This is a genomic window from Caulobacter sp. BK020, assembly GCF_004342605.1.
Lineage (GTDB): Bacteria > Pseudomonadota > Alphaproteobacteria > Caulobacterales > Caulobacteraceae > Caulobacter.
The window spans coordinates 57257-106728 of the sequence record NZ_SLZL01000017.1 but is presented as its reverse complement, the minus strand read 5'-3'; the positions used below and the strand labels follow the sequence as shown (position 1 = coordinate 106728).

Below are 49472 nucleotides of genomic sequence, written 5' to 3'. Positions count from 1 at the left end.
ACGCTGAGGCACGGTCTTCAAGGACCAAGGATGAAGCCGAGCGCCGTCCGCCGACAACTCTCCTACAGTCTCGTCAACAGACAAGGATGAGGGACCCCGTGCTGATCTCCTCATCCTGAGGTGCGAGGCAAAGCCGAGCCTCGAAGGACGCACCGCATCGCCGCGGCGGGAACGAGCGCGGCGTCGCGGGGGTTTCTGTGGGGTTCCATTCACTCCCCAAAGGAGCATCCCCATGAAAGTCAGCGACGCCATGACCAGCCAGGTCTCCACCGCCGCCCCCACCGACAGCATCCGCAAGGTCGCCCAGGTGATGGCCCACGTCGACAGCGGCGTGGTGCCGGTCGTCGACGGCGGCAAGGTGGTGGGCCTGGTCACCGACCGCGACATCGTCCTGCGCGTGGTCGCCGAGGGCCGCAGCTTCGACAGCCCGGTCTCCGAGGCGATGAGCGAGGGCGAGGTCCAGAGCGTCCGCGAGGACGACGTCCTGGCCGACGCCACCGCCAAGATGGCCAGCCACCAGATCCGCCGCCTGGTCGTCCTCAACGAGGCCGGAAACCTGACCGGCATCCTGTCTCTGGGCGACGTGGCCAAGGACTATGGGGCCAAGCAGGTGGGCAAGACGCTGGAGGAGATTTCGCAGGAGGGCGGCGAGGCGGCGGCGGCTTCTTAAACCTTCTCCCAGAGGGAGAAGGAGGGGCCCGCGCCGTTAGGCGTGGGAGGATGAGGGGTTACGCTGTCAACGGAGCGCCGGCACGCCGTCGGACGCCTTCACCCCTCACCCTCCCATGCTTCGCATGGGCCCCTCCCTCTCCCCTCCGGGAGAGGGCGAAAAGAAAAAGGGCGGCCCCGCGAGGGGCCGCCCTTTCCGTATTTGGAGTTCGAAACCCGCCTACACCAGCGAGCTGTCGATGCCCTTGCAGGCTTCCATAAGGCCCTTCACCGACTCGACGGACTTGGCGAACATCGCCTTTTCCGCGTCGTTGGTTTCGAACTCGATGACCTTCTCCGCGCCGCCGGCGCCGATCAGCACGGGCACGCCGACATAGAGGCCGTCCAGGCCGTACTGGCCGGTCAGGAAGGTCGCGCACGGCAGGACGCGCTTCTTGTCCTTCAGGTAGCTGGTGGCCATGGCGATGGCGCTTTCGGCCGGGGCGTAGAAGGCCGAGCCGGTCTTCAGCAGGGCGACGATCTCGCCGCCGCCCTTGCGGGTGCGGTCGACGATGGCGTCCAGCTTTTCCTGGGTCAGCCAGCCTTGCTTGACCAGTTCCGGCAGCGGCAGGCCGCCGACGGTCGAGTGACGGACCATCGGCACCATGTCGTCGCCGTGGCCGCCCAGGGTCCAGGCGTGGATGTCTTCCACCGACACGCCGGTGGCCTCGGCCAGGAAGTAGGCGAAGCGCGCCGAGTCCAGGACGCCGGCCATGCCGATGACCTTTTCCTTGGGCAGGCCCGAGAACTGCTGCAGCGCCCAGACCATGGCGTCCAGCGGGTTGGTGATGCAGATGACGAAGGCGTTGGGAGCATGGGCCTTGATGCCCTCGCCGACGGCCTTCATGACCTTCAGGTTGATGCCCAGCAGGTCGTCGCGGCTCATGCCCGGCTTGCGCGGCACGCCGGCCGTGACGATGCAGACGTCGGCGCCGGCGATGTCGGCATAGTCGTTGACGCCCTTCAGGGCGACGTCCTTGCCGAACACGGCCGAGGCTTCGGCGATGTCCAGGGCCTTGCCCTGCGGGGTGCCTTCGGCGATGTCGAACAGCAGGATGTCGCCCAGCTCCTCGCGCGCGGCGATGTGGGCCAGGGTGCCGCCGATCATGCCGGCGCCGATGAGGGCGATCTTCGCGCGAGCCATGGGGTCTCCGTCAAGGCTGTGGACGATGAATGTCGGGGCGCGGTCTACGCCCGCTGCGGTTCAGTCTCAAGCCCTCTTTCCCGTTTCGCCGCGGTGCGGCAAGACTGCCTGAACGGCGATAAGGAGGTGCGGGGATGAGCAAGACCGATCCGGGGCGCTTCTTCGAGGACTTCCGGCCGGGCCAGGTGATCGTCCACGCCACGCCGCGCACCATAACCGCCGGCGACGTGGCGCTGTACACGGCGCTATACGGGCCGCGTTTCGCGCTGTTCTCGTCCGACGTCTTCGCGCGCGACTGCGGCCTGGAGACGGCCCCCGTCGACCCGCTGGTCGCCTTCCACGTCGTGTTCGGTAAGACCGTGCCCGACATCAGCCTGAACGCCGTGGCCAACCTCGGCTACGCCGAGGGCCGGTTCCTGGCCCCCGTGCATGTCGGCGACACCCTGTCGGCACGGTCCGAGGTGATCGGGCTGAAGGAGAACTCGAACGGCAAGACCGGCGTCGTCCATGTCCGCACCACCGGCGTCAACCAGCGGGGCGTGGCGGTGCTGAGCTATGTGCGCTGGGTGATGGTGAGGAAGCGCGACGCGGCCGCGACGGTCGAGGCGTCGTCGGTTCCGCCGCTGGCCGAAGCCGTGGCCGCCAGCGACCTGACCCCGCCGCCGGGCCTGGACTTCAGGCGCTACGACTTCGCCCACGCCGGCGCCGCGCACGCCTACGAGGACTATGCGGTCGGCGAGAAGATCGACCATGTCGACGGCATGGTGGTCGAGGAGGCCGAGGCCCAGATGGCCACGCGGCTGTGGCAGAACACCGCCAAGGTGCACTTCAACCAGTTCCAACGCGCGAAAGACCCGTCCGGCCGGCGGCTGGTCTATGGCGGGGTGGTGATCTCGACCGCCAAGGCGCTGTCGTTCAACGGCCTGCAGAACGCCGGCCTAGTCCTGGCCATCAACGGCGGGCGCCATGTCAGCCCCTACCACGCCGGCGGCACGGTGTTCGCCTGGTCGCAGGTGCTGGACAAGGCCGAGCTGTCGCCGACGGTCGGGGCCCTGCGCCTGCGGCTGGTGGCGACGGTGGACCGGCCCTGCGCCGACTTTCCCGACAAGGACGAGACCGGGGCCTATGCGCCCGGCGTGATCCTCGACTTCGACCATTGGGCGGCGGTTCCGAAGCGTGGCTGAGTTCGTCCTCGACCCGGCCTTCGTGGCCACCTCCGCGCCGCTGGGCGACCTGCCGCTGTGCCACGCCCGCCTGCAGCTGGACGCCCGCTATCCCTGGCTGGTGCTGATCCCGCGCCTGGCCGAGCTGCGCGAGCTGGAGGATTTGGCCCCGGTCGATCGCGCCCGGCTGATGGAGGAGACGGTGCTGGCCGGCGCCGCCGTCCGCGCCGTCGCGCAGGCGCTAGACCTGGCGGTCGACAAGCTCAATGTCGGCGCCCTGGGCAATGTCACGCCGCAGCTGCACGTCCATGTGCTGGGCCGGCGGGTCGCCGATCCGGCCTGGCCGGGTCCGGTCTGGGGCCATTCGCCGGGCGAGGCCTATGGGGCGCTGGAGCTGGAGCGGGCGATCGCGGCGGCGAAGGCGGCTTTGTCCGTCCAGGACTAGCGGCGCTTCTTCCGGCTCGATCCCTTGGCCGCCTTGCCCTTTCCCTTGGCCTTGCGCGAGGTCACGGCCTTGCCCTTGCCGCTCTTCTTGCCCTTGGTCGCGGTCGCCTTGCCCTTGCCGGCCTTGCGGGCGGCGGCGGCGCACCTGGCCTTGGCGGCCTTCAGGGCCTTGCCCTTCTTGCCCCGGGTCGAGCAGGCCGGGACCTTGGACGGCGCGGCGGCCGCCAAACGCGGCGGAGCCGGACGTGCGCCCCAGACGACGGGGCCGCGGCCAACCGGGACATAGCCCGGCGGCACGGTCGCCTGGGCCACGCGGTGGGCGGTGATCGGGATCTCGGTCCCGTTCTCGTTCAGCTTGCCGGTCCACGCCCCGTCGCCGCGTGACGTCAGGTCCAGCGTCGCCGACTGGCCGTACCGCGGCGAGAACCGGGCCAGGAAGCCGCCGCCGGAGCGGTCGAGGCTGTCGATCAGGCCGGTGGAGCCCACGGCGCCGGGGCGGCGCAGGTCGCGCCAGGCGCCTTCCAGGGTGTCGCCGCCGACCTTGTCGACGATCTGCAGCCGGTACAGCGCCACGCCGTCCGCCCCCTCGATCGACCAGCCGCCGTCCAGCGGTCCCTGCAGGCCCTGGGCGGCCAGGATCGAGCCCTTGACCCGCAGGTCGTAGGCCTCGGCCACCGGCACATAGCCGCCCTGCGGGATCGCGTGGCCGGGCAGTTCATCAGGATCGGGCGCCGGGATCGGCAGGACGGTCGGCATGTGCGGCGGCGCCGGGGCCGGGGGCGCGGCGTCCTCCTCGTCGGTGGTCTGGGGGCCGCTCTGGGAGATCAGGTCGGCCAGGGGATCGACGGCCTGGTCGGCCGAGGTCGCGGTATCGGCGGCCGGCGGGGCGGCCACCACGGGCACGGCGTCCGGATCGGCGGCGGGCGCCGGGGCCGGCTGGGCGGGCGGGCTGGCGACGGGCGCGGTCGGAACCGGCGCGGTCACGACCGGCGCCTCCTGCGCCCAGGCCGGGGCGGACAGGACGGGGGCGGTCGAGAGAGCCAGCAGGGAGATCAGGAGCGCGCGCATGAGAGGCTTTGACGGTCTTTCGGGTCTAGGCGGCCGAGCGTTCGGCGATGGCGGCGGCCACCGCCACCAGCCGTTCGGCCTGGGCCAGGTGCAGGCGCTCGGCCATCCTGCCCTCCACCCGCAGAGCGCCCTTGCCAGCGTTCTCCGGGGCGGCGAAGGCGGCGATCACCGCGCGGCTCCAGGCGATCTCGTCGGCGGTGGGCGAGAAGGCGCGGTTGCAGACGTCCAGGTGCTTGGGGTGGATCAGGGTCTTGCCGTCGAAGCCGAAGTCGACGGCCTGGCCGCAGACCGCCTCAAGGGCGGCGAGATCGTCGATGTCGTTGTGCACCCCGTCCAGGATGGTCAGGCCGTGGGCCCGGGCCGCGGCCACCGACAGCGACAGGATCGGCAGGAAGGCCTCGCGACCCGGCGTCTGACGGGCCCGCATTTCCTTGGCCAGGTCGTTGACGCCCATCACCCAGCCGCTCAGCCGGGTGGTGCGTGCGGCGGCGGCGATCTCCCACAGGTGAAAGGCGGCCCTGGCGGTCTCGATCATCGTCCACAGCCGGGTGTGGACCGGGGCGGCGTGCAGGGCGGCCTGGTAGGCGTGGACGTCGGCCGCGTCGTTGACCTTGGGGACGAGAACGGCGTCCGGTCCCGCCTCGGCCACCGCCTTCAGGTCGGCCTCGCCCCAGGGGGTGTCCAGGCCGTTGGTGCGGACGACGATTTCACGCGGGCCGAACCCTCCGGCCTTGACCGCCGCCACGGCCGCCTCGCGGGCGGCGTCCTTCATCTCCGGGGCGACGGCGTCCTCGAGGTCCAGGATGATCACGTCGGCGTCCAGCGTGCGCGCCTTCTCCACCGCCTTGGCGTTGGAGGCGGGCATGTAGAGCGCGCTGCGGCGCGGCCGGGCGAGGTCGGACATGAGGCTCCCGCGAGACGTCTTGCTCTTGCCCTTCCTCTTAAGCACCGGAACGACGCCGCCGGAAGCCGTCACGCGCCGCGACGGTGAAACAGGCCCCAGATTCCCCGGTCGAAATCGCCGGAATGGGGTTAAGCTCGCTCCATGACCACGCGCTATGACGACACCGCCAAGAACGTCCTGGGCCAGGAGCTGCAGCCCTGCTCGCTGAACCCGGTGACCGGCTTCTACCGCAACGGCTGCTGTGAGACGGGGCCGCACGACCTGGGCCTGCACACGGTCTGCGCGGTGATGACCGCCGAGTTCCTGGCCTTTTCGGCGGCCACCGGCAACGACCTGTCGACCCCGCGTCCGGAATACGCCTTCCGCGGTCTGCTGCCCGGCGACCGCTGGTGTCTGTGCGCCGGCCGCTGGAAGGAGGCGCTCGACGCCGGCGTCGCGCCGCAGGTGGTGCTGGAGGCCACCCACGAGGAGATGCTGGCGGTGGTGCCGCTGGGCGTGCTCAAGGACCACGCGGTGGCGTGAGGCCCGTCAATCCAGCGGTTTCAGCTCGCCCAGCATCGTCGGGATCAGCTCCGACACGGTCGGGTGGATGTGCACCGCGCGCTGGATCACCGTGTAGGGCGCCCTGGCGTACATCAGGTCAATCAGGCCGTGGACCGCCTCGTCGCCGTTCAGGCCCAGGATCGCGGCGCCCAGGATCTGTTTGGTCCCGGCGTCGACCACCACTTTCATGAAGCCTTGCGTCTCGCCCTTCTCGACCGCGCGGCCGACGCGGCTCATGGGGCGCCCGCCAACCAGTAGGGGACGGCCCGTGGCGCGGGCCTCGGCCTCGGTCAGGCCGACGCGGCCCAGCGGCGGGTCAATGAACAGGCCGTAGCAGGCGATGCGGTCGCTCACGCGGCGCGGGTCGCCGTCGAGCAGGTTGGCGGCGACGATCTCGAAATCGTTGTAGGCGGTGTGGGTGAAGGCGCCCTTGCCGTTGCAGTCGCCTAAGGCCCAGACGCCGGGATTGCTGGTCTTCAGCTGGTCGTCGACCACCACATAGCCGCGCTTGTCAAGCGCCACCCCGGCCTTGTCCAGGCCCAGGTCGTCGGTGTTGGGCCGGCGGCCGATGGCCAGCAGCACGTGCGAGCCCACCACCTGGGGCGCGCCGTCCTGGCAGGTGACATGGACGCAGACGCCCTCGTCGCGAGGACTGAAGCTGATGCATTCGGCGTTGAGGCGGATGTTCACCCCCTCGGCCTCGAGGATCTGGCGCACCGCGTCGGAGATCTCGGGATCCTCGCGGCCGATCAGGCGCGGGCCCATCTCGACCACCGTCACCTCGGCCCCGAAGCGCCGGTACATCTGGGCGAACTCCAGGCCGATATAGCTGCCGCCGACAATCACCAGGTGCTCGGGCAGGGTCGCGACGTCCATCATGCCGACATTGGTCAGGTAAGAAATCTGGTCCAGCCCCGGCATGTCGGGCGCGTTGGCCCGGCCGCCGACATTGAGGAAGATCTTCGGGGCCGTCAGCAGGTTGTCGCCGACCCGCACGGCGTCAGCGTCCTCGAACCGGGCGTGGCCCCGAAACACCGTGCAGCCCTTCATGCCGCCCAGCCACTTTTCCAGGTTGCCGCGGGCGTTGAGGGTGACGGTGCGGGCCCGGTCGTGGACCTGCTTCATGTCCACCCCGACCTCGCCTTGCAGCACGACGCCGTAGTCGGCCGAACGCCGCGCCAGGTGGGCGGCGTAGGCGCTGGCCACCAGGGTCTTGGTCGGCATGCAGCCGGTGTTGACGCAGGTCCCGCCCACGTCCTGGCGCTCGACCAGGGCGACGGTCCAGCCGGCGGCGGTCAGGCGTCCGGCCAGGGACGGTCCCGCCTGGCCGGCCCCGATGATGATGGCGTCGAAGCGCCGCGTCCTAGAATTGGGGGCGGCCATGGTCAAAGGGCCGAGATGATCAGGGCGGCGCCGCCGATCGCGACCACGTCTTCCAGCAGGCCGGCCGGCAGGTCCTTGCCGAACGCTCGGGCCAGACGGCCGCGCGCCTCCGCCCCGCCCAGCGTGCCGATCACGGCGCCGACAGCGCCGGCGACGGCTCCACCGATCCAGGCGTTCTGGGCCATGCCGATCGCCGCGCCGCAGAACGCGCCGCTGACGATCCGCGCGCCGAACTGCATCGGGACCTTGCGGCTGGGGGTCTTGGGCAACTGGTCGCCGACCAGTTCCAGCCCGGCCAGGGCGATGAACACCCAGGGCGCGACCGCGCCGCCCAGCCAGGCCAGCGGCCCGCCTTGTAGCGGGATCAGGCCCAGGTGCGCGCCCCAGGCGACGGCGGCCGGCGCGGTCATGGCCCGCAGGCCGGCGACGATCCCGATCAGCAGGGCCAGCAAATAGAGCGACATGCGGGTCTCCGGGCGTTCGAGCGCCGCCGTGATCTGGCGCGCGGTCCGATCAAACCGCAAGGACGAACGCGGTTCTTGGACGTTTCGGTTTCGGCCGTCAGCCCAGCGGGAATTCCGCTTCCAGGCGGTAGAGCGATCCCTGCTTGGTCCGCCAGCTGGAATAGAGCCCGAAGCGGTCCACCCGGAACGGCGGCGAGCGCAGCAGGTTGTGGCCCTGGATCCAGGCGGCGACCTCCGGGACCGGCGGGCGCTTCAGATAGGCCAGGGTGACATGCGGCCGGTAGGCCCGGGTCTCGGGCGCCAGACCGGCCTGGCGGACGGCGGCCTCGTTGGCGTGCTGCAGGCGGCTCAGTCCAGGACTGTCCTCGACCCCGGCCCAGACCGCGTGGATGTCCTGGCCCTCGCCGAAATGGCCGGCCCCGGCCAGGCGCAGGTCGAAGGCTGGGGCCTCGATCCTGGCCAGCGCCTCGGTCAGGTCGGCGGCGTCGGGTTCGGGCACGTCGCCGACGAAGCGCAGGGTGATGTGGAACGCCTCGACCGGCCGCCACTTGGCGCCGTCGATGCCGTACTGGCGCGGGACCAGGTCTTCGGCGAGGTCGCGGGGGATGGCGATGGCGGTGAACAGGCGGATCATGGATGGGGTTCTAACACGGCTGGGGACAGGCGCATGCGCCTGTCCCCAATCCGCGCACGATCAGGGACAAGGATTCGGCTGCAACGCGTGCAGGGCGTTGACCGCCTTTTCCATCTCCTCGGTCCAGGTCAGGTCGAAGGCGGCGATGTCGGTCTTCAGCTGGTCCATCGACGTTGCGCCGATGATGGTGGCGGTGACAAACTCACGGGTGTCGCAGAACTTCAGCGCCAGTTGGGCCGGGTCGACGCCGAAATGGGCGGCCAGCTCCACATAGCCGCGGATCGCCGGCTCGGCCCCCGGACCCTCATAGCGCTGCATGCGGTTGTAGAGCGCCTTGCGCGAACCCTCGGGCAGCTTGCCGTCCAGGTACTTGCCGGTCAGCTGGCCCTGGGCCAGGGGTGAATAGGCCAGCAGGCCCACCTGCTCGCGCATGGCGATCTCGGCCAGACCGTATTCGAAGGTGCGGTTGGCCAGGTGGTAGGCGTTCTGGATCGAGGCGATGCGCGGCAGGCCTTTCGTTTCGCTTTCGGCCAGGAAGCGCATCACGCCCCAGGGGAGCTCGTTCGAGACGCCGATCGCGCGGATCGTCCCCTTCTTCACATGGGCGTCCAGCGCCTTGAGGATGTCGCCGAAGGCCTCGAAGTCCTGCTCGTAGTCCTTGAAGGTCTGGCCGCCGAACACCCGCACCGGGCGGTCGGGCCAATGCAGCTGGTAGAGGTCCAGATAGTCGGTCTGCAGGCGTCGCAGCGACTGCTCGACCGCATAGTCGATCTGGGCCCTGGTCTGGCGGGTGGCGCCGCCGTCCGGCCGCATCCACGACAGGCCGCCGAACGCCGCGCCGCGGCCGGCCACCTTGGAGGCCAGGACGATCTCGTGTCGCTTGCCGGTCTTCTTCAGCCATGACCCGATATGGCGCTCGGTGCTGCCTTGGGTCTCGGGACTGGGCGGGCTGGCGTACATCTCGGCGGTGTCCCAGAAGGTGACGCCCTGGCCCAGGGCGTAGTCCATCTGCTGGTGGGCCTCCGCCTCGCTGTTCTGCGAGCCCCAGGTCATGGTGCCCAGGCAGCAGCGCGAGACTTGGATGCCAGTCCGGCCGAGTTCGACGTAATCCATGGGGCCTCTTTCAAAGGATGTGCCCGGTCCATCTTAAGGACGTCGCGCGCCACGAAAAGCGCAACGTCTTGCATGATCCTGGCGTCGCCCCGATATTCGGGAGGCGTCCAAGACGGGCGCGTTGCTTTTCGAAGGGCCTTACCCCGATGAACGACTTCAACCGCGGCTACGCGCGCTCGATCCCCGCGGATCGCGCCGACATGTCGGTTGACGCCGGCCTGCGTAGTTTCATGCTTGGCGTCTACAACAAGGTGGCGCTGGGTCTTCTGCTTTCCGCCGCCCTGGCCTATCTGACGAGCTATTATGAGCCGGTCAGGAGCCTGCTCTATGTGATCACCGTCGACGGCCGGATCGGCTTCACGGGTCTGGGCGTGGCGCTGCGTTTCGCGCCGCTGGTGATGATGCTGGTGGCGATGTTCACCATGCGCAACCCGACCGCCCGTTCGGCGGGCATCCTCTACTGGGCCATCGTGGCCTCGATCGGCGCGGGCCTGGGCCTGTGGTTGCTGCGCTATAACATCCAATCGGTGTTCTCGACCTTCCTGATCACCGCTATCGCCTTCGGCGGCCTCAGCCTGTTCGGCTACACCACCAAGAAGGACCTGACCGGCTTCGGCAGCTTCCTGATCATGGGCCTGATCGGCCTGGTGCTGGCCTCGCTGGCCCAGATGTTCCTGCACCTGCCGGGCCTGAGCTTCATCATCAGCATCCTGGGCGTGTTCATCTTCGCGGGCCTGATCGCCTACGACACCCAGAACCTGAAGATGAGCTACTACCAGATGGGCGGCGACAAGCAGTCGATGGCGGTGGCCACCAACTACGGCGCGCTGAACCTCTATCTGAACTTCATCAACCTGTTCCAGTTCCTGCTCAGCATCTTCGGCTCGCGCCGCTAGACCCGGGTCCAGGCCTGAACAACGAAGCCCCGGCGGGAGACCGCCGGGGCTTTTTGCTAGGGGTCCTGCGTCCTTCGAGGCTTCGCTTTGCTACGCACCTCAGGATGAGGAATGCAGCAATAGCGCACCTCATCCTGAGGCGCCCGCGCAGCGGGCCTCGAAGGACGCAGGGCGGCTTTAATCCACCACCTTGAACCGGCCCTTGTCGAACATCCGCAGCACCTGGGCCAGGTCGTGGCCGCGCTTTAGGGTCAGGCCGCCCTGGCCGATCACCGCCCATTCGCCCTGCTTGCGGGCCAGGGCGGGGCGTTTCTCGATGCGGTAGAGCGGCGCCTCGGCCGCGTGGCGGAACACCGAGAACACCGCATGGTCGGCCGTCCCGGCCATGCCGTAGTCGCGCCATTCGCCCGCCGCGACCATCCGGCCATACAGCCGCAGGAGCTGGTCGATCTCGCGACGCTCGAAGAAAACGACGCCGGCGGCAGGGCGGGAATCCAGGGCCATCAATCGAATCCTAACCCCAAATCAGGCTCCGACGCGAGCGCCGCCGTGTCGGCGACCCGCGATGTTGCAGCGGCGCTACAGCCACGCTTGATAATGCCAGCCCGGTCGGGCTGGACACGAAATGACCTTAATTTGGACCCGTCGCCGCCCGCTTGCCTCGCCATCTTGAGGCTGTCGGCTGATCGGACATCCTGCGGTTCAGGATCCTGAACAGCCCCCCCAGCCCCCTTGATCGTGGGCCGGTCGGCCGACAGACAGCCCTCTGAACTATCCCGCTTGAGAACCCCGCGTGGCGCCCCTCTCCACGCGGGGTTTTCGCGTGCGCGTCACCCGGTTGGCTAGTGACACACGCCGGACACGAACCGCCGCGAAACGACCTTGATCACGCCCTGCGAGCGCCGGCTTGGCCCGTCATAAGATCACTGTCGGCTGATCGGACGTCCCGCTTCGGATCCTGATTGCCCCCCAGCCCCCGACCCGGGCTCCGGTCGGCCGACGGTCTAGATATTCCCCCTCCCCCTAAGAGGTCCGCGCGGCGTCCCCTCCCCGCGCGGACCTTTCTTTATGGGGCGGAGCCTACTTCTCCGCGGGTTCCTGCAGCACCCCGATCACCCGGCCCCCCTTGGCGCCCTGGACCAGGATCACGGTCTTCAGCGCCTCGTCGCTGGCGGCCGGCAGGCGGTACAGCCGCGGTCGGCCGTTCCAGGGACCCAGGCGGACCAGCTCGCGCACCACGTTGCGGTGGATCAGGGTCTGGCCGCGGTTGTCGCCGCGCTTGACGGCGATGTCCTGCTCGCGCGGATCGTACCGCACCAGCCAGACCTCGCCCCCGCCGCGCGGCGCGGGCCCCGACCCGACCGCGACGCGCGTCCCGTCGCCGACGAATTCCATGTCCGGCGGATTGGCGGGGGCCTTGGCGGCGTCCTTGACCAGGGTCTCGACGGCCTCGGCCTTGGCGCCGGAGGCCTGCTGGCGGCCGGCGACCACCACCTGCGGGGTCGGCACGTCGCGCAGCGAGAACTTGGTGGCGTAGGCCCGCTGGCGGGCCGCGAAGGCCGGCTTGGCGAAGGTGTCGGTCCAGCCCAGATAGTCCCAGTAGTCGACGGAATAGGTCAGGGCCAGAACGCCCTTTTCGTCGGCCATCTCGGCGACGACCTGATTGGCCTTGCCGCAGGATGAGCAACCTTGGGCCGTGAACAGCTCGACGACCACCGGCGGTTTCGCGGCGAGGGCGGGCGCGGCTGAAAAGCCCGCGAGGGTGGTGAGAACAACGGAGAGCAGGGCCTGACGCATGTGCGGGGCACTTAAGCCAAGATCGCGGAGGATGGCCGTTCACGAGGCCGTGAAGGCGGATTTTCCGCACAAAAACCGTCAACTGCAGGGTGCGGCAAAGAAAAAGCCGGGCCCTCTCGGACCCGGCTTGATCTGGTCTGGGGCTCGAAGCCCCGAACCGCGATGCGCTAGTCGGCCTTGGCCAGGTTGCGCAGCACGTAGTTCAGCACGCCGCCGTTCTTGAAGTACTCAAGCTCGGTCGGGGTGTCGATGCGGCAGCGAACCGGGAAGCGGGCGATGCGGCCGTCGGTCGGGCGGTAGAGCTCGACGATCAGCTGCTTGCGCGGGGCCAGGTCCTGCAGGCCGCGGATCGAGACGATCTCCTCGCCGGTCAGTTCCAGCTTCTGCCAGCCTTCCTGGACGAACTGCAGGGGCAGCACGCCCATGCCGACCAGGTTCGAACGGTGGATGCGCTCGAAGCTTTCGCAGATCACCGCCCGCACGCCCAGCAGCTTGGTGCCCTTGGCGGCCCAGTCGCGCGACGAACCGGTGCCGTATTCCTTGCCGCCGAACACCACGGCCGGCCGGCCCTCGGCCTGGTACTTCATGGCCGCGTCATAGATCGACATCACCTCGCCCGAGGGGAAGTGCTTGGTCACGCCGCCTTCGATGTCCGGGGTGATCCTGTTGCGGATGCGGATGTTGGCGAACGTGCCGCGCATCATCACCTGGTGGTTGCCGCGACGGGCGCCGTAGCCGTTGAAGTCCAGCGGGTCGACGCCGTGGTCGATCAGGTACTGGCCAGCGGGGCTGGTCTTCTTGATCGAGCCGGCCGGGCTGATGTGGTCGGTGGTGATCGAGTCGCCGAACACCGCCAGGACGCGGGCTTCGACAATGTCGGTGACCGGGGTCGGGGTCATCGACATGTTGGGGAAGTAGGGCGGGTTCTGGACGTAGGTCGAGTCGCCTTCCCAGGCGTAGGTCTGGCCGCCGGTGATCTTGATCCCCTGCCAGTTCTTGTCGCCCTTGAAGACGTCGCCATAGCGGCTGGCGAACATCTTTTCGGTGACCGACTTGCGCTGCAGGGCGGCGATGTCCTCGTTCGAGGGCCAGATGTCCTTCAGGAAGACGTCGGCGCCCTTCTTGTCCTGGCCGATCGGCTGGCTGGTCAGGTCGATCTTCATCGAGCCGGCCAAGGCGTAGGCCACCACCAGCGGCGGCGAGGCCAGGTAGTTGGCGCGGACGTCCGGGTTCACCCGGCCTTCGAAGTTGCGGTTGCCCGACAGCACCGAGCAGGCCACCAGGTCGGCCTCGTTGACGGCCTTGCTGATGTTCTCCGGCAGCGGGCCGGAGTTGCCGATGCAGGTGGTGCAGCCATAGCCGACCAGGTTGAAGCCCAGGGCGTCCAGGTGCTTGGTCAGGCCGGCCTTCTGCAGATAGTCGGTGACCACCTGCGAGCCGGGGGCCAGCGAGGTCTTCACCCACGGCTTGACCTTCAGGCCCTTGGCGACCGCGTTCTTGGCCAGCAGGCCGGCGGCGATCAGCACCGAGGGGTTGGAGGTGTTGGTGCAGCTGGTGATGGCCGCGATGACCACGTCGCCGTGGCCGACGTCGAAGTTCTCGCCTTCGACCGGCACGCGGGCGTTCGGCGCTTCGGCCTTGCCGAACTCACCGGCCAGCGACTCGGCGAACTTGCCGGCGGCCTCGGTCAGCAGCACGCGGTCCTGCGGGCGCTTGGGGCCGGCCAGCGACGGCAGCACGGTCGACAGGTCCAGCTCCAGGGTGTCGGTGAAGGTCGGCTCGGCGACGCCGGGCTCCCACCACAGGCCCTGTTCCTTGGCGTAGGCTTCCACCAGGGCGACGCGTTCCGGCGCGCGGCCGGTGCCCTTCAGATAGGCCACGGTCGAGGCGCTGATCGGGAAGAAGCCACAGGTGGCGCCGTATTCCGGAGCCATGTTGGCGATGGTCGCCTGGTCTTCCAGGGTCAGGTTGGCCAGGGCGTCGCCGTAGAATTCGACGAACTTGCCGACCACGCCCTTCTTGCGCAGCATCTGGGTGACGGTCAGCACCAGGTCGGTGGCGGTCGCGCCTTCGGGCAGGGCGCCGGTCAGCTTGAAGCCGATGACTTCCGGGATCAGCATCGGGATCGGCTGGCCCAGCATCGCGGCCTCGGCCTCGATGCCGCCCACGCCCCAGCCCAGGACCGACAGGCCGTTGACCATGGTGGTGTGGCTGTCGGTGCCGACCACGGTGTCGGGATAGGCCACTTCGGCGCCGTCGACCGCGGCGGTCCAGACGGTCTGGGCCAGGTATTCCAGGTTCACCTGGTGGCAGATGCCGGTGCCGGGGGGCACGACGCGGAAGTTGTTGAACGCCGACGAACCCCAGCGCAGGAAGCGATAGCGCTCGATATTGCGCTCATATTCCTTGGCGACGTTCTCGTCATAGGCCTTGGGCGAACCGAAGTTGTCGACCATCACCGAGTGGTCGATGACCAGGTCGACCGGGTTCAGAGGGTTGATCTTGGCCGGGTCCGAGCCCAGGGCGACCATGGCGTCGCGCATGGCGGCCAGATCGACGACGGCCGGAACGCCGGTGAAGTCCTGCATCAGCACCCGCGCCGGGCGGAAGCTGATTTCGTGCTCGACGCCGCCCTTGTTCTCCAGCCAGTTGGCCACGGCCTTGAGATCGGCTTCGTTGACCGAAACGCCGTCTTCGTAGCGCAGCAGGTTCTCCAGCAGCACCTTCATCGACACCGGCAGCTTGCCGGTGTCGGTCAGACCCGCTTCCTCAGCGGCGCGAAGGCTGTAATAGACGTAGGTCTTGCCGCCGACGAGGAGTTCGCGGCGGGTTTTGAGGCTGTCGACTGACGCCATTTGGAAGGATCCCTTCTCTGTCCACGGCCGCCGGAAAACCTCTCCCGGGATCGCGCGATCGAGGCGGACCCACAGCGTCCATCCTCGCGCCGCGTACGCCCCATCCAATGCGGAGGGTGACGGCCGAGGGCTTCTTAGCTGTCGCCGTGAGCAACGTCCATGCACAGGGCAGGGTCTTGAGGGCTTGCGGCCTATGTTGAGAACTATTCGCATCAAGGACTTAGGTCTTGTGCGCGGCGAACGGCGGCTGTTCTCGGGGCTGGACCTGGAGGTCTCGGCGGGCCAGGCCGTGGCCCTGACCGGGCGCAACGGCGCGGGCAAGACCAGCCTGCTGCGGGCCGTGGCCGGACTGCTGCGGCCGGCGGAAGGGACCATCGAATTCGATGGCGAGGCCGGTCCGCTGGAGGCCGAGGCGGCGCGCGCCGAAGCCCTGCACATGGTCGGCCACCACGACGGGCTGAAGTCGACGCGCTCGGCCTGGGAGGAGCTGCTGTTCCAGGCCCGCTGGACGGGCGGGTCGGAGGCCTCGGCCCGCGCCGCGGCGACCCGGCTGGACCTGGACCGCCTGCTCGCGCTGGAGGTCCGCCGCCTGTCGGCCGGCCAGCGACGGCGCGTGGCCCTGGCGCGGCTGCTGGCCAGCCCCCGATCGCTGTGGCTGCTGGACGAGCCGATGGCCCCGCTGGACGCCGGCCATCGCGAGGGCTTCGGGGCCCTGATGGCCGAGCACCTGGCCGGCGGCGGCATGATCCTGGCCGCGGTGCACGATCCCCTGCCCGTGCCCTGCCGGACCATGGAGATCGGGGGATGAAGGCCTTCCTGATCCTGCTGCGCCGCGAGCTGGCCCTGGCCTGGGGCAAGGGCGGCGGTCCGCTGCTGGCCCTGGCCTTCTACGCCTGCGTCGTCACCCTGCTGCCCCTGGCGGCCGGCCGCGCGCCCGAACGGCTGGCTTCACTGGCCCCCGGCATCGCCTGGCTGGCCCTGGCCCTGGCCGCCCTGTTGTCGCTGGAGCGACTGTTCGAACGCGACTTCGAGGACGGGGCGCTGGACCTGCTGGCCCTGGGACCCGCGCCGCTCGAGGCGGTGGCCGTGGCCAAGTGCCTGGCCCACTGGCTGGCGGCCGGCGCGCCCCTGGCCCTGGCGGCCCCGATCGCCGCCCTGGCCCTGGGGGCCTCGACCCAGATCATTCCGCTGCTGATCCCCTGCGCCCTGGCCGGCGGCCTGGCCTTCTCGTTCCTCGGCGGACTGGGGGCGAGCCTGGCCCTGGGCAGCAAGCGCGGCGGCCTGCTGGTGGCGGTGATCGTCCTGCCGCTCTACGTGCCGCCGGTGATCTTCGGGGCGGGAGCCCTGGACGCCCTGGCCGGCGGCCTGCCGTGGACCGGCGGCCTGTTCCTGTTGCTGGCTTACAGCGCGGCGGCCGTGGCCCTGGGCCCGATCGCCATGGCGGCGGCGTGCCGGAACGCGCTGGATTGAAGCAAGGCGGCTGGGGAAACGCCCTTGCGGCGTGTCTCCAGCTCTAGATCGGCCCCGCGCTGGCCGTCACCGGCGGCGCACGTTCGCCCAGCACCACCGCGAAGCTGCCGGCGATGATCATCAGGCCGCCGGCCGCCAGGGCCCAGGTCAGGTGGTCGCCGAACAGCAGCACCCCGACGCAGGCGCCCATCAGCGGCTCGATATTGATGAACACCCCGGCGCTGGCGCTGCCCACCCGGGCCGAGCCGAACTGCCAGGCCGCCGTGGCCAGCAGGGTGCCTAGCACGCCCAGGCCCAGGATGCCGCTCCAGGCCGTCGGCGAAAGATCCAGCTTCGGCGGGCCGTGCATGATCCACGAGATCGGCAGGATGACGGCGGTGGCGACCATCACCGTCACGGCCGGGATGGCCATCTGGTTCGAGACCTTCGGCGCGCGGCGCAGCACGGTCAGCCAGGCCAGGAAGATGAATAGCGACCCCAGGGACAGCGCCACGCCCAGTGGCGAGCCGGCCCCGTCCGGCCTGCCGGCGATCAGGGCGGCGCCGAGGGTCGCGGCGGCTACCCCGCCCCACGAGGCGCGGCTGACCTTCTCGCCCAGCAGCTTGGCCGCGATGGCGATAAGGGCCGGCATGGCCCCGACCAGCAGGGCCGCCAGGGTGACGCTGACATGGGCCAGGCCCTCGAACTGCACCATGAAGGCCACGCCGTAGAGCGCGCCCGCCAACAAGATCGCGGGCGAGGCGAACAGGGCGCGGGCCTCCGCCGTGCGCAGGGCGAACGGCGCGGCGACCACCGCCGCCACGGCGAAGCGCAGCAGCACCATGTGCGCCGCGTCGGTCTCGCGCAGCACCAGCTTGCCGAGCGGAAAGCCCAGGCCCCAGCAGACGCCGGCGACGATCAGGGCGAGGAAGGCGAAACGTTTGGCGGTTCTGGGCATGGACCGGGCTTCTATCCTTATTCGCAAGGGCCGAGGGGAGCCGAAACCGCTCCCGGGGCGAAAACCTCGTCCTTCGACGGGCTCAGGATGAGGTTTTCTTCTGTCAGAGCCTCTGAAATGATCCTCATCCCGAGCTCGTCGAAGGACGAGGACCACGCACGGCCCTGGATTTCGATCCTAGCCCGGCGGCGTGTCAGGACGTGGCGGCAGTCACAGCTTGAGGCCGAAGCGCGGTCCGATCGCCGTCATCGTCAGATAGAGACCGACGGTGATCGCGCAACCCAGGCCCAGCGCGATCCAGAAGTTCACGCCCCGCCGCAGCAGGGCCGGCACGATCAGGAACATCGGCAGCGACGGCAGCACGTACCAGAACGTCGCCTCGACATGGGCGGCCATCCGCTTGACGTCGTGGGTGTCGCGCCACAGCCATAGCATGCCCAGGATCGAGACCAGGGGCAGCGAGGCGACCAGGGCGGCGAAGCCCGGCTGCCGCTTGGCGATCTCGGACACCAGGGCGATGATCACGCCGGAGATCGCGGCCTTGGCCAGCAGGTAGAGCATCGCGTCGCCTCCTCAGGGCGTAAAGGTCCCGTACATCGCGTCCTCCGTCAGGACTGCAACATTCCCGGGAGATTCTGACATCCCCGGGTTACACGGAGAATGGAGGTTCGCTTCAGGGATATTTCCACTGGAGCACCTTCATGCGCTTGCAACCGCGCGGCCTGGCCCTGATGGCCGCGGCCGCCCTGACCCTCGCCACCGCGGCGGCCGCCGTCGCCCAGGACGCCCCGCCGCCGGGTCCGCCGCCGATGGCCGACGAGGGTCCCGGCGGTCCGGGCGGCCCGCCGCCGATGATGCGTCACCATCGCCTCGATCCCGAGGCCCAGGCCCAGCATCTGCGCGACGTGCTGCAGCTGCGCGCCGACCAGGACGGAGCGCTGAAGGCCTACATCAGCGCCGTCGCGCCCAGGGACTGGGGCAAGGACCGGCCAAAGCGCGAAGCGGTCGACACGCCGCGCAAGCCGTTGACCACCCCCGAGCGGCTGGACCGCGAGGCCGAGCACCTGGCCCGCGCCCAGGCGCGGCTCGACGCCACCCGCGCCTTCTACGCCGCCCTGTCGCCCAGCCAGAAGAAGGCCTTCGACGCCCTGGGCCCGATGGCGGGCGGCCCTGGCCCGATGATGCGCCGCGTCGAGTTCCGCCACTTCAAGGGCGGGCCGGGCCGGATGCCGGGCAAGCCCCCTCAAGCCGACTAGGGCGGACTAGGTAACCTCCACGATTGCGGGCGCCCTCCAGGTCTTCTAAGGCTCGGGACATGGGCGCCCGTGATCCACATCATCCGCTGGACTTCCTGACCAACCCCGAGCGGTTCATGGCCTTTTCGCGCTGGGCCGCGCCGATGTTCGGGGCGATCGCCACGGTGCTGGCCGCGGTCGGCCTGGTGCTGACCTTCGCCGCGCCCGAGGATTACCAGCAGGGCGACACCGTGCGGATGATGTTCATCCACGTGCCGGCCGCCTCGCTGTCGCTGTTCGTCTATCTTTGCCTGGGCATAGCCAGCTTCCTGGCCCTGGTGTTCCGCCACGCCCTGGCCGACGCCGCCGCCGTGGCCTGCGCGCCGCTGGGCGCGGCCTTCACCGCCCTGGCCCTGGCTACCGGCTCGCTGTGGGGCAAGCCGATGTGGGGGACCTGGTGGGTGTGGGACGCCCGCCTGACCTCGGTGCTGGTCCTGCTGCTGTTCTATCTGGGCTATCTGGCCCTGCGCTCGGCCCTCGAGGACGAGCAGAAGGCGGCCCGCGCCGCCGCCATCCTGGCCCTGGTCGGCCTGATCAACCTGCCGATCGTCAAGTTCTCGGTCGAGTGGTGGAACAGCCTGCACCAGGGCAGCTCCACCCTGTTCGCCAAGCCAGAGAACCGCCTGCCGGCCGTCTACGCCTGGCCGATGCTGGTGATGAGCCTGGCCTATCTGTCGGCCTTCGGGTCGCTGTGGCTGGTGCGGATCCGCGCCCTGGTCTGGCGGCGCAAGGCCCGGGCCCTGGCCTTGCAGCAGGCTGACAACTAGGGATTGGGAGCTAGCGCGATGCACTTCGATTTCGACGCCGGCAAGTACGCGGTCTATGTCTGGCCGGCCTTCGCCCTGACGGCGGGGGCCTTCGTCTGGATGATCGCCGACAGCCTGGCCTCGGCCCGCCGCTGGCGGCGCGAGGCCGAACGGCTGCAGGCGCAGCGGGACGCGAGGACGCCGTGAGGCGCTGGATCGGCTTTGCCCCGCTAATCGTGCTGGTCGGCCTGGCCGTGCTGTTCGCCGGCTATGCGCTCAAGCATGATCCGCATGTCCAGCCCCATGCCCTGGTCGGCAAGCCGGTTCCGGCGGTGGCCCTGCCCGACCTCGACACCGGCGCGATGGTCGCCGTGCGTGACGCGCCGAAGGGGCCGCGGCTGATCAACTTCTTCGCTTCCTGGTGCGCCCCCTGCCGGGTCGAAGCCCCGCAGCTGATGGCCCTGAAGGCCCGGGGCGTCACCCTGGTCGGCGTCGCCTACAAGGACGAGCCGGCCCGCACCCAGGCGTTCCTGGCCGAACTGGGCGATCCGTTCGCCGCCAAGCTGATGGACCGCAACGGCCGGGCCGGCATCGAGTTCGGGGTCACCGGCGTGCCCGAGACCTTCCTGGTCGGAGCCGACGGCGTGATCCTGGCCAAGCACAGCGGGCCCCTGACCGACGCCGACGTCCAGGACATGCTGGGCAAGCTGCGCTAGACGTCAAAAGGCCCGGGCGGCTGCGGCCCGGGCCTCTGGCTTGTTTAGAAGGGCTGCGGCTTAGCAGCGATGGCCCTTGCCGATCTGGCTGCCGGCATAGGCCCCGACGCCAGCGCCCAGCAGGGTGCCGGGGGTGCGGTTGCCGTTCGAGACCGAGTTGCCCAGCAGGCCGCCGGCCACGGCGCCGATGATCGCGCCGGTCGCCTTGCCGCGCTTGCGGTCGGTGCGGCAGCTTTCGTAGCGGTCGTAGCGACGGTCGTAGCGGCTGTCATAGCGCGACTCATAGCGATGGTGGTTGCGGTAGTAGCCGTCGTGGGCCGAGGCGAAGCTCGGGGCCGAAGCCAGGCTCAGGGCGGCCGTGGCGGCGGCGATCATCGAGAGGGTGGTCTTGGTGGCGGTACGCATCGAGTGTCCCTTTCCAGTCAATTCATGGCCGACCAGTTCCGATCCGGTCGATCTTGAGGACACCTTACGCCGCGCCGTCTGAACGGTGTCGACGACCCGACTTTCATCTGGCGTTCAGGTTGGCGGCGGGTTTTCGCCGCTTTTGTCCAGCGGAGCCGCGACCATTAACCGCGCGTTGACCATGCTCGCCGACCTTGCATTAACCATGATAGAGTCGCGTCCATGAGCACGATCCGCCCGACCGGCCTGCCGTCCGTCCCGCCGAGACCCGCCTCGGCGCAGGGCTCGTCGGCGGCTGGCGGCTCTCGCGCGGCGGCGTTCTTCCAGGCGGCGGTCAGCGACGCCGCCGCGGCCCGGCCCGCCGCCCCGCCGATCGCCGTCCAGCTGCAGACCCAGGCTCAGCCGCAGCGTCCGCCGCCGGCCCGGCCGTTCGTCCAGCCGGCCGAACAGCCGCAGAAGATCCTGCGCCCCGGCTCGCTGCTGAACATTCTCGTCTAGGCTAGACCGGCCAGGTTTCCCGACTCATCGCCAGCACCTCGCCGGCCAGGTAGAGCGAACCGCAGATCAGCACGTGCGGCGTCGGTTCCAGGGCCAGCGCCTTGTCGAGCGCCGCCTCGACGCTGTCGCAGGCGTGAGCCCGCAGGCCCGCCAGTTCTGCCGCCGCCGCCGTCTGGGCCGGGCTGGCCGCCGCGTGACCCTCGAAGGTCACGGAAAACACCTTGGCCTTCAGCGGCGCGAACGGCGCGAAGAACCCGGTGGCGTCCTTGTTGGCCAGCAGGCCGGAGATCAGGGCCACGGGCCGTCCGTCGCGCGCCGCCAGTTCGCCCAGGGCCCGGGCCACCGCCTGGCCGGCGTGGGGGTTGTGGCCGCCGTCCAGCCAGAGGTCCGCCCCCGCCGCCCGGGCCCGCTCCGCCAGGGGCCCGGCCGTCAGCCGCTGGAACCGCGCCGGCCAGGTGGTGGCCGCGATCCCCCGGGCCATGGCGGCCTCGTCGACGCGCGGATCGTTCAGGGTCAGCAGGGCCGCCACCGCCAGGCCGGCGTTGGCGAACTGGTGCTCGCCCGGCAGGGACGGGGCCGGCAGGTCCAGCAGCCGGTCCGGCATCTGCACCAGCAGCCGGCCGCGCTCGTTCCAGGCGTCGAAGTCGCGGCCCATCAGGATCAGCGGCGCCTCGAACAGGTCGGCCTCGCGCTCGACGACCCGTTCGGCCTCCTCCTGCTGGCGGGCGGAGACGGCAGGGACGTTGGGCTTGATGATCCCCGCCTTCTCCTGGGCGATCGCCGCCAGGGTGTCGCCCAGGAACTCGCGGTGGTCGATGTCGATCGGCGCGATGACGCTGACCGCCGGCATGACGACATTGGTGGCGTCCAGGATCCCGCCCAGCCCCACCTCGACCAGGCACAGGTCGGCGGGAACCTCGGAGAAGGCCAGGAAGGCCGCGGCGGTGGTGATCTCGAAGAAGGTGATCGGCAAGCCGGCGTTGGCGGCCTCGACCCGCTCCAGCACCTGGGCCAGGTGGTCGTCGGTGATCAGCGTCCCGGCCAGGCGGATGCGTTCGGCGAAGCGCACCAGGTGCGGCGAGGTGAAGACGTGGACCTTCAACCCGGAGGCCTCGGCCATGGCCCGCAGATAGGCGACGGTCGAGCCCTTGCCGTTGGTGCCGGCCACGTGGATCACGGGCGGCAGGCGGTTCTGCGGATCGCCCAGGGCCGCGCACAGCCGCCGCATGCGGTCCAGCGACAGGTCGATCAGCTTGGGATGCAGGGCTTGCAGCCGCGCCAGCGCGGCGTCATGGGCGCGGAGGTGGTCGGTCATCTTATGAAAAGATCCTCCCCCTCTGGGGGAGGGGGACCCCGAAGGGGTGGGGGGCCTTCGCCGCCGCTACCCCCTCAGTCGCTTCGCGACAGCTCCCCCAGAGGGGGAGCATCTGGTCTTAAGCCGCTTTCAGCGCCCGGCCCATCATCAGGGTGCCCAGGATCGAGCCCAGCACGGCCGGCAGGTCCTTGCGGTGCGTCACGCGGTCGACCATGCCCTTCTCGACCAGATATTCCGAGCGCTGGAAGCCCGGCGGCAGGGTCTCGCGGATGGTCTGCTCGATCACCCGCGGACCGGCGAAGCCGATCAGCGCGCCCGGCTCGGCCAGGTGCACGTCGCCGAGCATGGCGTAGGAGGCGGTGACGCCGCCGGTGGTCGGGTCGGTCAGCACCACCACATAGGGCAGGCCGGCGTCCTTCATGGCGTTGATGGCCAGGGTGGTGCGGGCCATCTGCATCAGGGACAGCGCCCCTTCCTGCATCCGCGCGCCGCCGGCGGCGGTGAAGGCCACCAGCGGGACCTGGCGGGCGATCGCGGCCTCGGCGGCGGCGATGAAGCCCTCGCCCGCGGCCATGCCCAGCGAGCCGCCCATGAAGGCGAAGTCCTGGACCAGCACCACGGCGGCGACGCCGCCGACCTTGCCGAAGGCGATGGCCATGGCGTCCTGCTCGCCCGTCGACTTGCGGGCGGCGGCCAGGCGGTCCTTGTAGGACTTGCCGTCCGAGAAGTGCAGCGGATCCTCGACCACGGCCGGGGTCGGCAGCACCTCGTGCACGCCGTCGTCGAAGGTGTATTTGAACCGCGCCTCGGGGCCGATGCGCATGTGGCGTCCGGCCGGGGTGACCCACAGGGCCGCCTCCAGGTCGGAGCGGTAGATCATCTCGCCGGTGTCGGGGCATTTGACCCAGAGGTTCTCGGGCGTCTCGCGCTTGGCGAACGCGCCGCGCACGCCGGGCGCGATCCGCGACAGCCAGCCGCCGCCGCGCCGCTCGTTCGCGACCTTGGTCTTGTCGCCCTTCTTGGGCCCCTGGGGTTCAGCCATCGCCATAGCCTTCAGCCTCACGCCATTTCGAGTCGCGCCGACCGCACAGCCTTAGCCAGCTCCGACGCCTTGAGAAGAACCTTCTCGGTCACGTTTTCGTTCACCTTGGCCGCGGATTCGATTTCGTCCACCAGGGCCGAGCCGACCACGGCGGCGTCGGCGATGCGGGCGACGGCGGCGGCCTGGCCGGGGGTGCGGATGCCGAAACCGACGGCGACCGGCAGGCCGGAGGCGGCGCGCAGCCGGGCCACGGCCGGGGCCACGTCGCCGGCGTCGGCCGACTTGACGCCGGTGACGCCGGCCACCGACACGTAATAGAGGAAGCCCGAGGTGCGGCGGACCACGGCCGGAAGGCGCGCGTCGTCGGTGGTCGGGGCGGCCAGGCGGATCAGCGAGACGCCGTGGGCTTCAAGCGCGTCGGCCAGCGGATCGGCCTCCTCCGGCGGGCAATCGACGACGATCAGCCCGTCCACGCCGGCCTCGGCGGCCTCGCGGGCGAACACCTCGAAGCCCTTGTTCACCAGCGGGTTCAGGTAGCCCATCAGGATCAGCGGGGTGTCCTGGTCGTCCTGGCGGAACGCGCGGACCAGGTCCAGCACGCCGTTCAGCGTCATCTTCTGGGCCAGGGCGCGCTGGCTGGCGCGCTGGATGGTCGGGCCCTCGGCCATCGGGTCCGAGAACGGGAAGCCCAGCTCGATCAGGTCGGCGCCGGCCGCCGGCAGGCCCTTGAGGATGGCCAGGGCGGTGGCGGCGTCGGGGTCGCCGGCCATCACGTAGGAGACGAAGCCGGCGCGGTTCTCGGCCTTCAGGCTCGCGAAACGGCGGTCGATACGGTCTTTGGTCAAAGTCGCTCTAGCCCTAGATCGTCCGCCCGAGGGCGTCGGCCACGGTGAAGATGTCCTTGTCGCCCCGGCCAGACAGGCACAGGACGATCACCCCGCCCTCGCCGATCTCCTTGGCCAGCTGCGGCAGCTTGGCCAGGGCGTGGGCGCTTTCCAGGGCCGGGATGATGCCCTCGAGCTCGGCGCACAGCTGGAAGGCCTTCAGCGCCTCGTCGTCGGTGCAGGTCAGGTACCGGGCCCGGCCCACGTCGTGCAGGAGCGCGTGCTCCGGGCCGATGCCCGGATAGTCGAGGCCCGCCGAGATCGAGTGAGCGTCGAGGATCTGGCCGTCGTCGTCCTGCAGCAGATAGGTCTTGTTGCCGTGCAGGACGCCCGGCCGGCCGCCGGTCAGCGAGGCGGCGTGCTTGTCGGTGTCCAGGCCGTGGCCCGAGGCCTCGACGCCGTAGATCTTGACGCTCTCGTCGTTCAGGAAGGGGTGGAACATGCCGATGGCGTTGCTGCCGCCGCCCACGCAGGCGACGATGGCGTCGGGCAAACGCCCCTCCAGCTCCTGGATCTGCTCGCGGGTCTCGGACCCGATCACCGCCTGGAAGTCGCGGACCATGGCCGGATAGGGGTGCGGGCCGGCGGCGGTGCCGATCATGTAATAGGTGTCGGCCACGTTGGTGACCCAGTCGCGCATGGCCTCGTTCATGGCGTCCTTGAGGGTCGCCGCGCCCGAGGTCACCGGGCGCACTTCCGCGCCCAGCAGGTTCATGCGGAAGACGTTGGGCTTCTGCCGGGCCACGTCGACGGCGCCCATGTAGACGACGCAGGGCAGGCCGAAGCGGGCGGTGACGGTGGCGCTGGCCACGCCGTGCTGGCCGGCGCCGGTTTCGGCGATGATCCGGGTCTTGCCCATGCGCTGGGCCAGCAGGATCTGGCCCATGCAGTTGTTGATCTTGTGCGCGCCGGTGTGGTTCAGCTCCTCGCGCTTGAAATAGATCTTGGCGCCGCCGAGATGCCGGCTCAGGCGCTCGGCGAAATAGAGCGGGCTGGGGCGGCCGACATAATGGGTCAGGTAGCCCTTCAGCTCGGCCTGGAACGCCGGATCGGCCTTGGCCTCGGCATAGGCCCGGTCCAGCTCCAGCACGAGCGGCATCAGGGTCTCGGCCACGTAGAGGCCGCCATAGTCGCCGAAGCGGCCCTTGGCGTCCGGATAGGCGGACCAGTCGTTAGTCCCCACGGGAGGTTTCACCGAAGCGTTCACGGGCTCTTTCCAGACGTCACGCGCGTTTGACGGCGTCCAGGAACGCCGTGATCAGAGCCGGGTCCTTTAGGCCGGGACCCCGCTCGACGCCAGAGGAAACGTCCACCAGCGGCGCGCCGGACATCCGGATCGCGTCGGCGACGTTCCACGGATCCAGCCCTCCGGCCAGGAAATGCGGGCGAGAAAAGCGCCGGCCTTCCAGCAGGCTCCAGTCGAACCTTGCGCCCGTGCCGCCGGGCAAAGCAGATCCTTCCCCATTCACGTCTATTGGCCGGGCGTCGAACATCAGGTGCTCGGCGACGCCGTCGAAGGCGTTCGCCTGATCGACGTCGGCCGCGGACGAGACCGAGAAGGCCTTGATCACCCCGGCCCCGGAGCGGGCGGCGATCTCGCGGACCCGGGACGGGGTCTCCTTGCCGTGCACCTGGATCAGGTCGGGCCTGAGGGTCGCCATCAGCCGGTCGACCAAGGCGTCGTCGGGGTCGACGGTGACGGCGACGGTCCTGATCGGCGTCTGGCGCAGCGGCGCGGCCAGCCGGGCGGCGGCCTCGGGATCGAGGTTGCGGGGGCTCCTGGCGAAGAACACGAAGCCGACATAGGCCGCGCCGCCGGCGACGGCGGCGGTCACGCTCTCGGGCGTGGAAAGCCCGCAGATCTTGGCCAGGGTGGTGGTCATGGGCGGGAGGTACGGCGACGGGGGTGGAAGTGCAAGGCCCGCGGGCTCGCCCACTTGCCCCCACCTGACCGCTGCGCGGTCTGTCCGCCCCCGTAGGGGGCGGAGCCTCCCGAAAAGGCTCTTACCCCTTTGGGGGAAGACGGTCGCGAAGCGACCCGTAGGGGGCAAGTGTCCGCGACCTAGCTTCCCCCCGGCGGCCCCGCCCCCTCCACCGGGTCCGACAGGGTCGCCCGCATCGTGCAGACCAGGCCGCCGGGCCGATAGTCCATGGTCGCCGCGCCCTTCAGCTCGCCGCGCAGGCTGCGCTCGATCAGGCGCGAGCCGAAGCCGCGGCGGGTGGGCGGGGCAACCGGCGGGCCGCCGGTCTCGGTCCAGGTCAGGGCCAGGTCGCGGGTCGCCGCGTCGTAGGTCCAGGCCAGCACCACCCGGCCCTCGCCGCTCGCCCCCTCGCCGGTGGACAGCGCCCCGTACTTCAGGGCGTTGGTGGCCAGTTCGTGGAAGATCAGGGCCATGGTCAGGGCCCCGCCCGGGGCCAGCCAGACCGGCGGGCCGTCGATCGCCAGCCGGTCCGGCTGTCCCGGCGGCGCGAACGGGGCCAGGGCCCGCTCGGCCACGTCGCGCAGCCCCGCCCCGTGCCAGCTCTCACGGGTCAGCACGTCGTGCACCTGCGACAGGCCCAGCAGCCGCGACTCGAACTTCTCGAACGCCGTCAGCGGGTCGGCCTCGGTCTTCAGGGTCTGGCTGGCCATCGACTGGACGGTGGCCAGGGTGTTCTTCACCCGGTGGTTCAGCTCGTTGATCAACAGCCGCAGCTGGCCCTGATAGTGCTGCTGCTCGGCCTCGACCTGCTTGCGGGCGGTGATGTCGGAGATGATCACCACCAGATAGGGCCGCCCGTCGCCGGGATCGACCCGCGAGGCGGTGACATGCACCCAGACCGGCCCGTCGCGGCCCTCGACCCGCCGCTCCAGCGCATAGGTGTCGATCTCGCCGGTCAGCAGGGCCAGGCCCTTGGTGACCACGGTGGCGACATTGTCCTCGCCGGGCGCGATGTCCATGAAGGTCGAGGCCAGCAGGGTCTCGCGGTCGCGGCGGGTGATGGCGCAGAACCGGTCATTGACCTCCAGGAACCGGCCGCTGCCCGACACCCGGGCCACGCCCATCGCCGCCTGGTCGAACAGGGCCCGGTAGCGGGCCTCGGCCGCCTGCAGCCGGCGGCGGGCCTCGACCGCGGCGGTGACCATCTCGGTATAGAGCACCAGCCCGCCGATCCGGCCGTCGTCGGTGCGCCAGGGGGCCATCGACCAGCGCACCCAGTGCACCCGGCCCTCGCCGTCGACATAGCGGTCGCCCTCGTCCTCGCGCAGCTCCACCCCCTCGGCCAGCACCTGGGCGTGCTTGTCGCGCCAGTACTGCGGAATCTCGGGGAAGACGTCGTAATGGCGGCGGCCCAGCAACGGCATGTCGGGCGGCATGCCCTGGTCGGTCAGGTACTGGCGCGAGGCGGCCAGGTAGCGCATCTGGTCGTCGAAGATGGCGATGCCCATCGGCGCGTGCTTGAGGGCGGTGGTCACGCTGGGCGAGGCGGCGAGCGCCGTCGCGGCCGACAGTGGCGCGCCGCCGGCGGTTTCGGTCTCCGTCTCGATCGGCGGTCGCGCGGCCATCGCGCCCTGGGTCTCGGCTGGGATCATCGGTGCGCCATCATGCTCAGGTTGCGCCGGCTGTCGATGGGGCAATGCCGCGCAGTGGCTTGATTTTGTGGTGGAACCGAGTGGTTTACGCCCTTGCCCCCTACGGACCGCTGCGCGGTCGTCTTCCCCCAAAGGGGGAAGAGCGCTTGGCTCCGCCCCCTATGGGGGCGGACAGACCGCGAAGCGGTCAGGTGGGGGCAAGTGTTAGCGACCTCACGCGGACTCCCGCTGAGTTGGTGGAAAGGGTCGCGGAGCGCCGGACATCGTCCGGAGGATGGATAAAGACTAACCGTTTCGACGAAGCCAGGCGCTCCGCGCGACCGTTATCCGCAAGGCCGGGGCGCGCGGGCCTTTTCCGCCCTTCACCCCACCCGGTGGTTCCTCGGTGGATCTGTGCACCGCATGATCATCAGAGGCGGGAGTGAGCCTTTCGAGGACCGGAGCGAACCCCACGGCGGGCGGAGCCTTCCCAGCATGAAGACCCCGATGGGCGAGCTTACGTCCCTCGCCCTCTGTTTCAGCTCCTCAGCGCCTACTCACGCGCACCGGGGAGCCCCGCTCGATCGCCCCTCGCCGCCGCATCGGTCGCTGGCCATGCGCCCTTTCCCCGCGACGAGGTGAGGTCAAGATACGGGCGCCCGGACAGGGTGAGGATCAAATCGGGTCGAAAAAGTTCAAGGCATTGATTTTGCTGGGGTTCGCCTCGGATAGGCCAAGGACAAACGCCGGGGACGCGCACTCACGGCAAGGCCGAAGCCGATAATTCCCGGCGATCGGGGGTGAGTGCGTGTCCCCCACGTCGCCCACGGCGCTGGATCGTTCATCCTGAATAGGGTCCAAGGCCGGACTCAGCGGATCAAGATGGGGACACGCACTCACACCAACATCCTGCCAACCGTCGAACGCCCTGCCGTGAGTGCGCGTCCCCGGCCGACCCGCCGCCCCCTGCCCGGACCGCCCTCGGCGGCCAGGCCGCGCCCTGAAATCCATGGTGGCGAGCCTGCTCTGGGGTCTGACCGTGTCAAGGACGGCGCGCCGCGCCGCCGCGACGCGGTCGCCGGAGGCGATCCTTGACACGGTCAGACCCCAGAGCTCCAATTCTACCAAGGGTTTCAGGACGTGGCGTCATCCGCTGAAGGGCGGATGCTGCTTTGTCTTAGCAAAGAGGGGGAGGCCTTGGCATTTCCATTGGCGTTCGATCTGAAAGAAGCCGGTAGTATTTATCTACGCACAGCGGAGGATTTGCGGGCTTTCCTCCAACGAGAGCTGGATGGCTGGCAATGGCTTTCAAATATTAGAAATTTCAATAATGCCAACGATGTTCTTTCCAATATGAGGCCGCTGTGGGATACGCACTGGCAGCAGATAAATAATGCGTTGAACTCATTGAATAGCGGAAATCTGGATCAAGCTGAAAATTGGGCCAGAAGTTATTTCCAGGAAGGCGTCCCTCTGCCGGTGTTCGGCTCACCAAAACGAGCCCTCATTGACGATGTACGTACTAATATTAGTGATCGTGCTGCGGTTGGAGCATTGGCGGCTTTGACCGGTCGGAGATTTGATGGGCAAGACCCTGAGCAAGTGAGAGGGTTGTTCGTTGCCCACGAATTTCTATCAGGCACCGGTAAGGTCGCTCGGCAAAGCGTGCAAAATGGCCTTTCGAGTCTCCTCAAACAACTCGGCAGGCAACAGCAGCGTGCCGAGGAAAAGGCTGACGACTTGGATCGACGCATTGAGCTAACAGAGCGTCGTCGAGCTCGGCATTTTCAAAAACTGCTAGATGCCGGGCGGCGTAGCCGACGCGAGTTCGGGCATCAAACTCTGAATGAGATCGACGAATTTAAAAATCAAATACAAGAACAGGTAGCCGCCTTATCTCAAGAGAAAGATGGGGCAATAGAAAGCATCCGCCGCACCGAAAAGACCTACTCAGAGCATATGGGGTTGAAGGCTCCCGTCACATATTGGAGACGGAAAGCCAAGTCGCACCTACTTAAAAGTCGGATTGTCGGCGTGCTCGGCTTATTGTTCGCGGCCGCAATGGTAACTTTAGGTGTTACGCAAGGTGTGTCCTGGATTCTCGACCTTATCACGAAGGTTTTTAAAGAGACGAAGCAATGGCAAGCTACCTACTCGGTGCTCGGAATTGCGGCTTTCGTACTCACCATCATTTTTTGGATCGGCCGTCTAATTAGCCGTACCTACGTAAGCGAAAGTCACCTCGCCATCGACGCGGAGGAACGCGCGGTTATGGTTGAAACCTACTTGGCGCTGACACAAGAGAACAAGATTGACACCTCCGAACGGGTGCTCGTCCTCGGGTCATTGTTCCGCTCGTCCTCAGATGGGTTGGTGAAGGACGACGGCGCGCCTGATGTTGGCGGATTGGCAACATGGCTTTCTAAGGCCGGCGTCGGTAGCCCAACTCCGGGGAAGCCGTAGCCCCTACTCCGCAGCCCCCACATCCCCCGCCCCCTCATACGCCGCCATCATCGCCATATTCAAAATCTTCGACACCGACGCCGACAACGGCGCGATCTGGACCGACTTGCCCAGGCCCAGCAGCACCGGGCCGATCACCGTCGCCCCGCCCAGGCTCTGCACCAGCTTGGTGGCGATCGAGGCCGAGTGGATGGCCGGCATGACCAGGATGTTGGCGCTGTCGGTCAGGCGCATGAACGGGTAGTTGGCGCGCTTTTCCGGGTCGAGCGCCAGCTCGGGCGGCATCTCGCCCTCGTATTCGAAGTCGACGTCCATCTCGTCGAGCATGGCCACGGCCTCGCGCACCTTGTCGGAGCGCTCGCCCATCGGGTTGCCGAAGGTGGAATAGCTCATGAAGGCCACGCGCGGCTTGAAGCCCAGGCGCTTGACGGCGCGGGCGGCCTCGCAGGCGATCTCGACCAGCTCGTCGCTGTCGGGTAGCTCGGTGACGTTGGTGTCGGCCACGAACACCGTGCGGCCCTTGGCCAGCACCACCGACATGCCCATGATCCGGCCGCCGGGGGCCGGGTCGATGACGCGGAGGACTTCTTCCAGCGCCTGGTCGAAGCTGCGGGTCACGCCGGTGACCATGCCGTCGGCCTCGCCCAGGGTGACCATCGAGGCGGCGAAGCTGTTGCGGTCCTGGTTGATCAGCCGCTGGACGTCGCGCTTCAGATAACCCTGGCGCTGCAGGCGCTTGTAGAGGGCGTCGACATAGTCGGGGTTGCGGTCGCTGAGGCGGGCGTTGACGATCTCCAGGTCGACGGTCTCGGGGTCGAGACCCACGACCTTCATGTTCTCGTGCACCAGGTTCTCGCGGCCGCAGAGGATGGCCTTGCCGAAGCCGCCGGTCTGGAAGGCGTAGGCGGCGCGGATGACGGTGGGGTCCTCGCCTTCGGCGAACACGATGCGCTTGGGGTTGGCCAGGACGGCGCCGCTGATCTTCTGCAGGAAGCCGGCTGTGGGGTCCAGGCGCTGGGCCAGGCTGGCGCGGTAGGCGTCCATGTCGGCGATCGGCCGGCGGGCGACGCCGGTGTCCATGGCCGCCTGGGCCACGAACGGCGGCACGTACCAGATCAGCCGCGGGTCGAAGGCCGAGGGGATGATGTACTGCGGGCCGAACTTCAGCTGGCGGCCGTGATAGGCGGCGGCGACCTCGTCGGGCACGTCCTCGCGGGCCAGCATGGCCAGGGCGTTGGCGCAGGCGATCTTCATCTCGTGATTGACCCGCCGGGCCCGCACGTCCAGGGCGCCGCGGAAGATGTAGGGAAAGCCCAGGACGTTGTTGACCTGGTTGGGATAGTCGCTGCGTCCGGTGCCCATGATCGCGTCCTTGCGGATCGCGTGGACCTCCTCGGGCGTGATCTCCGGGTCGGGATTGGCCATGGCGAAGATCACCGGGTTGGGGGCCATGCTGGCGATCATCTCGGGCGTGAAGGCGCCTTTCGCCGACAGGCCCAGCAGCACGTCGGCGCCCTTGACCGCCTCGGCCAGGGTGCGCAGCGGGGTGTCGACCGCGTGGGCGCTCTTCCACTGGTTCATGCCCTCGGTGCGGCCCTGGTAGAGCACGCCCTTGCTGTCGACGGCGATCACGTTCTCGGGCTTGACGCCCATGGCCTTGATCAGCTCCAGCGAGGCGATGCCGGCCGCGCCGGGGCCGTTCAGCACCACCTTGACGTCCTGGATCTGCTTGCCGGTGATGTGGCAGGCGTTGATCAGGCCGGCCGCGCAGATGATCGCCGTGCCGTGCTGGTCGTCGTGGAACACCGGGATGTCGAGCAGTTCCTGCAGCTCGGTCTCGATGCGGAAGCACTCGGGGCTCTTGATGTCCTCCAGATTGATGCCGCCGAACGTCACGCCGATGTTCTTGACCACCGTGATGATCTCGTCGGCGTCCTTGGTGGAGACCTCGATGTCGATGGAGTCGACGTCGCCGAAGCGCTTGAACAGCACCGACTTGCCCTCCATCACCGGCTTGGAGGCCAGGGCCCCCAGGTCGCCGAGGCCGAGGATCGCGGTGCCGTTGCTGATCACCGCCACCAGATTGCCCTTGGAGGTGTAGTCGTAGGCGGCGTCCGGATCCTTGGCGATGGCGTGGACCGGCACGGCGACGCCGGGGGAATAGGCCAGGGAAAGGTCGCGCTGGGTGGCCATCGGCTTGGTGGCGACGACGCCGATCTTCCCGGGCTTGGGATAGCGGTGGAAGTTCAGCGCTTCCTCGTCCGTGAAGGTCTTCTTTTCCGCGTCGCTCATGGCGCGTTTCCCCTGTCTGCTGGTCCTGCAGTCACACGATGCTGGAGGCGCCGATCGATGCGGCGCGCCCTTATGGGCGGTCACCGTAGCGGCCGGGACGGGCCGTCACAACCTCGCGCTGGGGAAGTTTCCGCCCGCAAACGCTTGTTCCGCTTGGGGTTGGACCTGTCCAGCGTTGTCATCGGACCGCTGTTTTCCTTGACCTGAGGGGGCGGGTCGGGAGACTAGCGCCCCACGACGCCCGGGAGATCGCCTTGAGCCAGAACGACTTAGCCGCCGCGCCCAGCGCCTCGAAAGGTACCGTTACCATCGCCCTGGCCGGCGCCCTGGGGCGGATGGGCCAGGCCCTGGCCCGGACCCTGGACGGGCGCGGCGACGCGGTGGTGGTGGCGCGGTTCGACCGGCCCGGCGCGGCCGGCGAGGGCCTAGTCGAGCGCGACGCGGCCCTGAAGGCCGCCGACGTGGCCATCGACTTCACGGTCCCCGAGGCCTCGGCGGCCCTGGCCGAGGCGGCGGCGGCGCTGGTCGACACGGGAAGCGCGGCCCCGGCCCTGGTCATCGGCTCGACCGGCTTTTCCGACGACCAGAACGCCCGCATCGCCGCGGCGGCGACCCGGGTGGCGATCGTCAAGTCCGGCAACTATTCGCTGGGGGTCAACATGCTGATGGGCCTGGTCCGGCAGGCCGCCGCCGCCCTGCCGGCCTCGGACTGGGACGTCGAGGTCTACGAGGCCCACCACAGGCGCAAGATCGACGCCCCGTCCGGCACCGCCCTGATGCTGGGTCAGGCGGCGGCCGACGGGCGCGGCGTCGGCCTGGGCCAGGTGGCCGACCGCGGCCGCGACGGCATGACCGGCCCGCGCAAGGAGGGGGCCATCGGCTTCGCCGTCGTCCGGGGCGGGGGCGTCATCGGCGAGCACAGCGTGATCTTCGCCGGCGAGGAGGAGGTGCTGACCCTATCGCACTCGGCCACGGACCGTGGCCTGTTCGCGCGGGGAGCCGTGGCCGCCGCCCTGTGGGTCAAGGGCCGGCCGCCCGGGCTCTACGACATGCAGGACGTGCTGGGTTTTCGAAACTAAGGCCTAACAATCGCCGCAGCTTGCGGCATTGTGCCCCCCGATGGCCGAGACCCCACCGCCAGAGCCCCAAGCCGACGCCAAGCCGTCCTCCCCGTCGCGGTCCCGCCGCGCGGCGCTGGTCGATGTCGGGCTGGAGGCCATGAGCTTGGCGGCCCTGGCGTTCATCGCCGTGGGCTTCTCGGCCTATGCCGGCCGGCGCGAGATCAGCCGCGAGCTGGCCCTGGCCTGGCTGAACGACCAGGGCATCGAGGCCAGCGTCGACCTGGACGACCTGGATGCCACCGGCTTCGCCGGCGCCATCCGCCTGGGACCGAGGAACGCGCCCGTGTTCTCGGCCGAGCGGATCGAGGTCGCCTACGACCTGGCCTCGCCCTGGACGGGCGGCAAGTTCGCGCTCAACACCCGGGCCGTGCGGCTGGTGCGGCCGCGGGTCAATGCCCGGCTGGACCAGAACGGCCTGAACTTCGGCGCCCTGCAGCCGCTGATCGACCGGGCGCTGAAGTCGCCGGCCGAACCGGCCGCCCCGGGTCCGGCGGTGCTGATCGAGGACGCCCGGGTGCTGCTGCGCACCCCTGGCGGCCCGGCCCGCCTGACCGGCGACGCCAGCCTGGACGACGGCAAGCTGGTGCGCTTCGACGGCCGGCTGGCGGCCATGCGCTATGCGACCGAGGCCCTGTCGTTCGAGGCCGACGGCGCCCTGGTCAAGGCCCGCAAGCGCGGCGACCGCCTGACGGTCGACGTCCAGCTGGGCCTGAAGACCTTCAGCGCCGGCCAGCTGGACCTGACCGAGGCCCAGGGGACTCTGCAGGCCGACCTGACCTATCCGGACCTCAAGTCGCTGTCGATGGTCGGTCCGGCCGAGGCGCGGCTGGCCCTGACCGCCCGCGGGGCCGAGATCGAGGGCGCCAGCCTGGGCGGGCTGGAGGCCAATCTGGCGGTGTCGGGCCTGCTGAGCGGCGACGCCCGGCGCGGCGGCCTGACCGGCCGGACCACCCTGCACGCCCGAGGCGAGCGGCTGACGGCCGGCGGACCGGGGGGCGGGCTGGACAGCCGCGACGTGGTCGCCGACCTCGACCTGGCGAATCTGGCCCTGACCTATGATCCCAGCGGCGCGCGCGGCTCGGCCCGCACGCGGCTGGCGGCCAACGCCGACCGGGCCGTGGCCGGCGGGGCGGCCCTGTCGCACACGGCGCTCGAAGTCCAGTCCTCCAGCCTGACCCTGGTCGCCGGCCAGGCCAGGAGTTCGGTCAGCGGACCGCTGTCAGTGGCGCTGGGCAGCGGCCGGGCCGCGATGGGCGGGGTGGTGCTGTCCGGTCTGGCCGCCGACGGCCGGGGCCGGTTCTCGGCCGGGACCGACGGCGTCGCCCTGGCCCTGGACGCCCGGCTCGACGCCGACGGGTCCATGACCGGGCCGGACGCCCAGCGCGTGGCCCTGGCCCTGCCCAATCCCGACTACGCCAAGGCCGCCGCCCGGGCCCTGTCGCGGTTCTCGCTGAGCGCGCCGGCCCTGAAGCTGGGCGTGACGGGCGGCCAGACGATTCTGTCCCTGCCGCGCCCCGTCGCCCTGACCGCGGCCAGCGGCGCAAAGCTGACGCTGGACGCGCCGGGCGGCCCGCTGGTGGCGGCCCGGGACGGAACGGCCGACGGCCGGGCGACGGTCGCCCTGGCCGGCGGCGACCTGCCCGACATCACGCTGAAGGTCCCGACCTGGCGCGCGAACGCATCGGGCGTGACCAGCGATGTCGTGGTGGCCGGGGCCGTGGACGTGCCGCCCTTCATAGGCGTGGCCGGAACACTGGCCGGCCGGGCCCGGCTGGCCGGCGGCGGGCTGACGGTGCGCCTGAACGGCTGCACGCCGATGACCGCCAAGGCCATCGCCATGGGCGAGCCGCCGATCAGCGACGTGACGTTCAAGCTGTGCCCCGCCGCCCAGCCCCTGGTCACGGCCCATGACGGGCTGTGGCGGGCCTCGGCCCTGATCCGCGACGGGGCGGCCATGGTCAATGTCGCCCAGGCCCGGCTGGAGGGGGTGGAGGCCAGTTTCGTCGGCGGCGGGCGCGGCTTCGACGCCGCCCAGGTCAAGGTCACCGGCGGCCGGGTGGTCGAGGCCTCGACCGAGGGCAAGCGCTTCGAGACGATCGCCGCGACCGGCGAGGTCGACCTGGCCCGCGGCCAGTGGACCGGCGCGCTGGACGGCAAGACCCTGTCGGGCCGGCCGCTGGGCCGGGTGACGATCCGCCACGACGTAGCCAGCGGCCGGGGCCAGGCCGACATCGACGCCTCGACCCTGGCCTTCGCCAAGGGCGGGCTGCAGCCGCTGGACCTGACGCCCCTGGCCGTGGTCGCTCGCGACGCCGAGGGGCCCGTCGCCTTCACCGGCCAGTTCGCCTGGCGCGACGAGATCATGACCAGCCAGGGCCGGGCCTCGACCCCGGGCCTGGATTTCAAGAGCCCGCTGGGCCCGGCCCACCGGCTGAAGGGCGAGATCGTCTTCGACAGCCTGGCTCCGCTGACCGCGCCGCCCGGCCAGGTCGTGACCCTCGACGCCATCGACGCCGTGGTGCCGATCCAGTCGGTCCGGGCCAGTTTCGGCCTCGGCGCCGAGGCCCTGCACCTGGAGGCCACCACCTTCGAGGCTTCGGAGGGCAAGATCGGCATCGAGCCGTTCGACGTGCCGCTGGACGGCAAGGGCGCGATGAAGGGCGTGGTCAACATCGCCGGCCTGGACCTGGGCCAGCTGGTCGCCGGCTCGTCCCTGTCCGACAAGGTCAAGATCGAGGCGATCGTCGACGGCCGCCTGCCGTTCGAGGCGGGCCCGGCCGGCTTCCGCTTCGTCGACGGCAAGGTCTACGCCACCGGCCCGGGCCGGCTGTCGATCGCCCGCGAGGCCCTGAGCGGGGTCGAGGCCGGCCAGGGCTCGGTCGATCCGGCCGACCCGCTGACAGCGCCCAAGCCCGTGCCGGTCAACGCCATCCAGGACTTCGCCTACCAGGCCATGGAGAACCTCCACTTCGAGACCCTGGAGGCCGGGGTCAACAGCACCGACAAGGGGCGGCTGGGCGTGCTGTTCCACGTCAAGGGCGAGCACGACCCTAAGGTCGCCGAAAAGGCCCGGATCGGCCTGATGGAACTGCTGAATGGCAGCGCCTTCCAGCGCCGCATCCCCCTGCCCGCCAAGACGCCGGTCGACCTGACGCTGGATACGTCGCTGAATTTCGACGAGCTGATCGCCGCGGCCAAGCGCGCCTGGGAAGAGGCCCAGGCCCGCGCGGCGGCGTCTCCGGCGCCGGTCCCGCCCGTTTCCGCGCCGCCCGCCCCCGCCCCCGCGCCCGCCCCCCCGGCGACCCCGCCGCCGCGTTCAGATACGGTTCAGCCTTGAAGCCGCAGATTCCCCGAGAACTGGAGACACCCGCCATGAAGCGCGCCCTGATCCTTCCCCTCCTCGCGGCGGGCGCCCTCGCGGCGTGCACGCCGACGGTGCGGGTCAAGGTCGACCCGATCAACATCTACGCCAAGCTGGACGCCAATGTGCGCGTGCAACTGGACAAGGAAGTCCAGTCCGCGATCCAGCAGAACCCCAACCTGTTCTAGGAGAGGAACCGACATGATCCGCAAGACTATGACGGTCCTGGCCCTGGCCGCCTCGCTGGGCGCCGTGAGCTTCGGGGCCCTTCCCGCCCTGGCCCAGTCGGCCGCCGCCAAGGCCGCCGTCGACGCCGGCAAGGCCGCCGGAACCGTGGGCGAGCAGGCCGACGGCTTCCTGGGCGTGGTCTCGGGCGGCGACGCCGCCACCCGCGCCGCCGTGGCCGAGATCAACGCCGGCCGCGCCGCCGTCTACAAGGACACCGCCGCCAAGACCGGCGTCACCCCCGAGGCCGCCGGCCAGGCCACCGCCAAGCAGCTCTACGCCCGCCTGGCGCCCGGCCAGTACTGGAAGCCGCTGAACGGCGGCTGGACGAAGAAGTAGCCGCCCGCCCGCGATAGGGACATGCGCCTGCGCATGTCCCTATCATCGGCCTCGGAGCGCAAAGCCTCGCGCTCCGGCTGTCCGTTGCGCGATTTTTCCGCTACGCCATCGATGAGGGCGGAGAGGGCGAGGCATGGGGATCGCACGGCGCAGGATCGGTGATCTTCTTGTGGCGCGCGGGCTGGTTTCCGAACGCGACCGGGCCGCGGCCCTGAGGCTGCAGCAGGAGATCGGCGGTCTTCTGGGGCAGCTGTTGACCCGGATCGGCGCGCTGTCGGAGGGCGACCTGCTGCAGGCCCTGGCCGAGCAGCTGGACATTCCCGTGCTGCGCGGCGACGAGCGGCCGACGGCGGCCGGGATCACGGCGCTGTTCGCCGAGGTCCGTGCGCCCACCGCCTGGTGGATCGATCGCAGCGCCGTCGCCTGGCGGACGGGCGAGACGGTGGTCTGCGCCGCGGTCCAGCCGCTGGACCCGGCGCTGCGCGAGCGCCTGGCCCAAGCGATCGAGGGTCCGGTCGCCTATCGGCTGGCCGCGCGCGCCGAGGTCGCCGCCCTGCTGGCCGACCTGGCCCGGGGCGCGCGGGAGACGGTCGAGACCGGCGGCCCGGGCGAGGCGGCCCGGTTGCGCGAACTGGCGCAGGAGACCCCGGTGGTCGAGTTCGTCAACGGCCTGTTCGCCGAGGCCCTGACGCGCCGGGCCTCGGATGTCCACCTCGAGCCGTTCGAGGACCGCTTCGTCGTCCGGCTGCGGATCGACGGCCTGCTGACGACCGTCCGCACGGGCGCACGGGCCGATTTCGACGCCGTCTGTTCGCGCATCAAGCTGCTCTCGGGCATGGACATCGGCGAGCGTCGCCTGCCGCAGGACGGACGCCAGTCGATCCGCGCGGCCGGCCGGGAGCTCGACCTGCGGGTTTCGACCCTGCCGTCGGCCTGGGGCGAGTCGGTGGTGCTGCGCCTGCTGGGCAAGTCGCACCGCCTGCCGCAGCTGGACGAACTGGGCCTGGCCGAGACCCAGGCCGCCGATCTGCTGAGCCTGATCGCCAAGCCGAACGGCGTGGTGCTGGTCACCGGCCCGACCGGTTCCGGCAAGACCACGACCATCTACCGCCTGCTCAGCCATCTGAACGACGGGGTGCGCAAGATCGTCACCGTCGAGGATCCGATCGAGTTCGACCTGCCCGGCGTCGTGCAGGTGCGGGCCCGCACCGACATCGGGCTGAGCTTCGCGGCGGGCCTGCGCGCGATCCTCCGGCAGGACCCCGACGTGATCATGGTCGGCGAGATTCGCGATCCCGAAACCGCGCGCATCGCCGTCCAGGCGGCCCTGACCGGGCATCTGGTGATTTCGACCGTTCACACCAACACCGCCCTGGGCGCCGTGACGCGCCTGGCCGACCTGGGCGTCGAGGCGTTCCTGCTGGCCGACGTGTTGCGCGGACTGGTGGGCCAGAGGCTGGTGCGTCGCCTTTGTCCCCATTGCGCGCGGTCCAGCACGCCGGCGGAGGCCGCGGTCCACGAGCGCGAGGCGGGCGGCGCGGGGCTCGGGGCGTGGCGCGAGCCCGTGGGCTGCGAGGCCTGCGGCGGCTCCGGCTATCTGGGCCGGCTGGGCCTCTACGAGATCGTGCGTTGCGACCCCGCGCTGGAGCGGCAGGTCCGCGATCGGGCGCCGCCCGAAGCGCTGGAACGGACGGCCCGGGCCAACGGATTTCGCAGCCTGCCGGAGGACGGCCGCCGCAAGGCGCGCGCGGGCCTGACGACCCTGGCCGAGGTCAGGCGGGGCGTGGGGGCGGCTGACGACGCGACGGCGGAGCCCGAGGCGTGAGCGCGGCCGAAACGCCGGGCGAAGCCTTCCGCTACCAGGCGGTGGACCGCGAGGGGCGGAAGGTCAGCGACGTCGTCCGCGCCGAGGATCCGGGCGCCGCCCTGCGACAGCTGGCCGCCGACGGCCTCATCGTGACGGAATTGAAGGCCGCGGCCGTTGCGCAGGACGGCGCGGACCGCGACCTGCGCCTTGCCGAGCGCGTGCTGGTGATGCGCCAGCTGGCGATCATGCGCCGGGCGGGCGTGCCGCTGCTGGAGGCGCTGGAGACCGTGGCGGCGGGCCTGCGGTCGGCGCGGGGACGCGCCCAGTTCGCGGCGGTGGGCCAGGCCCTCAGGCAGGGCGAGCCGTTCGCCGACAGCCTGGCCGCCCATGCGCCGGGCTTTCCGGGCTATGTCTACGCCATGGTGCGGGTCGGCGAGGCGTCGGGGCGCGGCGCGGAGGTGCTGGCCGACGCCGCCGACCAGATGGCCTATGAAGACCGTCTGCGCCGGGACGTCGTCAACGCCCTGACCTATCCCGCCTTCCTGGCCTTCGCGGGCGCGGCGGCGGTGACGTTCATCTTCGTCGAGATCGTGCCCCGCTTCGCGGTGATGATCGGACCGGATCGGCCGGGAACGCCCTGGATCTCGAAGGCCGTGCTGGCGGTCGGCGCCTTCGTCAACGCCCATCTGGCGCTGCTGGGCGTGGGACTGGCCCTGCTGGCGGTCGCCGCCGTGCTGACGGCCGCCCGACCGGAGGGGCGGGCGATGCTGTATCGGGCCGCGCGCGGCGCGCCGTTGATCGGCGGGGTGCTGAAGGCGCGGGAGATCAGCCTCTGGGCGCGGCTGCTGGGCCTTGCTCTCGGAAACGGCGTCGCCCTGCTGCCGGCCGCCGCCCTGGCCCGGGCCGGCGCGCCAGCCGGCCCCTTCGCCCAGGGGCTGGAGAAGGCGGAGGACGACCTGCGCGCCGGCCAGTCGCTGGACGCCGCCCTGCGACGCCACACCCGCCTCACGGCCATGGACCTGAGCCTGGTGCGGGCCGGCCAGCGGTCGGGAAGCCTGCCGGCCATGTTCGGCTACATGGCCGACGCCCACGACGAGCGGCTGAGGGACGACGTCAAGCGGATCACCGCCCTGATCGAGCCCCTGGCCGTGGCGGCGATCGCCGGCGTCGTCGGAATGGTGGCCCTGGCCTTGGTCATGGCCTTGGCCAGCGTCTACGAGACCGTCTATTGAGCCCCGGCCTCGAAGCCGGGCTTTCCGTGGGCGCCCTGCTGTTCGCGGCGACGGTCGCCGGCCTGGGTCCCGGCCGTCTGATGCGCCAGGCGCTCGACGGCGGCTGGACCCGAGGCGACGGCTGGCGGCTGGCCGGTACGGCCTTCGCCGTGGGGCTGGCGGTGTGGTGGGGCCTGACCGAAACGGCCGCCGGCCTCGACGGCGCGACGGTCGCGGCCCTGGCGGTCTGCGGCGTGGTGCTGACCGCGGTGCTGGTTCTGGACGTCAAGGCCCTGGTGGTGGCGGACCTGCATGTCGTCGGCCTGCTGCTGCTGGCCCTGGTCGGGCCGCTGGCGTCGCCCTGGCCGCTGGGCCTGGCGGGCGCGGTGGTCGGCGGCGGGCTGCTGTGGGCCGTGCGCTGGGCCTTTCGGCGGGCGCGCGGCGTCGAGGGCCTGGGCCTGGGCGACGTCAAGCTGATGGCCGCCCTGGGCGCCCTGGCCGGGCCTGAGGGCGTGCTGTGGATCATCGTGGCCGGCGCCGTGCTGGGCCTGGCCTGGGGCCTGATCCGCAGCCGCGTTCGCGATGCTCGCCAGGCGGTCGAGAGCGACGGGCCCATCGTCGTGCCCCTGGCCGCGGCCGCCGCCCTGCCGGCCCTGGCCGTGCTGCTGGTGGGCGCGCCGCGGCCATGAGCGCCCGACCCGGCAAGATCGGCTTCAGCCTCGTGGAGGCGCTGGTCGCCCTGATCGTGGCCGCCCTGGTGCTGATGGCGATCTTCGAGCTGCAGCGCCAGCTGTCCCACGACCAGGCCCGCTATGAGCAGGCCATGGCCGCGGCCGACCGCCGGCGGAACGCCCTGGTCCTGCTGCGCGAGGTCAACCCCACCGAACGGCCGGCCGGGGCGTTGCCGCTGAGCGGCGGTCGCCGGGTGCGCTGGACCGCGACGCCCATCACGCCTGCAAGGCCCAATCTCGACTATCCGACGGGGCGAGGATCCTACGAAATGCGCCTCTGGCGGCTCGACGTCCGGATCGAGACCGCCCGCGGCCAGGTGATCGACGCCTTCCAGCTGGATCGCCTGGGCTGGCGGGCCGTCAGCGCCCCAGGTCCGGACGCGCCTTCGACAGGTCCAGGCCTGCCTTGAACGGGGTGAGGGTGTAGGACCAGCCGCGTCCCACCCGGAAGGCCGCGTCCATCTCGCCGCCGTAGCGGCCGGCCCAGCGGTTCATCTCGTCGGAGTCGCGCAGGATGTAGGGCGTGACCAGCATGACCAGCTCGGTCTTGCCGCCGTTCAGGGTGTCGGCGCGGAACGCCGAGCCCAGCACCGGAATGTCCTTGAGGAACGGCACGCCAGTGTTGCCCTTGGTGTAGCTGTCGTCGATCAGGCCGCCCAGCACCGCCGTGGCCCCTTCGGCCAGCGACAGCTGGGTGGTGATGTTGCGGTTCAGGATCAGCGGGCTGCCGATCGCGGCGTTGGGGTTGGCCTGCTGGCTGGAAACCTCCTGGCTGATCTCCAGGTCGACCCGGTCGTCGCCATAGACGATCGGCCGGATCTGCAGGATCACGCCGGTCTGGCGGTACTGGATGGTCTGCAGGATGTCGGTGCTGCCGCCGGTCTGGGTGGAGCTGTTGGCGCGCGAGGTGATGATCGGCACGTCGGTGCCGACCTGGATTCGCGCCTCGCCGCCGCTGCGGGCGACCAGCCGGGGCCGCGACAGGATGTTGACCTTGTTGTTCGAGGCGAAGGCGTTGAACGCCGCGCGCACGTCCGTGCCGTTGAACGTCAGGCTCAGGCCGCCGGTCGACAGGCCCAGATTGCCCAGGGTGCCGCCGCTGGTGGTCCCGTTCGAGCCGGAGTGGGTGAAGAACCATTCCAGTCCCAGGCGGGTCTCGTCCGTCAGCGTCACCTCGGCGATGGTCACCTCGACCAGCACCTCGCGGGCGGGCGTGTCCAGGCTGGCCAGCAGGCCGCGGAGCTGGGTGAATTCGTCGGCTTGGCCGGTGAACAGGATGCGGTTGCCGCCCTGATCGACGATGATCCGGCCGTTCATGAACGCCGCGCCCCCTCCGCTGCCGGCCAGCAGGGCGGCGCCGGGCGGCCCGGCGTTGTTCAGGGCCGAGGTCAAGGCCGGCGACGCGCCCGGCGCGCCGGGCGGGGAGGGGTTAAGGGGGGCGACGGGCCCGGCGCCGCTGGTTCCCACCATGGCCGCCAGCGACTGGGCGTCGGTGTTGCGGACCTGGTAGATGAAGGTCGACGGGCGGTCGCCGACCGCCGTGGGCTGGTCCAGCTTGGCGGCCCAGACCCGGGCCCGCTCCAGCACGGCCGGATCGCGCGCGAAGACCAGGACCGTGTTGGCCCCGCCGAACGGCGCCACCAGCATCGAGCGAGGCGCGCCGGGGGCCTCGGCGCCAGCGGCGAAGCCCTCGCCTTCCAGGCTGTCCGACAGCGATCGCGCCAGGCTCTCGGCCGACCAATAGACGGGCTCGACGCGGAACACGCCGACGCCGGCGAAACGCGGTTGGTCGAGCTGGCGCAGGGTTTCCTGAACGGCCGCCACGTCGCGCGCGCCGCCGTTCAGGGTCACCGTGTTGGCGGCCGGATCGGTGGTGAACTGCACGCGCCGGGCCTCGGGCAGAACCGCCTGGGTCAGGGTCGTCAGCGCATCGACGGCGATCGATCGCACCGGCACGAACTGCGTGACCGGCCGGGCCGATTCCGGCGTTTCGGGCATGGAGCGCGCGCGCAGGGCCACGGCGGGCGACCCCGTCCCAACCACGGGCAGGGCGTTGACCACGCCCTGGCGCAGGTCCAGCCGCACGCCGTAGGTCTTCAGCGCCGACTCGGTCAGGCGGAAGAAGTCGCGGCGGGTCATGCCCGGCGCGCCGCGCAGGGTGACGATGTCGGTCCGGCTCGCAACCTCCGGCGCCATCACGAAGGGCAGGCCCAGCAGGTCGCCGAACGCGGTGTTGATCAGTTGCGGCAGGGGCTGGGGCGGCAGCGAGACATTGATCGTTCCGGGCGACACCAGGCTGGCCAGGGCCTCGTCCGTCACCGCTCCGGCCGCCGGGGCGGCGCCGGCCGCGGCCTCGGTGGAAAGCGGCAAGGTCAGGCCGCGCGGCGCGGCGACAGGCGTCCCGCCGCCCTCCGCCGCCTGGCGGGCGGCGTCACCCTGCAGCACCGTCCTCATCGATCCGTAGGAGGCGCAGGACGCCAGCAGCGCCGAGACCGCCGCGACGCCCAACCTCCGGGCCGCCTTTCCGGTCGTCGTGAACGACAAGATGTTCAAAGCTCCGCCGTGCTCCCTGCCGCGCCGTAGAAGGCCACGCGCCGTGTCCGGCGTCCATCCCGCAGGACGGCCTCGCTCGAGGTCAGCGCCTCCAGCCGCCAACGGCCCTCGAAAATGTCGCCGGGACGCACCAGTCGCGTCGCCCGCGCCTCCTGCGACGGATCGAGGACCAGGGCGGCCAGCCCCGCCGGCCCCTGGTCGACGATCGCGGTCAGCCGCTGGCGGAAGACGAGCGCGATGTCGGGCGGCGGCGGCGGCGGTGGCGCGATCGCGGTCTCGGACGGCGGAAGCGGGTCGCCCTGCGCTGCGACCGGATCGAGATCGGGTCCGACGGTCCCGTGCGGGACAAGGTCGACCTGGAAATCGTCCAGGGCCGCCAGCGTGATTTCGTTGGGACGAATCAGCAGGCGGGAGGCGGCGGCATGGGGATACCGGCTCAGGCCCAGCGGCTCGACCGGAGCGCCGGGCGCGCGGTAGCCCACCAGGAAGGCGGTCAGGACGGCGAAAACCAGGGCGAGCGCGGCGGGGCTGGTCATGAGGGCTGCTCCGCCCCGATATCGACGGGGAACAGCAGCGACAGCCGGTAGCGGGCCGTCTCGGTGTCGCCGATCTCCAGTCGCTGGACCACCATCGCGTGCGGGTCGTCGGCCAGGTTGCGCAGCAGGGCGGCGAAGGAGCCGGCGACATAGGGCCCGCTGACCTCGGCGCGGACCAGGGGGAGGGCCGAATCGCCCTCCAGGTCCTCGGCGACCTGGATCTCGGGATCGGGGGCTCCGGCCTGGGCGGCGGCCTGGGCGACGGCCTGCTCAAGCCGGATCCGCGCCAGCCAGATGTTGCGATCGCGGGTGCTCCAGTCGGACACCGACGCCAGCTGGACGCGCTGGACCCGATCGAGGCCTCCCCGGGCGGCGTGGCGCAGCTGGCGGGCCAGCATCAGGTCGGCCTGCGCCGCGGCGTAGCGTTCGCGCTGGTCCTGGCTCCAGCCCAAGGCCGAGAAGGCCGCCACCGCCAGGGCCAGCAAGGCCGCCAGCATGGCCAGCCGCCGTTCGCGGGGGGTCAGGCGCACCCAGGCGGTCCAGACGCCGGCGCGGACGCGGGCGGACAGGTTCGCGCCGGGAAAATCGGTCGGCGTCGCGATTTTGCCCCCTGCCCCCAAACGCCAATCTCCCGCTAGAATAGCCGGGTGAATGTATAGTCCTTCCGAGCCCGCGGGCGAGCCGGAATTGCGCGGACGCGCAAGGCGGCTGGAAGACCAGGGAAGGGGGTGCGGACTTGACGACGATAAAGCGGAAGTCTCGGCGGCGCGGTGCGCCCGACGCCAAGTCCGGATACAGCCTGCTGGAGATTCTGATCGTCCTGACGATCATTGCGCTGATCGCGGCCCTGGTGGGGCCCAGACTGTTCGCCCAGCTTGACCGCTCCAAGGTGACGACCGCGCGGGTTCAGGTCCGCGCCCTGGAAACCGCCCTGGCGACCATGCGGCTGGATCTCGGCCGCGATCCCACCCCGGCCGAGGGGCTGGATCTGCTGGTCAAGGCCGATCGCGGGGCGGTGGCCGGATGGTCGGGGCCCTATCTCAGCGGCGGTCTGCCGTTGGATCCTTGGGGTCATCCCTATGTCTACCAGGCGCCGGTCGATGATCAGCACCCGGCCAGGGTGATCAGCCTGGGGTCGGACGGCAAGACGGGCGGAACCGGCAATGCGGCCGACATCCAGAACCAGGCCGGCGTCTAGAGCCGCGCGTGGAAAAGTGGACGCCGGTTTTCCACAAAGGCGACGCGAAAACAAAAGGCTAGAGCAGATCGTGCGATTCCGGCATCGCGCGATGTGCTCTAGGCTCCCCGACCTGCGGCCGCGGGCGGGCTATTCCGTGCTCGAGATGCTGGTGGTGCTGGCGATCATGGCTCTGGCGGCGGCGCTGGTCATGCCCAGGGCCACGCTGATGATCGACCGGATGACCGCTCACGCCGTGTTCTTCGATTTCCAGCGACGGGTGCTGGACCTGCGCCGCCAGGCCTATGCCGAACAGACGCCCATGGTGTTGTACGACGACGCGGCGGCGGCGGGGCGCGATCCCCTGGGACGGGCTCTGGCCCTCCGCGCCCAATGGACCTACCGCCTGCGGCGGCCGGTGCGGATCAGCGATGGCGGCGCCTGCCAGGCGGACGAGGTCGAGATCCTCAAGGCGGGTCGGCGGGTGATGCGGCTGGCGCCGGGCGAGGGGCCGTGCCGGTTCATCCGTCTGGATTGAGCGACGCCTGGGCGGGGTCCGGCCGTCCGGTCAGGCGCATGCGCAGGCGGATGGTGCGGTCGGCGGCGTTGGTGAGGGGGCGGACGTCGGTGAATACGCCGCTGGCCTCCATGTCGCGAGCGATCCGGTCGACGCCGTTCAGGGCCGAATAGGGCAGGGTCAGGTCCATCCGGTCGTCCTGGGCGTCGACCGCCTCGATCCCGACGCCGTACAGCCGCAGAATCCGGGTCGCCACGTTCAGCGCCGTCACGGGATTGGGGCGGTTGGACAGGGCGGAAAAGGCCGCCAGCCGCCGGGCCGCGATGTCGGCGCCGGCGGCGGCCGGCGGCGCCGACAGCCGCTCGGCGGCGGCGACGCGGGCCAGGTCGCGGGCCTCGAGCCGCAGCTTGAGGCCCTGGCCGAGCCAGAAGGCGGCGGCCGTCAACAGCAGCAGGGCCGCGGCGGCCGGCGCGGCGCGCAGCAACTGGTCGGGCGACAGGGCTGGCCCGCCGGCGCTTCGTCGGGGAAACGGCGCGCGAACGCCGACGACGGCGGCCGGCGGATCGGCGGGCGCATCGGCGGCGGCGGGCTGGACGCGCGTGAAGGCTTGCCAGTCCGCCCGGGCGAACGGCGTGCGCCGCCACGATGAGCCGACCAGGCCGCCGTCGCGCCAGAACTGGGCCTCGAAGCCGTCGTCCAGCCGCAGCATGCGCCAGGCGCCGTTCCCCGGCGGCTGGAAGCGTTCCGGCGCCACGGCGGGCGACGGTTGGCCGAACTGTTCGGCGAGGACCGGCTCGACCTGATCGCGATCCCACCACCAGATGGAGAAGCCGCCGCCGCTGCGCTCGACCAGGGCGCCGGCCGAGACGAAAGGGGCCGCCGATCGGGCGTAGAGCCGCGCCGCCGCCCACCCGGCCGCGCCGCGCGCCGCGCCGGGATCGAAGAACTGGTGGGCGCACATCGCCCGGGCCAGCCATACGTCGGGTCTTCCCGGGGCCAGGGCGCCGCCGGCCTCAACCGTCTCGAAGCGGCCGTCCGGGGTCAGCAACACCTGGCGCGGGGTCAGGAAAGAGAGGCGCATCCGTCTGCCGTTCCGCCCTTTCGTCGACTGGCGAGAGAGACAGGGCTGGCTCCCCGATCCAAACCGGACGCTCGCGGTCGCGCGGCGTCAGCATGATCCGGGCGCGATAGTCCAGGCCCGCCCCCGGAGCGCTGATCTTTAGGGCAAATCGCCCGTTGGGGAAGCCGTAAAGCCGCTCGGCGTCGCCGCTCAGGCGCAGGCCGGCGGCCCGGCCCAGATCCTCCAGGCCGGTGAACGCCGCGTTCCGTCGGCGATCCAGCGCGGCGGCGACCTGGTCGTCGGTCAGGCCGTACATCACCGTCAGGGCGACGGGCGTGGCGGTGTTGACGTTGATCGCGGTCGAGCTGGGCTCGGCCGTCAGGTCGTCGCGCAGCGCGCGCCAGCGCTCGCGCGGCACGGCCGTTTTCCAGCCCAGCACGCCCAGGGCCTGGTCGACCGTCCGCAGGGGAGCGTCCGGCGGCGGCGGCAAGCCCAGGTCGCGATAGGCCGGAGCCTCGGCGCCGTCGATGCGGGCGAGGTCGTCGATGTCGATGTAGTCGCTGAAGCGGTCGGCCAGGGCGGCGCGTCGGTCGATGGGCGCCCCCAGGGCCGCCAGCAGCCGCGCGATTGCCGGGGCGGGCAGGTTGTCGAGGTTGATCAGTCCCGCCCCGTCCTGCAGCGACAGCCGCAGCGGCGAGGCGTTCGGCGTCGAATAGGGCGTTCCGTCGATGCGCAGGCGAGCGTCGAGCCGTGGGTCGAGATCGCGGACGAGCACCGCATCGGCCGTTGGCGCGCCTACCGCCACGATATAGGCCGCGTGGGCCTCCAGGCTCAGGGCCTGGGTCTCGAACCGGCTGGTTTCGACCGCTCGCCGAGTTTGCTGGACGAGGCTGTCGAGCGCCAGGATGGCGACCAGGAACACCAGGGTGACGATGGCCGTCACCGCCAGCACCGCCGGCAGGGCGAAACCCCGCTTCGCGACCGGCGCGCTCACAGCGCAGGCCCCCTGACCGACGCGTCGCGCGGGGCGGCGGGCGGCGGACCCGGTCGGCCCGAGGTGGCGCGTTCGATCACCTCGACCCGGCCGTCGTCGGTGGCCAGGCGCACGTAGACGCCTTGTTCGCGCGGGGCGAGCGCCCGGTCCATCAGGCGCGGCGTCGCGCGCCAGGAGTCCCGCCAGCGCTCGCCGTCTTCGGAATAGCTGAATCGGGCCCGGCGCGGCCTCAGGTCGGCCAGGACGACCGCGGGTCCGTCGTCGGCCCGGCAGGTGATCACGTCGCCGTCGGCCTCGCCGACCAGGGAAACCTCGACCCACGCCGCCGGTCCGGACCCCGCGCAGGGCGTAGCGGTCGCCAGCACCGCAGGACCACCGAACCGGCGGGGCGTTCCGGTGGCGTCGGTGGCGCCGGTCCGAGCCCCGGAGCCGGTCGGCGGGATGACCAGCCCCCGGACCACCCCGCGCAGGGCGTCGGTGGAGACCTGGCGGTCGGCCAGGTCGAGCGCGCGGCGGCCCAGGCGGAAGGCGATTTCGGTGGACCGTACGCCGACGGAGAAGATCAGCATCAGCGCCGCGCCGGCCACGGCGAGAACCACCAGAGCCTCGATCAGCGAAAAGCCCCGTCGTCGCGCTGTGCTTGGCCGCCGTCGCTTCATGCCCGCGTCCTCCCGCGACCTTGATAGCGCAAAGCGGCGGCGTGGCGACCGGTAAGAATTGCAGGGGCTGACGTGCGCCGCGAAGCCGGCTGAAACGTCCTCCATCTTGAACCCGTCCCCATGCATCGCCACCTAGACATCACGTCGTCAGGCGCGACGCCGATCCCGGGTCGCGTCCGACGAACGAAGTCGCTTCAGCGAGGACTTCGCGATGACCCGGACGATTCTGTTCGACAGCCCCTTCCTGCTGGGCTTCGAGCACACCAGAGACCTGATCGAGCGCGCGGCCAAGGCCGCCGCCGAAAGCTATCCGCCCTACAATGTCGAGCAGGCCGAGGACGGCGGGGTGCGCATCACCCTGGCGGTGGCCGGCTTCTCGCCCGACCAGCTGCAGGTCACCGTCGAAGGCGGCCAGCTGGTGGTGGCCGGGCGGCGCGAGACCGAGGGCC

Annotated in this window: 50 protein-coding genes (1 of these 50 cut by a window edge); 24 read left to right on the top strand and 26 right to left on the bottom strand. The window is 70.5% G+C overall.

The genetic code is table 11. From position 1 onward, the window contains the following. Positions 1-232: 232 nt before the first annotated feature. Positions 233-670 (top strand): CBS domain-containing protein, encoded by a 438-nt coding sequence (locus EV278_RS18890; protein ID WP_132094923.1) that lies wholly within the window; start codon positions 233-235, stop codon positions 668-670. 219 nt (positions 671-889) lie between these two features. On the opposite strand, the gene mdh is transcribed toward EV278_RS18890, so the two are convergent. Then, on the bottom strand, positions 890-1852 hold the full coding sequence (mdh, locus tag EV278_RS18885; RefSeq protein WP_132094921.1) for a malate dehydrogenase: 963 nt from the start codon (positions 1850-1852) through the stop codon (positions 890-892). A 134-nt stretch (positions 1853-1986) separates the two neighbouring features. Between mdh and EV278_RS18880 the strand changes: the two genes are divergently transcribed. Beyond that, the gene (locus EV278_RS18880) at positions 1987-3036 is read left to right on the top strand and encodes a MaoC family dehydratase (protein WP_132094919.1); all 1050 of its coding nucleotides are present in this window, start codon (positions 1987-1989) and stop codon (positions 3034-3036) included. Continuing rightward, positions 3029-3460, top strand: a complete 432-nt coding sequence (locus EV278_RS18875; protein ID WP_132094917.1) for an HIT domain-containing protein — start codon at positions 3029-3031, stop codon at positions 3458-3460. Before EV278_RS18880 ends, EV278_RS18875 begins: the two co-directional genes overlap by 8 nt. Here EV278_RS18875 and EV278_RS18870 read toward each other — a convergent pair. Further along, positions 3457-4527, bottom strand: a complete 1071-nt coding sequence (locus EV278_RS18870) for a hypothetical protein (protein ID WP_132094915.1) — start codon at positions 4525-4527, stop codon at positions 3457-3459. The genes EV278_RS18875 and EV278_RS18870 overlap by 4 nt on opposite strands. Positions 4528-4552: 25 nt before the next feature. Then, positions 4553-5431: a CoA ester lyase gene (locus EV278_RS18865; protein ID WP_132094913.1), complete on the bottom strand. Its 879-nt coding sequence runs from the start codon at positions 5429-5431 to the stop codon at positions 4553-4555. 141 nt (positions 5432-5572) lie between these two features. Here EV278_RS18865 and EV278_RS18860 point away from each other — a divergent pair, with 141 nt between their 5' ends. Continuing rightward, positions 5573-5953 carry a DUF2237 family protein gene (locus EV278_RS18860; RefSeq protein ID WP_089930342.1) on the top strand — a complete coding sequence of 127 codons (381 nt, stop codon included), beginning with the start codon at positions 5573-5575 and terminating at the stop codon, positions 5951-5953. Between the two features lie 6 nt (positions 5954-5959). Here EV278_RS18860 and EV278_RS18855 read toward each other — a convergent pair whose 3' ends face one another. From EV278_RS18855 to EV278_RS18840, 4 genes are all read right to left on the bottom strand, one after another. Then, on the bottom strand, positions 5960-7357 hold the full coding sequence (locus tag EV278_RS18855) for an FAD-containing oxidoreductase (RefSeq protein WP_132094911.1): 1398 nt from the start codon (positions 7355-7357) through the stop codon (positions 5960-5962). 2 nt (positions 7358-7359) lie between these two features. Beyond that, positions 7360-7821, bottom strand: coding sequence for a DUF4126 domain-containing protein (locus tag EV278_RS18850; RefSeq protein WP_132094909.1), 462 nt, complete (start codon positions 7819-7821; stop codon positions 7360-7362). 97 nt (positions 7822-7918) lie between these two features. After that, positions 7919-8455, bottom strand: coding sequence for an RNA 2',3'-cyclic phosphodiesterase (thpR, locus tag EV278_RS18845; RefSeq protein WP_132094907.1), 537 nt, complete (start codon positions 8453-8455; stop codon positions 7919-7921). Positions 8456-8515: 60 nt separating this feature from the next. Continuing rightward, the gene (locus tag EV278_RS18840) at positions 8516-9568 is read right to left on the bottom strand and encodes an aldo/keto reductase (RefSeq protein ID WP_132094905.1); all 1053 of its coding nucleotides are present in this window, start codon (positions 9566-9568) and stop codon (positions 8516-8518) included. Positions 9569-9714: 146 nt separating this feature from the next. On the opposite strand from EV278_RS18840, the gene EV278_RS18835 reads away from it, so the two are divergent. Further along, positions 9715-10464, top strand: coding sequence for a Bax inhibitor-1/YccA family protein (locus tag EV278_RS18835; protein WP_132094904.1), 750 nt, complete (start codon positions 9715-9717; stop codon positions 10462-10464). 177 nt (positions 10465-10641) lie between these two features. Here EV278_RS18835 and EV278_RS18830 read toward each other — a convergent pair whose 3' ends face one another. The 3 genes from EV278_RS18830 to acnA all read right to left on the bottom strand — a co-directional run bounded on the left by EV278_RS18830 (position 10642) and on the right by acnA (position 15116). Further along, on the bottom strand, positions 10642-10968 hold the full coding sequence (locus tag EV278_RS18830) for a DUF2794 domain-containing protein (protein WP_132094902.1): 327 nt from the start codon (positions 10966-10968) through the stop codon (positions 10642-10644). 576 nt (positions 10969-11544) lie between these two features. After that, positions 11545-12261 carry a DUF1223 domain-containing protein gene (locus tag EV278_RS18825; RefSeq protein ID WP_132094900.1) on the bottom strand — a complete coding sequence of 239 codons (717 nt, stop codon included), beginning with the start codon at positions 12259-12261 and terminating at the stop codon, positions 11545-11547. Between the two features lie 167 nt (positions 12262-12428). Continuing rightward, positions 12429-15116, bottom strand: a complete 2688-nt coding sequence (gene acnA, locus EV278_RS18820) for an aconitate hydratase AcnA (RefSeq protein ID WP_132094898.1) — start codon at positions 15114-15116, stop codon at positions 12429-12431. Between the two features lie 193 nt (positions 15117-15309). On the opposite strand from acnA, the gene ccmA reads away from it, so the two are divergent. Then, a complete protein-coding gene (gene ccmA / locus EV278_RS18815; RefSeq protein ID WP_132094896.1) occupies positions 15310-15924 on the top strand; it encodes a heme ABC exporter ATP-binding protein CcmA in 615 nt (204 codons plus the stop codon). Next, positions 15921-16586, top strand: a complete 666-nt coding sequence (ccmB, locus tag EV278_RS18810) for a heme exporter protein CcmB (protein ID WP_132094894.1) — start codon at positions 15921-15923, stop codon at positions 16584-16586. The genes ccmA and ccmB overlap by 4 nt, the downstream gene beginning before the upstream one ends. 43 nt (positions 16587-16629) lie before the next feature. Here the strand turns inward: ccmB and EV278_RS18805 are convergent, their stop codons facing one another. Next, positions 16630-17523, bottom strand: a complete 894-nt coding sequence (locus EV278_RS18805) for a DMT family transporter (RefSeq protein ID WP_132094892.1) — start codon at positions 17521-17523, stop codon at positions 16630-16632. A gap of 210 nt (positions 17524-17733) precedes the next feature. Beyond that, positions 17734-18084, bottom strand: a complete 351-nt coding sequence (locus EV278_RS18800; RefSeq protein ID WP_132094890.1) for a DUF3147 family protein — start codon at positions 18082-18084, stop codon at positions 17734-17736. A 140-nt stretch (positions 18085-18224) separates the two neighbouring features. Between EV278_RS18800 and EV278_RS18795 the strand changes: the two genes are divergently transcribed. Genes EV278_RS18795 through EV278_RS18780 form a run of 4 tightly spaced genes read left to right on the top strand, consistent with a single transcriptional unit; the run spans position 18225 to position 20280 of the window. Beyond that, entirely contained in the window at positions 18225-18779 is a 555-nt protein-coding gene (locus EV278_RS18795; protein WP_132094889.1) for a Spy/CpxP family protein refolding chaperone, read from the top strand. A 59-nt stretch (positions 18780-18838) separates the two neighbouring features. Further along, positions 18839-19585, top strand: coding sequence for a heme ABC transporter permease CcmC (gene ccmC, locus EV278_RS18790; RefSeq protein ID WP_132094887.1), 747 nt, complete (start codon positions 18839-18841; stop codon positions 19583-19585). 18 nt (positions 19586-19603) lie between these two features. After that, positions 19604-19771 carry a heme exporter protein CcmD gene (gene ccmD / locus EV278_RS18785; RefSeq protein WP_132094885.1) on the top strand — a complete coding sequence of 56 codons (168 nt, stop codon included), beginning with the start codon at positions 19604-19606 and terminating at the stop codon, positions 19769-19771. Then, on the top strand, positions 19768-20280 hold the full coding sequence (locus EV278_RS18780) for a DsbE family thiol:disulfide interchange protein (RefSeq protein WP_132094883.1): 513 nt from the start codon (positions 19768-19770) through the stop codon (positions 20278-20280). Before ccmD ends, EV278_RS18780 begins: the two co-directional genes overlap by 4 nt. Before the next feature lie 60 nt (positions 20281-20340). On the opposite strand, the gene EV278_RS18775 is transcribed toward EV278_RS18780, so the two are convergent. Beyond that, a complete protein-coding gene (locus tag EV278_RS18775; protein WP_132094881.1) occupies positions 20341-20685 on the bottom strand; it encodes a glycine zipper 2TM domain-containing protein in 345 nt (114 codons plus the stop codon). A 222-nt stretch (positions 20686-20907) separates the two neighbouring features. Between EV278_RS18775 and EV278_RS18770 the strand changes: the two genes are divergently transcribed. Next, entirely contained in the window at positions 20908-21183 is a 276-nt protein-coding gene (locus tag EV278_RS18770; protein ID WP_057187296.1) for a hypothetical protein, read from the top strand. 1 nt (position 21184) lies between these two features. Here EV278_RS18770 and EV278_RS18765 read toward each other — a convergent pair whose 3' ends face one another. From EV278_RS18765 to EV278_RS18740, 6 genes are all read right to left on the bottom strand, one after another. Continuing rightward, positions 21185-22498 (bottom strand): folylpolyglutamate synthase/dihydrofolate synthase family protein, encoded by a 1314-nt coding sequence (locus tag EV278_RS18765; RefSeq protein ID WP_132094879.1) that lies wholly within the window; start codon positions 22496-22498, stop codon positions 21185-21187. A 118-nt stretch (positions 22499-22616) separates the two neighbouring features. After that, complete coding sequence (locus tag EV278_RS18760) at positions 22617-23546, bottom strand: acetyl-CoA carboxylase carboxyltransferase subunit beta (protein ID WP_132094934.1); 930 nt, start codon at positions 23544-23546, stop codon at positions 22617-22619. 11 nt (positions 23547-23557) lie between these two features. Next, the gene (gene trpA / locus EV278_RS18755; RefSeq protein ID WP_132094877.1) at positions 23558-24385 is read right to left on the bottom strand and encodes a tryptophan synthase subunit alpha; all 828 of its coding nucleotides are present in this window, start codon (positions 24383-24385) and stop codon (positions 23558-23560) included. A 13-nt stretch (positions 24386-24398) separates the two neighbouring features. Beyond that, entirely contained in the window at positions 24399-25619 is a 1221-nt protein-coding gene (trpB, locus tag EV278_RS18750) for a tryptophan synthase subunit beta (protein ID WP_132094932.1), read from the bottom strand. 28 nt (positions 25620-25647) lie between these two features. Further along, the gene (locus tag EV278_RS18745) at positions 25648-26307 is read right to left on the bottom strand and encodes a phosphoribosylanthranilate isomerase (RefSeq protein ID WP_132094875.1); all 660 of its coding nucleotides are present in this window, start codon (positions 26305-26307) and stop codon (positions 25648-25650) included. 179 nt (positions 26308-26486) lie between these two features. Further along, complete coding sequence (locus EV278_RS18740) at positions 26487-27998, bottom strand: HWE histidine kinase domain-containing protein (RefSeq protein ID WP_243692261.1); 1512 nt, start codon at positions 27996-27998, stop codon at positions 26487-26489. A gap of 1119 nt (positions 27999-29117) precedes the next feature. On the opposite strand from EV278_RS18740, the gene EV278_RS18735 reads away from it, so the two are divergent. Further along, positions 29118-30440 (top strand): DUF6161 domain-containing protein, encoded by a 1323-nt coding sequence (locus EV278_RS18735; RefSeq protein WP_132094873.1) that lies wholly within the window; start codon positions 29118-29120, stop codon positions 30438-30440. Positions 30441-30443: 3 nt separating this feature from the next. On the opposite strand, the gene EV278_RS18730 is transcribed toward EV278_RS18735, so the two are convergent. Further along, entirely contained in the window at positions 30444-32732 is a 2289-nt protein-coding gene (locus tag EV278_RS18730; RefSeq protein ID WP_132094871.1) for an NADP-dependent malic enzyme, read from the bottom strand. Positions 32733-32986: 254 nt separating this feature from the next. Between EV278_RS18730 and dapB the strand changes: the two genes are divergently transcribed. The 8 genes from dapB (at position 32987) to EV278_RS18690 (ending at position 41937) form a co-directional block, all read left to right on the top strand. Continuing rightward, the gene (gene dapB / locus EV278_RS18725; RefSeq protein ID WP_132094869.1) at positions 32987-33811 is read left to right on the top strand and encodes a 4-hydroxy-tetrahydrodipicolinate reductase; all 825 of its coding nucleotides are present in this window, start codon (positions 32987-32989) and stop codon (positions 33809-33811) included. A gap of 40 nt (positions 33812-33851) precedes the next feature. Further along, positions 33852-37190, top strand: a complete 3339-nt coding sequence (locus EV278_RS18720; RefSeq protein WP_132094867.1) for a YdbH domain-containing protein — start codon at positions 33852-33854, stop codon at positions 37188-37190. Between the two features lie 35 nt (positions 37191-37225). Further along, positions 37226-37402 carry a YnbE family lipoprotein gene (locus EV278_RS18715; protein WP_089926616.1) on the top strand — a complete coding sequence of 59 codons (177 nt, stop codon included), beginning with the start codon at positions 37226-37228 and terminating at the stop codon, positions 37400-37402. A gap of 13 nt (positions 37403-37415) precedes the next feature. Then, positions 37416-37778, top strand: coding sequence for a DUF1318 domain-containing protein (locus EV278_RS18710; protein WP_132094865.1), 363 nt, complete (start codon positions 37416-37418; stop codon positions 37776-37778). Between the two features lie 133 nt (positions 37779-37911). Continuing rightward, a complete protein-coding gene (locus EV278_RS18705; RefSeq protein WP_132094863.1) occupies positions 37912-39603 on the top strand; it encodes a GspE/PulE family protein in 1692 nt (563 codons plus the stop codon). Next, on the top strand, positions 39600-40817 hold the full coding sequence (locus EV278_RS18700) for a type II secretion system F family protein (RefSeq protein WP_132094862.1): 1218 nt from the start codon (positions 39600-39602) through the stop codon (positions 40815-40817). The genes EV278_RS18705 and EV278_RS18700 overlap by 4 nt, the downstream gene beginning before the upstream one ends. After that, positions 40814-41485 carry an A24 family peptidase gene (locus EV278_RS18695; RefSeq protein ID WP_132094860.1) on the top strand — a complete coding sequence of 224 codons (672 nt, stop codon included), beginning with the start codon at positions 40814-40816 and terminating at the stop codon, positions 41483-41485. The genes EV278_RS18700 and EV278_RS18695 overlap by 4 nt, the downstream gene beginning before the upstream one ends. Beyond that, positions 41482-41937 carry a prepilin-type N-terminal cleavage/methylation domain-containing protein gene (locus EV278_RS18690; RefSeq protein WP_132094858.1) on the top strand — a complete coding sequence of 152 codons (456 nt, stop codon included), beginning with the start codon at positions 41482-41484 and terminating at the stop codon, positions 41935-41937. Before EV278_RS18695 ends, EV278_RS18690 begins: the two co-directional genes overlap by 4 nt. Here EV278_RS18690 and EV278_RS18685 read toward each other — a convergent pair. Genes EV278_RS18685 through EV278_RS18675 form a run of 3 tightly spaced genes read right to left on the bottom strand, consistent with a single transcriptional unit; the run spans position 41888 to position 45146 of the window. Further along, entirely contained in the window at positions 41888-44071 is a 2184-nt protein-coding gene (locus EV278_RS18685; protein ID WP_132094856.1) for a secretin N-terminal domain-containing protein, read from the bottom strand. The two genes, EV278_RS18690 and EV278_RS18685, sit on opposite strands and share 50 nt — an antisense overlap. A 5-nt stretch (positions 44072-44076) precedes the next feature. Next, positions 44077-44616 carry a hypothetical protein gene (locus EV278_RS18680; protein ID WP_132094854.1) on the bottom strand — a complete coding sequence of 180 codons (540 nt, stop codon included), beginning with the start codon at positions 44614-44616 and terminating at the stop codon, positions 44077-44079. Then, a complete protein-coding gene (locus EV278_RS18675; RefSeq protein ID WP_132094852.1) occupies positions 44613-45146 on the bottom strand; it encodes a hypothetical protein in 534 nt (177 codons plus the stop codon). The genes EV278_RS18680 and EV278_RS18675 overlap by 4 nt, the downstream gene beginning before the upstream one ends. 206 nt (positions 45147-45352) lie before the next feature. On the opposite strand from EV278_RS18675, the gene gspG reads away from it, so the two are divergent. Together gspG and EV278_RS18665 are read left to right on the top strand one after the other, a co-directional pair. Next, positions 45353-45814 carry a type II secretion system major pseudopilin GspG gene (gene gspG / locus EV278_RS18670; RefSeq protein WP_132094850.1) on the top strand — a complete coding sequence of 154 codons (462 nt, stop codon included), beginning with the start codon at positions 45353-45355 and terminating at the stop codon, positions 45812-45814. 91 nt (positions 45815-45905) lie between these two features. Continuing rightward, the gene (locus EV278_RS18665) at positions 45906-46331 is read left to right on the top strand and encodes a prepilin-type N-terminal cleavage/methylation domain-containing protein (RefSeq protein ID WP_165916703.1); all 426 of its coding nucleotides are present in this window, start codon (positions 45906-45908) and stop codon (positions 46329-46331) included. Here the strand turns inward: EV278_RS18665 and EV278_RS18660 are convergent. From EV278_RS18660 to EV278_RS18650, 3 genes are read right to left on the bottom strand one after another with little or no spacing between them, the layout of a single operon-like run. Next, complete coding sequence (locus tag EV278_RS18660; RefSeq protein ID WP_132094846.1) at positions 46315-47391, bottom strand: hypothetical protein; 1077 nt, start codon at positions 47389-47391, stop codon at positions 46315-46317. The genes EV278_RS18665 and EV278_RS18660 overlap by 17 nt on opposite strands. Then, a complete protein-coding gene (locus EV278_RS18655; protein ID WP_165916702.1) occupies positions 47324-48364 on the bottom strand; it encodes a type II secretion system protein GspK in 1041 nt (346 codons plus the stop codon). Before EV278_RS18655 ends, EV278_RS18660 begins: the two co-directional genes overlap by 68 nt. Beyond that, complete coding sequence (locus EV278_RS18650) at positions 48361-49023, bottom strand: type II secretion system protein (RefSeq protein ID WP_165916701.1); 663 nt, start codon at positions 49021-49023, stop codon at positions 48361-48363. The genes EV278_RS18655 and EV278_RS18650 overlap by 4 nt, the downstream gene beginning before the upstream one ends. Positions 49024-49234: 211 nt before the next feature. On the opposite strand from EV278_RS18650, the gene EV278_RS18645 reads away from it, so the two are divergent. Next, positions 49235-49472 carry the 5' portion of an Hsp20 family protein gene (locus EV278_RS18645; RefSeq protein ID WP_057187302.1) on the top strand. 188 nt of this gene lie beyond the right edge of the window, so 238 of the gene's 426 nt are visible here — the first part of the coding sequence; its start codon is at positions 49235-49237; the stop codon falls past the right edge of the window.

What these genes read in the sequence shown, in the direction of transcription:
- EV278_RS18890 (WP_132094923.1), top strand. Translation starts at nt 233, where the DNA reads ATGAAAGTCAGCGACGCCATGACCAGCCAGGTCTCCACCGCCGCCCCC.
- mdh (WP_132094921.1), bottom strand. Translation starts at nt 1,852, where the DNA reads ATGGCTCGCGCGAAGATCGCCCTCATCGGCGCCGGCATGATCGGCGGC.
- EV278_RS18880 (WP_132094919.1), top strand. Translation starts at nt 1,987, where the DNA reads ATGAGCAAGACCGATCCGGGGCGCTTCTTCGAGGACTTCCGGCCGGGC.
- EV278_RS18870 (WP_132094915.1), bottom strand. Translation starts at nt 4,527, where the DNA reads ATGCGCGCGCTCCTGATCTCCCTGCTGGCTCTCTCGACCGCCCCCGTC.
- EV278_RS18865 (WP_132094913.1), bottom strand. Translation starts at nt 5,431, where the DNA reads ATGTCCGACCTCGCCCGGCCGCGCCGCAGCGCGCTCTACATGCCCGCC.
- EV278_RS18860 (WP_089930342.1), top strand. Translation starts at nt 5,573, where the DNA reads ATGACCACGCGCTATGACGACACCGCCAAGAACGTCCTGGGCCAGGAG.
- EV278_RS18855 (WP_132094911.1), bottom strand. Translation starts at nt 7,357, where the DNA reads ATGGCCGCCCCCAATTCTAGGACGCGGCGCTTCGACGCCATCATCATC.
- EV278_RS18850 (WP_132094909.1), bottom strand. Translation starts at nt 7,821, where the DNA reads ATGTCGCTCTATTTGCTGGCCCTGCTGATCGGGATCGTCGCCGGCCTG.
- thpR (WP_132094907.1), bottom strand. Translation starts at nt 8,455, where the DNA reads ATGATCCGCCTGTTCACCGCCATCGCCATCCCCCGCGACCTCGCCGAA.
- EV278_RS18840 (WP_132094905.1), bottom strand. Translation starts at nt 9,568, where the DNA reads ATGGATTACGTCGAACTCGGCCGGACTGGCATCCAAGTCTCGCGCTGC.
- EV278_RS18835 (WP_132094904.1), top strand. Translation starts at nt 9,715, where the DNA reads ATGAACGACTTCAACCGCGGCTACGCGCGCTCGATCCCCGCGGATCGC.
- EV278_RS18830 (WP_132094902.1), bottom strand. Translation starts at nt 10,968, where the DNA reads ATGGCCCTGGATTCCCGCCCTGCCGCCGGCGTCGTTTTCTTCGAGCGT.
- EV278_RS18825 (WP_132094900.1), bottom strand. Translation starts at nt 12,261, where the DNA reads ATGCGTCAGGCCCTGCTCTCCGTTGTTCTCACCACCCTCGCGGGCTTT.
- acnA (WP_132094898.1), bottom strand. Translation starts at nt 15,116, where the DNA reads ATGGCGTCAGTCGACAGCCTCAAAACCCGCCGCGAACTCCTCGTCGGC.
- ccmA (WP_132094896.1), top strand. Translation starts at nt 15,310, where the DNA reads ATGTTGAGAACTATTCGCATCAAGGACTTAGGTCTTGTGCGCGGCGAA.
- ccmB (WP_132094894.1), top strand. Translation starts at nt 15,921, where the DNA reads ATGAAGGCCTTCCTGATCCTGCTGCGCCGCGAGCTGGCCCTGGCCTGG.
- EV278_RS18805 (WP_132094892.1), bottom strand. Translation starts at nt 17,523, where the DNA reads ATGCCCAGAACCGCCAAACGTTTCGCCTTCCTCGCCCTGATCGTCGCC.
- EV278_RS18800 (WP_132094890.1), bottom strand. Translation starts at nt 18,084, where the DNA reads ATGCTCTACCTGCTGGCCAAGGCCGCGATCTCCGGCGTGATCATCGCC.
- EV278_RS18795 (WP_132094889.1), top strand. Translation starts at nt 18,225, where the DNA reads ATGCGCTTGCAACCGCGCGGCCTGGCCCTGATGGCCGCGGCCGCCCTG.
- ccmC (WP_132094887.1), top strand. Translation starts at nt 18,839, where the DNA reads ATGGGCGCCCGTGATCCACATCATCCGCTGGACTTCCTGACCAACCCC.
- ccmD (WP_132094885.1), top strand. Translation starts at nt 19,604, where the DNA reads ATGCACTTCGATTTCGACGCCGGCAAGTACGCGGTCTATGTCTGGCCG.
- EV278_RS18775 (WP_132094881.1), bottom strand. Translation starts at nt 20,685, where the DNA reads ATGCGTACCGCCACCAAGACCACCCTCTCGATGATCGCCGCCGCCACG.
- EV278_RS18770 (WP_057187296.1), top strand. Translation starts at nt 20,908, where the DNA reads ATGAGCACGATCCGCCCGACCGGCCTGCCGTCCGTCCCGCCGAGACCC.
- EV278_RS18765 (WP_132094879.1), bottom strand. Translation starts at nt 22,498, where the DNA reads ATGACCGACCACCTCCGCGCCCATGACGCCGCGCTGGCGCGGCTGCAA.
- EV278_RS18760 (WP_132094934.1), bottom strand. Translation starts at nt 23,546, where the DNA reads ATGGCGATGGCTGAACCCCAGGGGCCCAAGAAGGGCGACAAGACCAAG.
- EV278_RS18745 (WP_132094875.1), bottom strand. Translation starts at nt 26,307, where the DNA reads ATGACCACCACCCTGGCCAAGATCTGCGGGCTTTCCACGCCCGAGAGC.
- EV278_RS18740 (WP_243692261.1), bottom strand. Translation starts at nt 27,998, where the DNA reads ATGATCCCAGCCGAGACCCAGGGCGCGATGGCCGCGCGACCGCCGATC.
- EV278_RS18730 (WP_132094871.1), bottom strand. Translation starts at nt 32,732, where the DNA reads ATGAGCGACGCGGAAAAGAAGACCTTCACGGACGAGGAAGCGCTGAAC.
- EV278_RS18720 (WP_132094867.1), top strand. Translation starts at nt 33,852, where the DNA reads ATGGCCGAGACCCCACCGCCAGAGCCCCAAGCCGACGCCAAGCCGTCC.
- EV278_RS18715 (WP_089926616.1), top strand. Translation starts at nt 37,226, where the DNA reads ATGAAGCGCGCCCTGATCCTTCCCCTCCTCGCGGCGGGCGCCCTCGCG.
- EV278_RS18710 (WP_132094865.1), top strand. Translation starts at nt 37,416, where the DNA reads ATGATCCGCAAGACTATGACGGTCCTGGCCCTGGCCGCCTCGCTGGGC.
- EV278_RS18705 (WP_132094863.1), top strand. Translation starts at nt 37,912, where the DNA reads ATGGGGATCGCACGGCGCAGGATCGGTGATCTTCTTGTGGCGCGCGGG.
- EV278_RS18690 (WP_132094858.1), top strand. Translation starts at nt 41,482, where the DNA reads ATGAGCGCCCGACCCGGCAAGATCGGCTTCAGCCTCGTGGAGGCGCTG.
- EV278_RS18680 (WP_132094854.1), bottom strand. Translation starts at nt 44,616, where the DNA reads ATGACCAGCCCCGCCGCGCTCGCCCTGGTTTTCGCCGTCCTGACCGCC.
- EV278_RS18665 (WP_165916703.1), top strand. Translation starts at nt 45,906, where the DNA reads ATGTGCTCTAGGCTCCCCGACCTGCGGCCGCGGGCGGGCTATTCCGTG.
- EV278_RS18660 (WP_132094846.1), bottom strand. Translation starts at nt 47,391, where the DNA reads ATGCGCCTCTCTTTCCTGACCCCGCGCCAGGTGTTGCTGACCCCGGAC.
- EV278_RS18650 (WP_165916701.1), bottom strand. Translation starts at nt 49,023, where the DNA reads ATGAAGCGACGGCGGCCAAGCACAGCGCGACGACGGGGCTTTTCGCTG.